At 42.5% G+C, this 57,671-nt stretch carries 54 protein-coding genes and 1 tRNA gene (1 of these 55 running past the window's edge); 13 read left to right on the forward strand and 42 right to left on the reverse strand.

Annotated features, from left to right (window positions below):
* Both NYP65_RS04440 and NYP65_RS04445 read right to left on the reverse strand, forming a co-directional pair.
* A tRNA-Lys gene (locus NYP65_RS04440) sits at nt 1-73 on the reverse strand.
* Between the two features lie 59 nt (nt 74-132).
* On the reverse strand, nt 133-396 hold the full coding sequence (locus NYP65_RS04445) for a mycoredoxin (RefSeq protein ID WP_016635485.1): 264 nt from the start codon (nt 394-396) through the stop codon (nt 133-135).
* Between the two features lie 217 nt (nt 397-613).
* Between NYP65_RS04445 and ftsY the strand changes: the two genes are divergently transcribed.
* From ftsY to NYP65_RS04495, 10 genes are all read left to right on the forward strand, one after another.
* Nucleotides 614-1,735, forward strand: coding sequence for a signal recognition particle-docking protein FtsY (gene ftsY, locus NYP65_RS04450; RefSeq protein ID WP_020758758.1), 1,122 nt, complete (start codon nt 614-616; stop codon nt 1,733-1,735).
* A 121-nt stretch (nt 1,736-1,856) separates the two neighbouring features.
* Nucleotides 1,857-3,374 (forward strand): ammonium transporter, encoded by a 1,518-nt coding sequence (locus tag NYP65_RS04455; RefSeq protein WP_473410674.1) that lies wholly within the window; start codon nt 1,857-1,859, stop codon nt 3,372-3,374.
* A 241-nt stretch (nt 3,375-3,615) separates the two neighbouring features.
* On the forward strand, nt 3,616-4,971 hold the full coding sequence (locus NYP65_RS04460) for an MATE family efflux transporter (RefSeq protein ID WP_473410675.1): 1,356 nt from the start codon (nt 3,616-3,618) through the stop codon (nt 4,969-4,971).
* Nucleotides 4,972-5,117: 146 nt separating this feature from the next.
* Complete coding sequence (gene dnaB, locus NYP65_RS04465; RefSeq protein ID WP_473410676.1) at nt 5,118-6,581, forward strand: replicative DNA helicase; 1,464 nt, start codon at nt 5,118-5,120, stop codon at nt 6,579-6,581.
* Complete coding sequence (locus NYP65_RS04470) at nt 6,565-7,953, forward strand: MurT ligase domain-containing protein (protein ID WP_473410783.1); 1,389 nt, start codon at nt 6,565-6,567, stop codon at nt 7,951-7,953. Before dnaB ends, NYP65_RS04470 begins: the two co-directional genes overlap by 17 nt.
* Nucleotides 7,954-7,969: 16 nt before the next feature.
* Complete coding sequence (locus tag NYP65_RS04475) at nt 7,970-8,776, forward strand: type 1 glutamine amidotransferase (RefSeq protein WP_473410677.1); 807 nt, start codon at nt 7,970-7,972, stop codon at nt 8,774-8,776.
* Between the two features lie 96 nt (nt 8,777-8,872).
* Entirely contained in the window at nt 8,873-9,070 is a 198-nt protein-coding gene (locus NYP65_RS04480) for a type II toxin-antitoxin system HicA family toxin (RefSeq protein WP_004116413.1), read from the forward strand.
* Nucleotides 9,070-9,489, forward strand: a complete 420-nt coding sequence (locus NYP65_RS04485) for a type II toxin-antitoxin system HicB family antitoxin (protein ID WP_004116411.1) — start codon at nt 9,070-9,072, stop codon at nt 9,487-9,489. Before NYP65_RS04480 ends, NYP65_RS04485 begins: the two co-directional genes overlap by 1 nt.
* 219 nt (nt 9,490-9,708) lie before the next feature.
* Entirely contained in the window at nt 9,709-10,731 is a 1,023-nt protein-coding gene (locus NYP65_RS04490) for an amidase domain-containing protein (RefSeq protein ID WP_004116409.1), read from the forward strand.
* Nucleotides 10,718-11,149 carry a hypothetical protein gene (locus NYP65_RS04495; RefSeq protein ID WP_004116406.1) on the forward strand — a complete coding sequence of 144 codons (432 nt, stop codon included), beginning with the start codon at nt 10,718-10,720 and terminating at the stop codon, nt 11,147-11,149. The genes NYP65_RS04490 and NYP65_RS04495 overlap by 14 nt, the downstream gene beginning before the upstream one ends.
* Before the next feature lie 133 nt (nt 11,150-11,282).
* Here NYP65_RS04495 and upp read toward each other — a convergent pair whose 3' ends face one another.
* The 3 genes from upp to NYP65_RS04510 all read right to left on the reverse strand — a co-directional run bounded on the left by upp (nt 11,283) and on the right by NYP65_RS04510 (nt 14,136).
* Nucleotides 11,283-11,921, reverse strand: coding sequence for a uracil phosphoribosyltransferase (upp, locus tag NYP65_RS04500; protein WP_004114100.1), 639 nt, complete (start codon nt 11,919-11,921; stop codon nt 11,283-11,285).
* Nucleotides 11,922-12,218: 297 nt separating this feature from the next.
* The gene (locus NYP65_RS04505) at nt 12,219-12,881 is read right to left on the reverse strand and encodes a hypothetical protein (RefSeq protein WP_004114101.1); all 663 of its coding nucleotides are present in this window, start codon (nt 12,879-12,881) and stop codon (nt 12,219-12,221) included.
* A 46-nt stretch (nt 12,882-12,927) separates the two neighbouring features.
* Nucleotides 12,928-14,136 carry an NUDIX hydrolase gene (locus NYP65_RS04510; RefSeq protein ID WP_473410678.1) on the reverse strand — a complete coding sequence of 403 codons (1,209 nt, stop codon included), beginning with the start codon at nt 14,134-14,136 and terminating at the stop codon, nt 12,928-12,930.
* Between the two features lie 256 nt (nt 14,137-14,392).
* Here NYP65_RS04510 and NYP65_RS04515 point away from each other — a divergent pair, with 256 nt between their 5' ends.
* Nucleotides 14,393-15,760 carry an ATP-binding protein gene (locus NYP65_RS04515; protein WP_415702687.1) on the forward strand — a complete coding sequence of 456 codons (1,368 nt, stop codon included), beginning with the start codon at nt 14,393-14,395 and terminating at the stop codon, nt 15,758-15,760.
* 99 nt (nt 15,761-15,859) lie between these two features.
* Here NYP65_RS04515 and nucS read toward each other — a convergent pair whose 3' ends face one another.
* The 21 genes from nucS to NYP65_RS04620 all read right to left on the reverse strand — a co-directional run bounded on the left by nucS (nt 15,860) and on the right by NYP65_RS04620 (nt 37,491).
* Nucleotides 15,860-16,654, reverse strand: a complete 795-nt coding sequence (gene nucS / locus NYP65_RS04520; RefSeq protein ID WP_004131090.1) for an endonuclease NucS — start codon at nt 16,652-16,654, stop codon at nt 15,860-15,862.
* Nucleotides 16,655-16,729: 75 nt separating this feature from the next.
* Complete coding sequence (locus NYP65_RS04525; RefSeq protein ID WP_473410679.1) at nt 16,730-18,202, reverse strand: amino acid permease; 1,473 nt, start codon at nt 18,200-18,202, stop codon at nt 16,730-16,732.
* A 112-nt stretch (nt 18,203-18,314) separates the two neighbouring features.
* Nucleotides 18,315-21,131, reverse strand: coding sequence for an ABC transporter permease (locus tag NYP65_RS04530; protein ID WP_473410680.1), 2,817 nt, complete (start codon nt 21,129-21,131; stop codon nt 18,315-18,317).
* Between the two features lie 21 nt (nt 21,132-21,152).
* A complete protein-coding gene (locus NYP65_RS04535; protein WP_473410681.1) occupies nt 21,153-21,854 on the reverse strand; it encodes an ABC transporter ATP-binding protein in 702 nt (233 codons plus the stop codon).
* A gap of 84 nt (nt 21,855-21,938) precedes the next feature.
* Nucleotides 21,939-22,559, reverse strand: coding sequence for a DUF5701 family protein (locus NYP65_RS04540; RefSeq protein WP_004131086.1), 621 nt, complete (start codon nt 22,557-22,559; stop codon nt 21,939-21,941).
* A gap of 51 nt (nt 22,560-22,610) precedes the next feature.
* Nucleotides 22,611-23,678 (reverse strand): aspartate-semialdehyde dehydrogenase, encoded by a 1,068-nt coding sequence (locus tag NYP65_RS04545; protein ID WP_473410784.1) that lies wholly within the window; start codon nt 23,676-23,678, stop codon nt 22,611-22,613.
* Nucleotides 23,679-23,709: 31 nt separating this feature from the next.
* On the reverse strand, nt 23,710-24,279 hold the full coding sequence (locus tag NYP65_RS04550; RefSeq protein WP_032819130.1) for an ACT domain-containing protein: 570 nt from the start codon (nt 24,277-24,279) through the stop codon (nt 23,710-23,712).
* Nucleotides 24,280-24,422: 143 nt separating this feature from the next.
* A complete protein-coding gene (locus tag NYP65_RS04555; protein WP_004131083.1) occupies nt 24,423-25,187 on the reverse strand; it encodes an aspartate kinase in 765 nt (254 codons plus the stop codon).
* A 181-nt stretch (nt 25,188-25,368) separates the two neighbouring features.
* Nucleotides 25,369-25,977 (reverse strand): recombination mediator RecR, encoded by a 609-nt coding sequence (gene recR / locus NYP65_RS04560; protein WP_018632978.1) that lies wholly within the window; start codon nt 25,975-25,977, stop codon nt 25,369-25,371.
* Nucleotides 25,978-28,320: a DNA polymerase III subunit gamma/tau gene (dnaX, locus tag NYP65_RS04565; RefSeq protein ID WP_473410682.1), complete on the reverse strand. Its 2,343-nt coding sequence runs from the start codon at nt 28,318-28,320 to the stop codon at nt 25,978-25,980.
* 131 nt (nt 28,321-28,451) lie between these two features.
* Nucleotides 28,452-28,856, reverse strand: coding sequence for an Rv3654c family TadE-like protein (locus tag NYP65_RS04570; protein ID WP_018632981.1), 405 nt, complete (start codon nt 28,854-28,856; stop codon nt 28,452-28,454).
* The gene (locus NYP65_RS04575; protein ID WP_473410683.1) at nt 28,853-29,314 is read right to left on the reverse strand and encodes a TadE family protein; all 462 of its coding nucleotides are present in this window, start codon (nt 29,312-29,314) and stop codon (nt 28,853-28,855) included. The genes NYP65_RS04570 and NYP65_RS04575 overlap by 4 nt, the downstream gene beginning before the upstream one ends.
* A gap of 201 nt (nt 29,315-29,515) precedes the next feature.
* Nucleotides 29,516-29,791 carry a DUF4244 domain-containing protein gene (locus NYP65_RS04580; protein ID WP_004132315.1) on the reverse strand — a complete coding sequence of 92 codons (276 nt, stop codon included), beginning with the start codon at nt 29,789-29,791 and terminating at the stop codon, nt 29,516-29,518.
* A gap of 151 nt (nt 29,792-29,942) precedes the next feature.
* Complete coding sequence (locus NYP65_RS04585; RefSeq protein WP_473410684.1) at nt 29,943-30,560, reverse strand: type II secretion system F family protein; 618 nt, start codon at nt 30,558-30,560, stop codon at nt 29,943-29,945.
* A 75-nt stretch (nt 30,561-30,635) separates the two neighbouring features.
* Nucleotides 30,636-31,274 carry a type II secretion system F family protein gene (locus tag NYP65_RS04590; RefSeq protein ID WP_016795458.1) on the reverse strand — a complete coding sequence of 213 codons (639 nt, stop codon included), beginning with the start codon at nt 31,272-31,274 and terminating at the stop codon, nt 30,636-30,638.
* Between the two features lie 95 nt (nt 31,275-31,369).
* Nucleotides 31,370-32,404 (reverse strand): CpaF family protein, encoded by a 1,035-nt coding sequence (locus NYP65_RS04595; protein ID WP_004131070.1) that lies wholly within the window; start codon nt 32,402-32,404, stop codon nt 31,370-31,372.
* Nucleotides 32,385-33,518, reverse strand: a complete 1,134-nt coding sequence (locus NYP65_RS04600) for a CpaE/TadZ family protein (RefSeq protein WP_473410685.1) — start codon at nt 33,516-33,518, stop codon at nt 32,385-32,387. The genes NYP65_RS04595 and NYP65_RS04600 overlap by 20 nt, the downstream gene beginning before the upstream one ends.
* 140 nt (nt 33,519-33,658) lie before the next feature.
* Nucleotides 33,659-35,017, reverse strand: coding sequence for a ClC family H(+)/Cl(-) exchange transporter (locus NYP65_RS04605; RefSeq protein WP_116689897.1), 1,359 nt, complete (start codon nt 35,015-35,017; stop codon nt 33,659-33,661).
* A 131-nt stretch (nt 35,018-35,148) separates the two neighbouring features.
* Nucleotides 35,149-35,568, reverse strand: coding sequence for a fluoride efflux transporter FluC (locus NYP65_RS04610; RefSeq protein ID WP_018632995.1), 420 nt, complete (start codon nt 35,566-35,568; stop codon nt 35,149-35,151).
* Nucleotides 35,565-36,122, reverse strand: coding sequence for a fluoride efflux transporter FluC (locus NYP65_RS04615; RefSeq protein WP_415680882.1), 558 nt, complete (start codon nt 36,120-36,122; stop codon nt 35,565-35,567). The genes NYP65_RS04610 and NYP65_RS04615 overlap by 4 nt, the downstream gene beginning before the upstream one ends.
* Before the next feature lie 67 nt (nt 36,123-36,189).
* On the reverse strand, nt 36,190-37,491 hold the full coding sequence (locus NYP65_RS04620; RefSeq protein WP_020757985.1) for an adenylosuccinate synthase: 1,302 nt from the start codon (nt 37,489-37,491) through the stop codon (nt 36,190-36,192).
* Nucleotides 37,492-37,800: 309 nt separating this feature from the next.
* On the opposite strand from NYP65_RS04620, the gene NYP65_RS04625 reads away from it, so the two are divergent.
* Nucleotides 37,801-38,754: an Abi family protein gene (locus tag NYP65_RS04625; RefSeq protein WP_473410686.1), complete on the forward strand. Its 954-nt coding sequence runs from the start codon at nt 37,801-37,803 to the stop codon at nt 38,752-38,754.
* Nucleotides 38,755-38,849: 95 nt separating this feature from the next.
* Here the strand turns inward: NYP65_RS04625 and fbaA are convergent, their stop codons facing one another.
* The 10 genes from fbaA to gatC all read right to left on the reverse strand — a co-directional run bounded on the left by fbaA (nt 38,850) and on the right by gatC (nt 49,839).
* Nucleotides 38,850-39,905: a class II fructose-bisphosphate aldolase gene (gene fbaA, locus NYP65_RS04630; protein WP_016636068.1), complete on the reverse strand. Its 1,056-nt coding sequence runs from the start codon at nt 39,903-39,905 to the stop codon at nt 38,850-38,852.
* 74 nt (nt 39,906-39,979) lie between these two features.
* On the reverse strand, nt 39,980-40,366 hold the full coding sequence (locus NYP65_RS04635; protein ID WP_016795473.1) for a chorismate mutase: 387 nt from the start codon (nt 40,364-40,366) through the stop codon (nt 39,980-39,982).
* Between the two features lie 7 nt (nt 40,367-40,373).
* The gene (locus NYP65_RS04640) at nt 40,374-40,871 is read right to left on the reverse strand and encodes an Lrp/AsnC family transcriptional regulator (protein WP_004132301.1); all 498 of its coding nucleotides are present in this window, start codon (nt 40,869-40,871) and stop codon (nt 40,374-40,376) included.
* Between the two features lie 292 nt (nt 40,872-41,163).
* A complete protein-coding gene (gene rho / locus NYP65_RS04645; RefSeq protein WP_473410687.1) occupies nt 41,164-43,077 on the reverse strand; it encodes a transcription termination factor Rho in 1,914 nt (637 codons plus the stop codon).
* A 206-nt stretch (nt 43,078-43,283) separates the two neighbouring features.
* Nucleotides 43,284-44,903: an NAD(P)/FAD-dependent oxidoreductase gene (locus NYP65_RS04650; RefSeq protein ID WP_473410688.1), complete on the reverse strand. Its 1,620-nt coding sequence runs from the start codon at nt 44,901-44,903 to the stop codon at nt 43,284-43,286.
* A 102-nt stretch (nt 44,904-45,005) separates the two neighbouring features.
* Nucleotides 45,006-45,320, reverse strand: a complete 315-nt coding sequence (locus NYP65_RS04655) for a DUF2469 domain-containing protein (protein WP_004105898.1) — start codon at nt 45,318-45,320, stop codon at nt 45,006-45,008.
* Nucleotides 45,317-46,288 (reverse strand): GNAT family N-acetyltransferase, encoded by a 972-nt coding sequence (locus NYP65_RS04660; protein WP_473410689.1) that lies wholly within the window; start codon nt 46,286-46,288, stop codon nt 45,317-45,319. The genes NYP65_RS04655 and NYP65_RS04660 overlap by 4 nt, the downstream gene beginning before the upstream one ends.
* Nucleotides 46,289-46,466: 178 nt before the next feature.
* The gene (gatB, locus tag NYP65_RS04665; protein WP_473410690.1) at nt 46,467-47,966 is read right to left on the reverse strand and encodes an Asp-tRNA(Asn)/Glu-tRNA(Gln) amidotransferase subunit GatB; all 1,500 of its coding nucleotides are present in this window, start codon (nt 47,964-47,966) and stop codon (nt 46,467-46,469) included.
* A 32-nt stretch (nt 47,967-47,998) separates the two neighbouring features.
* Entirely contained in the window at nt 47,999-49,540 is a 1,542-nt protein-coding gene (gene gatA / locus NYP65_RS04670; RefSeq protein ID WP_020759386.1) for an Asp-tRNA(Asn)/Glu-tRNA(Gln) amidotransferase subunit GatA, read from the reverse strand.
* 2 nt (nt 49,541-49,542) lie between these two features.
* Nucleotides 49,543-49,839 carry an Asp-tRNA(Asn)/Glu-tRNA(Gln) amidotransferase subunit GatC gene (gene gatC / locus NYP65_RS04675; protein ID WP_004114131.1) on the reverse strand — a complete coding sequence of 99 codons (297 nt, stop codon included), beginning with the start codon at nt 49,837-49,839 and terminating at the stop codon, nt 49,543-49,545.
* A gap of 498 nt (nt 49,840-50,337) precedes the next feature.
* On the opposite strand from gatC, the gene vly reads away from it, so the two are divergent.
* Nucleotides 50,338-51,888, forward strand: coding sequence for a cholesterol-dependent cytolysin vaginolysin (gene vly, locus NYP65_RS04680; protein WP_004574832.1), 1,551 nt, complete (start codon nt 50,338-50,340; stop codon nt 51,886-51,888).
* Nucleotides 51,889-52,030: 142 nt separating this feature from the next.
* Here the strand turns inward: vly and NYP65_RS04685 are convergent, their stop codons facing one another.
* From NYP65_RS04685 to clpB, 6 genes are all read right to left on the reverse strand, one after another.
* Complete coding sequence (locus tag NYP65_RS04685) at nt 52,031-53,035, reverse strand: ABC transporter permease subunit (protein ID WP_004114129.1); 1,005 nt, start codon at nt 53,033-53,035, stop codon at nt 52,031-52,033.
* Nucleotides 53,032-54,036 (reverse strand): ATP-binding cassette domain-containing protein, encoded by a 1,005-nt coding sequence (locus NYP65_RS04690; protein WP_473410691.1) that lies wholly within the window; start codon nt 54,034-54,036, stop codon nt 53,032-53,034. The genes NYP65_RS04685 and NYP65_RS04690 overlap by 4 nt, the downstream gene beginning before the upstream one ends.
* Before the next feature lie 83 nt (nt 54,037-54,119).
* A complete protein-coding gene (locus NYP65_RS04695; protein ID WP_004114127.1) occupies nt 54,120-54,926 on the reverse strand; it encodes a TrmH family RNA methyltransferase in 807 nt (268 codons plus the stop codon).
* A gap of 57 nt (nt 54,927-54,983) precedes the next feature.
* Nucleotides 54,984-55,832: a hypothetical protein gene (locus tag NYP65_RS04700; protein ID WP_004114126.1), complete on the reverse strand. Its 849-nt coding sequence runs from the start codon at nt 55,830-55,832 to the stop codon at nt 54,984-54,986.
* 58 nt (nt 55,833-55,890) lie between these two features.
* Nucleotides 55,891-57,231, reverse strand: coding sequence for a DNA recombination protein RmuC (locus NYP65_RS04705; RefSeq protein WP_473410692.1), 1,341 nt, complete (start codon nt 57,229-57,231; stop codon nt 55,891-55,893).
* A 167-nt stretch (nt 57,232-57,398) separates the two neighbouring features.
* A protein-coding gene (clpB, locus tag NYP65_RS04710; protein WP_473410693.1) for an ATP-dependent chaperone ClpB crosses the window boundary here: on the reverse strand, nt 57,399-57,671 show its final stretch. It continues 2,322 nt past the right edge of the window; only the last 273 of its 2,595 coding nucleotides appear in the window; its start codon lies off the right edge, out of view; its stop codon occupies nt 57,399-57,401.

Raw genomic sequence — 57,671 nt, forward strand, 5'->3', positions numbered from 1 at the left:
TGCCCCCTGTGGGACTCGAACCCACAACCCAAGACTTAAAAGGACTCTGCTCTGCCAATTGAGCTAAAGGGGCAACAAATGCTTAGTGTACTACATTTTGTAGACTAATCCAACTTCTTTGATGTTGGCGTGTTAGTTTGCAAGTTGTCCTAATTGCATAAGCTTATCTTTGATTTGGCTTGCGGATGGCTCAACCATAAAGCTGCCGTCGCTAAAAGTCACAACAGGAATATGCTTCTGACCGCTAATCTCAACAGCTTTTTGAGCAGCTCCGTCTTCGGACTCAATATTGTGCCAAGTAAAAGCAACATTAAACTGGTTAAGCGCGGACTTTGCGCGAATGCAATCGCCACACCAATCGGCTCCGTAAACATTGACTAATGGCAAATTTTCCATAAACTATCACCCCAATTCAGTTTGATTGTAAAGTGGCCATTAAAGTGGCCATTAAAGTGGCTTGCAAATGTAGCATAAATTTGCACTCATAATGGTCTGTAAAATCATTGTATTAGAACACTAATATTTGTGTAATTTTTGCGAATAATCAACAATTTTAACTAAAATTTGAGCAAATTCCCTTTAATGTGTCCCTTTAATTTCATAGGCTTATTATATGAACATGGTTATGGACTTAAATTTGGTTATATGGTTTACTGTTGGCGCAGTTATTTTAGCTGTTGCTTTAGTGGCGGTAGCTGTTGTTTTGCGAATTATTGGAAAATCGAATGGCCCAGTAATACCTACTAGCAAAGAAGACCCATTGTCTAGTAGCGCTGAAAATAATGGCGATTTTAGCGCGCAATTGCCAGAAAATGCAACGTCTAGAATGGCTAGGCTTAGAGGCAAGCTTGCGAATAGTCAAAATCCTTTTGGACGCGCGCTTTTTAACATTTTAAGCAAAGATAATATTAGTGAAGATGATTGGCAAGATGTAGAAGACACGCTTTTAATGGCAGATGTTGGCGCTCAAGCAAGCGAAGAGTTGGTTGAGTCGCTTAAAAAAGACGCCAGGATTTCTGATGCTGCCAGCGCGCAAGAGGTTCGCGAAACATTGCGCGCAAAACTGCTGGATGTTGTTGGAGTCAAAGCAGATAGAAGTCTAAAAGCAGATTTGCAAGATGCAAATAAGCCAAGCGTAATCATGATGGTTGGCGTAAATGGCACTGGAAAAACCACTACTGCTGGCAAGCTTGCGCGACTAATGGTTTCTAAAAATCGTTCTGTAATTCTTGCTGCTGCCGATACTTTCCGCGCGGCTGCTGCAGATCAGCTTGAAACTTGGGCAAATGCTGCAGGTGTTAAAGTTGTTCGTAGTCAAAAAGATGGCGCAGATCCTGCTTCCGTGGCTTTTGATGGCGCTACAGCTGCCAAAGAAGAAAACGCAGACGTTTTGATTGTAGACACGGCTGGAAGGTTGCAAAATAAGGCAAATCTTATGGAAGAGCTTGGCAAAATCCGCCGCGTAATCGAGAAAACTGTTCCTGTAGACGAAGTGCTTTTAGTGCTTGATGCTACAACTGGCCAAAATGGAATGGCTCAAGCAAAAGTCTTTGCTCAAGCTATTGGGATTACGGGCGTTGTGCTAACAAAGTTAGACGGTTCCGCAAAGGGCGGAATTGTGATTTCTGTTCAACGCGAGCTTGGAGTTCCTGTAAAGCTTGTTGGGCTAGGGGAAGGTCCAGATGACCTTGCTCCGTTTGACCCAGAAAGTTTTGTAGACGGCATTTTGGCTTGAGTTGCTTTTAGCTTTAGTCGCAGTTTAGATTAAGTAATTTTGCTTTAGTAACTTTTAGCTTGAGTTGATTAGAATATAAATTAAATTGCAGCCACCGATGGTTGCGTTTGTGAGGTGAAAAATGACCGCAATGGATCCGCAATGGGCGTTACTAGCTGCCGCATTAGTGTTTATAATTACGCCAGGAATCGCACTGTTTTATGGTGGCCGTGAGCGCGCAACATCAATGGTTAACATGATGATGCTTTCTGCTGGTGCAATTGCGGTAACAACCATAGTTTGGACGCTTTGGGGCTGGTCAATGGCCTTTGCTGGCAAAGACATGATTGGCGGCGTTGTTGGCGACCCTGTAAGCGGATTGCTGCTACGTGATTCAATGGTGGCAGATCACGGCATTTTTACTTCGATGGACGCAAACACTGGTCTTGCTGGCGGAATTCCAGCGGCATTTAGACTTGCGTGCGCGGTTGTTGCTGTAGCTCTTATAACTGGAGCGCTCGCTGGTCGTGTGCGCTATGCGATTTGGCTAATATTCGTTGCTGTTTGGGTAACGCTTGTGTTTGCACCTCTTGCGCACATGGTTTGCGGAGGCGGTCTGCTTTCGCCAAATGGCGCTATATCTCAGGCTCTTGGAATCCAGGTTCATGATTTTGCAGGCGGATCTTTGTTGCACGTAGCTGCGGCAGTTTCGGCTTTAGCAATTGTGCTTATTATTGGCGGTCATGCTCATTTTCCTCTTAAGAATTTTGTTTTGCATACCAAGTCTTTTGCGACTTTGGGTGGCGCAAATTCGGAGCACAAGGGCAATTTAGTTCGCGCACTTTTGATGGAAGTCGCAAAGTCTAATAAGACTAATGATTCTGCTGCTTCTAGCGATGATTCTAAAGCTAAGGGCGATTCTTCTTTAGAAAACCCTAGCGAGCTTGAGGTTAATGGCCATTTTTCCAATGTTTCTGCACGAGCTCCGCACAATGTTCCATTTGTTGTTCTTGGAATTTTCATCATTTGGTTTGGATGGCTTGGCTTAATGATTGGATCTTCTGTAGGTCTTCCAGGAGTTGCTGGGTACGCGTGGGTTAGCTCAACTATTACAGCGTCTGCGTCTATGCTTGCTTGGGGCGTTACGGAACGCTTGCGCTCGGGGTGCTTTAGTGCTGTTGGTGCAGCTAGTGGAATCATGGCTGGTTTGGCTGCTAGTGCTGCCGCTGCAGACGTTATAGCGCCTTTGTGGGCGGTTGTATTGGGTGCGATTGTTGGAGTTGTTACATGCCTTGCTACGCATTCTAAGACTTTTACTCGCTACGATGGTGCGCTACACGTTGTAAGCGTAAATGGCATTGCTGCGTTTATTGGCATTCTAGCTGTTGGATTATTTGCGGATGCGAGCGGATTGCTTTCCACTGGCGATTGGCATCAGCTAATTGCGCAAATATGCCTTCTTGCAATCACGATTCTTTATTCTGGAGCCGTTAGCGCGTTGCTTGCTTTTGGATTAGAGAAGCTTTTTGGTTGGAGAATATCGGAAGCTAAAGAGCGTAAGGGCGTTGATTTAGCGGATCAAGGTGAGCGCGCTTATGATTTTTCTGGTATTGCTCAAGAAAAATCTGCGATTGACGCTGAAGACAAGACGCAAATGTGACACACTCGGATTGCGCAATGTGGATAAAACTTTTAGTTATCCACATTTTAGGCGTGTTGCTGTGTATATCTATAAAAGTTGTCCACAAATGGGGGATAACTTTGTGGATATCCTGCGGATAACTTTTTTGAAATCATATTCAGTTTGCAATTCAAAAAATTTTATGATAGCGATTGCATAATTCAAGATAAATGATTCAATTACCAAAAAGGCATGAAAAGGCGTTAAATAGGCCATTATTATGAGCGATCAGAGTGAAAACGTTAACAAAAAAGACCTACTGAAACACATATTTTCTCTAGCTATTCCTACATTTGGCCAGCTTATTGCAGAACCAGCGTTTGTTTTAGTAGACACTGCAATAGTAGGTCATTTAGGTAAAACGCAATTAGCGGGGCTTTCAATAGGCTCAACCGTGCTCTTAACAACAACGGGGCTGTGCCTGTTTTTGGCGTATAACACAACAAGCCAAGTTGCAAGGCTATTGGGTGCTGGCAAAAATCGCCAAGGGCTAAGCGTTGGAATGGATGGATTGTGGCTTGCTCTCGTGCTTGGGGTTGTTCTAACGCTTGTTTTAATGGTGTTTGCGCGTTCGCTTTGTCAAAGTTTTGGCGCAAATGGCGAAACGCTTAAAAACGCGATTATTTACACTCAAACTGTTATGCCAGGTTTGCCTGCAATGTTGCTAATTTACGCTGCAAATGGCATTTTTAGAGGACTTAGCAAAGTAAAAATCACGCTTTTTGCTGCAATAAGTGGAGCTGTGCTAAACGCGATTTTAGATATTCTATTTGTGTTTGGAATGAACCTTGGCATTGCCGGGTCTGGAATAGCAACGATGATAGCGCAATGGTATATGGGCATTGTTTTAACGCTACCAGCGATTTTTTGGGCAGCTCGAGAAAAAGCACGTTTGCGCCCACAAGCACATAGCATACTTAAAAGCGCTGGAAGTGGCATTCCGCTGTTTATACGCACATTGGCGTTGCGCGCGTGCATGGTTGCAACTGTTGCAGCGGCTGCGCGACTTGGAACAAACACTTTAGCGGCATATCAAGTTGCAAATTCTTGCTGGAATTTTGTTATGAACATATTAGACGCTATAGGAATTGCAGCTCAAACAATAGTCGCATCTGCGCTTGGAGCTGGATTATTAAAACGCGCTAATGTAATAACAAAAGTTTGCGCACAAGTAGGAGCATTAAGTAGCGTAATAGTTGGAATTGTAATGATATTTGCAGGTTGGTTATGCTCGCCGCTGTTTAGTCCAAATGCAGAAGTGCAACTTTTGGTTTCAATCGGAATGACGATTCTTGGGATTTTCTTGCCGCTATCTGGATTTATGTGGGCTTTAGACGGAGTGTTAATCGGGGCTGGAGATCACAAGTATTTAGCCAAATCGTGCTCAATTACAGCAGTTGTGTATCTTATTGCAATTAGTGCGGTTTGTGCGGCAAATGTGGCTCTTTTTGCAGGAGATATTACTAAAACAATATCGCTGTGGGTTGCTCTTAATGCTGTGTATATTGGCGGACGCGCGCTTGGAAATTCGCTTAGAGTTAAAACGGATGATTGGATGAAGTGCGCAAATCTGTGATTTGTTAGGTTGATTTGTGAATTGTGATTTGTGACTTATGACTTTTAAGTTGATTTGTAAAATCGCAAAGCATTTAACTTACGATTTGTGTTAGTTTATATAAACTTTTGTTTGCGTGCTCCGTGCAGACGTTTATACTCGATTTTATGGCAGATAATGATATGTGGCAGTCAAATCGAAAAGACTCAAACCGATTAAACAACGCTAACGCTAATGTTAGCTTGTTTGACAAGGTTCCTCCTCACGACGAAGACGCAGAAATGGCCGTTCTAGGCGGAATGCTAATGAGCAAAGATGCTATTGGCGAAGTTTCGCAAATCCTAGAAACAGCAGACTTTTACGTTCCAAAGCATCAAACAATTTACGACGCGATTATAAGCCTATTTTCTGGGTCGCAACCAGTAGACGTTGTTTTAGTTGCAAACGAGCTTCTAAAAGACGAAAACCTGGAGAAAATTGGCGGAGCTGACTACTTGCATAGCCTTGTAGCATGCGTTCCTACAGCCGCAAACGCGCTATATTACGCGGATATTGTGCATAAAAATGCGATTTTGCGAAATGTGATTGCTGCTGGAACAAAGATTGCGCAAATGGGCTATTCGGCCACTGGAGACCAGGCAGAAGATGTTGTGAACCTTGCACAATCCGAAGTTTACGAGATGAGCTCTGGCAAGGTTCATCAAGATTATTCCGCTATTGGCCCAGTTGTGCAAGACGCTCTCGAGCAGTTAGACAAGTTGCAAAGTAACGAGATTGAAAAAGGCGTTCCAACAGGATTTAGAGATATTGACGACATGACGCAAGGCTTGCAGCCAGGGCAAATGGTAGTCGTAGCTGGTAGGCCTGCAATGGGAAAGTCAACTCTTGGAATCGACTTCGCTCGGTCTGCAGCGTTGCATCACAATATGACAACAATCGTGTTTTCGCTAGAAATGAACAAATTGGAGCTTGCTCAAAGAATAATCGCAGCCGAAACGGATATTCCAATGACGGCAATGCATCGCGGAACTCCAGAAGACATTACAACAGATAGGTGGACTAAGCTAAATGCGTTTTGGTCAAAAATGAAAGACGCTCCGCTTTTTATAGACGATAGTCCAAATATGAGTCTTATGGAAATTCGCGCAAAATGCAGGCGACTAAAGCAAACGAACGACCTAAAGCTAGTTGTAATCGACTATTTGCAACTTATGACTTCGGGTAAAAGGGTTGAATCTAGGCAGCAAGAGGTTTCCGAGTTTTCGCGTGCGTTAAAGCTGCTTGCAAAAGAGCTAGAAGTGCCAGTTGTTGCACTAAGCCAGCTAAACCGAGGGCCAGAAATGCGAAACGATAAAAAGCCTCAGCTTTCGGATTTGCGCGAATCGGGATCTATTGAGCAAGACGCAGACGTTGTGTTTCTTGTGCATAGGCCTGATTTTTACAACAAAGAAGATCGCCCTGGCGAAGCAGACATTATTATGGCAAAGCATCGTAATGGCCCTACAGAAACGTTTAATCTAGCTTTTCTTGGAGCAACGTCTAAGTTTAAAGATATGCCGCAAGGATACCAGCCGCAATCATATGCGCAAGGAAACGATGCTGTTGGAGGCTATGATGGCCATGCTGCTTGATGCTTTTATGCCAGCTGTAGGAAAGCTGGTTCGCGCGGTTTCTAGAGCGTTGCACCACGGTGGAAGCGCTTTACCAGGCAAAGTTGTAGAAACACTAGACCGTGGGTTTTTAGCTAGAACGCTAGGGAGTTTGCCTTACGGAGTTGTGCTAATTTCGGGAACTAATGGCAAAACTACTACGACTCGCATGGTTGCGTCTATGCTCAGAGATGCTGGATTGCGCGTGTTTACAAATCCTACGGGATCGAATTTTACGCGCGGAGTCGTGGCGTCGCTTGTGCAAGAAATGCCTGTTTTTGGTACAAAGTTAGATGCGGATATAGCTGTTTTAGAGCTTGATGAAGCTTATGCTGTGCATTTTGTAAATCAAATAAAGCCGCGCTATTCGCTTCTTCTAAACGTTATGCGAGATCAGTTAGATAGATTTGGCGAGATTGACACTACAGCTAAATTGTTGAGTAGTGTTGCGCGCGCGACTAAGCAGGTAGTTGTATTAAATCGCGAAGATCCGCGAATTTCTGCGCTTTCTAAAGACGTTTTGACGCCTTGCAAAGTAAAGTATTTTGGTTTGGACGATTCGTTAAGAAGCATGTTCCCAACCGACGACGATTTGCATAGTGATTCGCATAGTGATTTGGATGGCGATTTGGATGGCGATTCGCGTAGTGATTCGCATGATGATTCGCGTAATCTTCCGCATGCAGATGTTGTTTTGGCAAAAGTTGCAGATAATAAAGCCGATTTTTTGATTGATGGGCATAGAAAAACCACTAGCGTTAAGCTGCGAGGCGTGTATAACGTTTTTAACGCGGCTGCTGCGTCTACGATTGTGCGCGCTATTTTGGCAGATGCTGATAAAAAAGATGCAACACTCGCAAAATTCGACGACGATGCGCTTATGGCAGCTATTTCTCGCGTAACGCCAGCATTTGGGCGAGGCGAAGTAATCGAAGTTAACGGCGCTCCTGTTGAGCTTGTTCTAGTGAAAAATCCTATTGGATTTAGACTTGCGCTCGCTTCGGATAAGCCTGCAAATCATGACACAATGATTGCGATTTGCGACGAATACGCGGATGGGCGAGACATGAGCTGGCTGTGGGACGTTGATTTTACATGCTTTAGTGGCACTGGAGTCACTTGTGTTTCTGGCACGCGCGCGTGGGATATGGCTTTGCGTTTACAATACGACAAAGTTGCCTCTAGAAATGTGAACACTGATTTAGAAGAAGACGTTAAAACCTTTGTAAATGGCGATTTTAGTAGTGATGCTAAAAATGCTAAGCGCATATATTGCACATACACTGCTATGCTTCGCGTGCGATCTACGTTGGGGCAAATCGCAAGCGTTAAAGACGTTGGAGTTGGAAAGTAGCAAGAAAGTAGTCGTCATGAATGATATGAGTGATGTTAATTATATTAGTCAAGCGAATGCTACTAATAAAGCCGAAAATCGTGTATTAGATATTGTGTCGCTGTACCCGAAAGACATGAATATTTACGGCGACTACGGCAATGTGCTTACGATTATGCGTAGAGCGGAATTGTACGGTTATAAGCCTGTGCTTCACGAATACAACGTTGGCGATGATTGGCCAAAGCGCGTGGATATGATTCTTGGTGGCGGTGGCCAAGATCATGGTCAAAGTAGAGTTACAGATGATTTATTTGCACGCGCAGACGCGATTCGTGATCTTGCAAAAAATGGCGTTCCAATGCTTATGATTTGCGGTCTTTACCAGCTTTTTGGAGAATACTTTGAGACTATTGAAGGCCAGAAGCTTAAAGGCATAGGCATACTCGGCGAGCATACGGTTGGTCAAGACGTGCGCATGATTGGGAATCTTGTTGAGCATAGCGCCGATTTTGGAGATATTGTGGGATACGAGAATCATTCTGGGCGCACAAGCTTGCAAGATGGAACGCAGCCACTTGGATTGGTTGATGGTGAAAATTGTGGAAACAACGGCGAAGACCACACGGAAGGCGCTCGCAAATACAACGTTATTGGCACTTATATGCACGGTTCGGTTTTGCCAAAAAATCCGCGTTTGGCTGACTTTTTAATTCGCACAGCTGCGCAAAATCGTTACGGAGAATTTGCGCCAAAGCAGACTGATTCTCAGCGCGCGGAGCTTGCCAAATTGGACGAATTAGCAGATCGCGCTCGCAAAGTGGCCGTAACTCGTCCGCGGTAAAATCTGCTCTCACTAAATGAACATGAGCGTATGCGCGATTTAGTAAAAATTTGATTGATTATTTTATTTTATGCGCATAGTGTGTATAATCTTTTTATGAGATACAAAGAGATTGAAAAACGTCTTAAGAAGGACGGCTGGATACTTTTTGCACAGCGTGGAAGTCATTGCCAATTCGTACATAAAACTAAAGCGGGTAAAGTCACAGTGCCTAAACATCCAGGTGATATTAACCCATCTGTTGTTAAGTCAATTTGGCGTCAGGCGGGAATTAGTGAAGCAAAGGTGAAATGATGAAATTAGCGTATCCTGTTATTCTTACTCCATACGAAGATAATAGCGGAGGTTTTGTTGCAGAAGTCCCTGATTTGCCAGGGTGTGTAACTGGCGGTAGTAATCTTGCAGAGGCTCTGATTATGGCAGAAGATGCAGCAAGTGGATGGGTTCTTACGGAACTCGAAAGTGGTAAAACTGCGCCAAAAGCTAGCGATATTAGTGATATTGTTGTAGAAAATCCTAATTCAAAGTTGTCTATGGTTGCGCTTGATATGGATTCCTATGCTGCAAAATACGGTTCTCAGGCAGTTCGTAAAAATGTTACTGTTCCAGCTTGGCTTGACACTTGGGCACAAAAAGCTGGCATCAGCTACAGTGGAGCTTTGCGAGATGCTTTAGAAGCTTTATATGCTAAAGGAGCTGTGAATAAAGCTTAGTTGTATTATTAGCTATATTATCTGATTTGTTATGCAATATTGCAGCAATCAATTAATACAAAATAACCTGCTGAAAATTGCAAAGTGTTGCAAATCAGCAGGCTATTTAAATGTAGAACTGATGAGTATATGATTACATAGCCGCTGTGTATATTTGACAACTGGTATTTATTGTGATAGAATAGTAAAAAGGAATTTTATATAATAATGGAGTTATATATGAAAAACAAAGTTGTTTTGCATTATGCATTTATAGCTGCGCTATTTTCTATTATTTTAATATTGTCATTTGCTAATGTTGCTCAAGCTGAATCATCTGACTATAAATCAGAGACTTATGTAGATTTTCCCAAAAAGCAGCATAAGACAAAATTTCAGAGTATGTATTTTTCTTTACTAGATACTTATGAAAATCCAGAGTTAGTAAAAAAGTTCTATATTTCAAAATATTTTACAGAATTACAAAGAATACAGAGCGAAGCTATGCTTCCTTCTCTTAGTGAAGAAACAGCTACTATTTACAAGAATTCTCTTTTTAATTCCTCGCATAAAGATAACAATAATGTAACAAAAATATTGCAATTTCTAGATATATATGAGAATAAATATGAAAATAATCAGATTCTATCAGAATTGCATAAATTAGAGTTAAAAGTATTAAAAAATGAACTAACACAAAAGGAAGCTATTAATATTGCAAAATTGTGGCTTCCATCAAAGCAGGAGGTTACACCTCGCAAACCTTTACTTACTGAGAGAAATTCAGGCATAAATCTTGAAGCGGCCAGAGCATATGCGCGAGAATGGGCGTGGAAAATAAATCCAAAATATGGTGAAGAAAAAAGTAAGTTAATATTTCCGGCAGATTGCACAAATTTCGCTTCGCAAATTCTATATGCTGGTGGTATTGGTATGGATAAGCATAATGATGTATTTAAAGGGTGGTGGTGGAAAGCTAGAGGAGATCGTTCGGTTTCTTGGATTAATGCCAATGTTTTTAAAAATTATATGGGGTATGGATTTAGTACAAGTTATTGGGGAATGTTAGTAGATAATGTTAGGGATGGAGATTTTATTGGTGTTGATGAAAGTAATGATGGTACTGTCGATCACATAGGGTTTGTATTCCTAAAAAGCAACGGTAGATTGCGTATAGCTCAACACACTGAAAATTATTTAGATTGGGATAAGAATTGGTATTCATTCAATGGTGAAGGAGCTTATTATCGTGTTCGTCGTTAAATATTGGAAAGAATGGTTTTTACCATTATCTTTTGTATTTTTAGCAGTTTTATTGCTTATTAAAATGCCAGGAAAGTATCCAGCAGATTTTGATTTAAGTCTTTTGGGTGTTGTGTTAGTTTCAATTATTTCACCAATAATTCAAATGATTGTTGGGTTGTGTAATAGAGGATTAATTCGTAAGAAAATATTAATTATTATTGATAGCATATTAATACTTGCCGGCTTTATTGAAATATTCTTTGGCCAATTTATTGTTGTACATGTTTTGAATCGTGGAATGGTCAAGTACACAATGGATCGTGGACCGCAAGTTAATGTTGCTACTGTTGCAGCTGCATCTATCGTAGTTGTCTCAATGGTGTTATGGAGTATTCACGAACTGGAATTTAATAGTAATAAAATTAAACGAATATGAGACCGGCAAATAATTAAAGATGTAAATACAAAAGCCTGCTGAAGCTTGCAAAGTGTTGCAAAACAGCAGGCTATTTTGTGGTTTTAAATTCTAGTTTTTGATTCTAGTTTTCGTTTGATTCGGTTAGTAACTATTAATCAATTAAACCATACAAGCGATCGCCAGCATCGCCAAGACCAGGAACGATATAAGCCTTGTCGTTTAAGTGCTCATCAACAGCGCAAACAACAACCTTAAAGTCAATAGAAGGATCAATCTCCTTCTCCAGGCGTTCCAAGCCTTCTGGAGCTGCCAAAATGTTAATAGCAGTAACATCCTTAGCGCCGCGCTCAGCCAAATAGTGCGTAGCCGCAATAAGAGTGCCACCAGTGGCAAGCATTGGGTCCAGTAAGAAGCACTGACGACCAGTCAAATCTTCTGGCAAACGGTTAGCATAAGTGACGATGTCGAGAGTCTGCTCGTCGCGCTTCATACCAAGGAATCCAACCTCAGCGGTTGGAAGAAGGCGAGTCATGCCGTCAAGCATACCCAAACCTGCGCGCAAAACTGGCACAACCATTGGGCGTGGGCGGTTCAAATGCTTGCCAGTCATCTTGCAAATAGGAGTTTCAATCTCGCGATCGCTAACTTCCAAATTGCGGGTTGCTTCGTATGCTTCGAGAGTTACCAATTCGGAAACTAACTCGCGGAAAATGTTAGAAGGTGTATTCTTATCACGCAAAACGGTGAGCTTGTGGTCCACCAGCGGATGATGTAAAACATGAAGATCCATACCTTCTAGATTAGTGCAAGTGCGGCATGTTAAGCTATCGGCGTGCCGTGACTATTTAGAAAAAATATAAACAAGTGTTAATGAAGGTTGAATTTTGTGAATTGCTGGAAAATTAAAACATACTTAAAAACGCTGACTTGCGAAAGCGCCTGTCGGCGCAAACGCCGCTCGCAGCGGCAAAAAATGGAGCCCGGGGCTTAAACACAAGCCAGCGTCACTTCCCGAGTATACATGCTTTTAGATTTCAGCGCGCCGCGCTGTTGTATAACAAATAAACGCAGTGTGATAACAAATAAACTAATCGAGTTTTCCAAGTCTCCACAATTTAGCTCCATTAGCGAAGCATAAGGAAAGTGCATGCATGTTTGCGGATTTGTGCAAAACGCTAGCAAGACGCTGTGAATCATCTCTTTTGGAATCGTTCATCTTCTGTGTTAATTTTTTCGCGTAAGAACGCATTCCGCACGAAATAATCGCAGTAAACGCAGAAGCTCGATATAGAGCAACAGCAAAATCGCCCGTAAAAGCACCAGAAAGAATAGAATCCGCGAGTCGCGCAATATCTTCTCCTGTAGGAGATTCGTCAATTCCAGTAATTGCGGAAGCGCTAGTTGCAGAGGGTTCTCCAAGATTCCAATACTCCGCATATGCTTCTCGCTGCTTACGCAAAGACTCCCTAAGCAAATATAGCCTAAAAAGCATTCCAGGAAGCGAATCTGGTTGCGCTTGACTCCACAAGTCTGCGATGACCTCAATACCCTCATTCTCAACCAAATTCAGTACGCGTTCCACAATCTCTGGAGATTGTGTTTTATGCACGCGGTTAAGCAGAACTGCTGCTGAAGTGTGGCTGATTTCGTTTACAATTTGTGGATCTGTGCCGCCTTCAATTTGCGCGAGCATTGCAGGATCCATTTGTGCAGGTCTGCTTGGGCGACTTGCACCTATTGGACTTGGCATAAAAGCAGATCTGCTCGAATGGATAGAACTCGATTGTGAATTAAGGCTAGTAGACAATTGGTAACACCTTTTCAATATCAATAATGCGAGCGCCTTTAGAAGTATTGCTAATATGCAAAACTATTGCGCTACCAGTAGGCATGTATGGAGATTTTTGGCTAAGTATACGTTTATGTGCTCGCGGTTTTGTGATTCCTCGCAAATAGTCAAAGAAAGTGCCGATAATAGGGCGATGCAAACACATAACTGTTGAATTGTTAATATTTGCTTCTGTGTTTTTTGCGTTTTGTGTGTTTTGTGCGTTGCAATCAAGATTTTGTATTTCACTTATAAGAACAGATAATGTAGATTTTGGTTTATCCTCATGATGGTCTTCAGTAAGTTCCGCAATCTGTTCTATAGAAAGAGAAGAATCGTGTGCAAAAGTTGCAACAGTTTCCACGCAACGTTTCCAAGGTGACGAGACAATTCGATTTGGAGCATAGCAAGCAAGCTCACGACCTAGAGCGTAGGATGCTGCAGATCCAAGAGGAGTGATTGGACGAGTTGCTTCGCTGCCTTGCCATGATTTACGTGATTCAGCTTTTCCATGTCGTACTAGTATCAATGTCTTATATTCAGTTTGACTAGCGTGTAGCTTTTCAAGAAAAGCATCTAAAACTTTTCTATCGCTATCGTGTGTGAGTTTTTTGCGAGCTTTAGAAGGAGTAAGCCATATAACATTGCCAATTTCAGTAGGTTTTGCTGGTTTTATTGGACCAAATGCTGGTAGTCGCTTCATTGCGGCATTCTCGTCTATTTCGCGCATCATCCAGTAGTGAATTCGCTTAACTACTTCTGTTTTGTTGTTGTTTTGTGAACTGTTTTTCGCACCGCTTTTTGAGATTGATTTTTTGCCTTCGTTTTCGAGTGGATACTCGATTTGCGCAATGTGCGGCCCCAGTGTAACCGCGTATCCTGTTTCTTCGCCAACTTCGCGCACAGCAGTGTGACGATGCGATTCATGGGCTTCGTTCTTACCTTTTGGCCAGCTCCAATCGTTGTATTTTGGGCGGTAAACAAGGCAAAGTTCTATGTTGCTTTCGTTTAACACTTGATTACAAGCGTTGGATTCGCTGCCAACATTACCGAAATCTTTATTTGGATTTGTGATGTTCGGATTGCTTGACTTGCTTTCTTTGCTAGCAGTTTTGCGCAAGCGGTAGATAATACCGCCAGCTGCTTCAACATATCTCTTCGCTACTGTTGCACTCATATTCACTATTTTAGCGTTTTTCTTTTGTAACTTTTAGTTGTGCTTTAATGTTTTATATTTTGTACGCAGGCATGACTGGCATAAACGTGCGTAGCAAAAGTGTTGTTATTGTTTGCTAATCTTCCAAATATCCTAAAACTGGCAAATTATTGCGTAAAAAATATCCTAAAACTGGCAAATAATTACTCAAAAAACATCCCAAAACTGGCAAATAATGCTATAATCGTTGTAATATCAACATTAAAAAGAGTAAGCCATGAAACGACTAGCATTACAAAAATTAATCGCCTGGAATAGTAAACCAAATCGCAAGCCACTAATAATATGGGGTGCGCGTCAGGTTGGCAAAACGTATCTAGTAAAAGATCTATTTGCAGAAAAGTATTATAAAAATAGCTATATTTACATCGATCTTAAAAAAGAAGATGAGGTTCGTAACTTTTGCGAAAGCACAGCAAACGCAGAAAAAATTATAGAATACTTGTCTTTGCGATTTTCCAAGGCTATAGATGAAGGTACTTTGCTGATTTTTGACGAGATCCAAGAATGCCCAAATATTATTTCGTCGCTTAAATATTTTTGCCAAGATTTTAGAAAAATTCACGTAATTGCAACGGGTTCAATGGTGCGAATCAAATTGCATCGCGAAGCTCACAAGCAAAATTCGTCTAAATCAGCAGTTGGTCAATTCCTCTTTCCAGTAGGCAAAATTGACCAGATAACAATCTATCCAATGACTTTTGGTGAGTTCCTACTAAACAATAACAGTCTTTTATATTCTAAGGTGCGTGAAGCTTATGATTCTAAGCAAGCGCTTTCTGCCGAAATACATAATCTTGCGTTAAGCGAGGTGTATAAATATTTGCTGATTGGAGGTATGCCAGAAGCAGTAGAAGCATATATTGAACGTAAAGATTTACTAGAATCGCGTGAGATTTTGCGCTCGCTTTATGACAATTATCTTGCAGATATGGAGTTGTATCAAGCAAGTAGCGAATCGATTTTAAGATCTCGACTTTTATTTGAGAATATTTTTAGAGAGCTTAACAAGGAATCAAAAAACTTTTCAGCTGGTCTTATTAAAAAAGATAGTAGAACTAGAGATTTTGCTACGTCCATTCAGTGGCTGCTTATGACCCATATTGTTAATCAGTCATTCCAACTCAAAGAGCATATAACCATGCCGCTTATGCAAGAGAACGAAAGTAATTTCCGACTATTTTTGTGCGATATTGGCATGTTCTCGTATCAAAGTGCCATAAATGCAGCATCTTTTATTTCAAACGAAAGAGACAATACTCTATCTGGAATTTTCTTTGAGAATTACGTTGCGAATGAACTTAGTGCAAATGGTTTAAATCTGTTTTATTGGCGTGGAAAATCGGATTCGGAATTGGAATTTATAGTTGAATCAAATAACAAGCTTTTTCCGATTGATGTTAAAAAAGGCAGAGGAACTCTTAATTCTTTAAATAAGTTTGCAATGCACAACAAGTTTGAGTTTGCAATAAAAGTTTCTAAAAATAATTATGGCTATGATGCAAATCAGAAAATCGCGACTATGCCATTTTATTTTATGACGTTTGTTGCTGGCGATTTGGCTGCTGGAACGCTTGAGATTTAGTGACTGTGACTGTATGACGTGACTGTGTGGATGCGGACTGTGTGGATGTGTGGATGCGTAACTGTGTGGATGCGCTAGGATAGCGATTCGTGAGTATGCCTAAAAAAGTCGCAGCTCGTTTGAATCAGCACCGCGCATATCGTCATAATCCAAAATAAGGCAAGTAAATCCTCTATCTTGCGCAAGAACGCGTGCTTGTGGACTAATCGTTTGCGCTGCAAAAATTCCGCGAACGGGCTTAAGAAGTGGGTCGCGGTTTAGCAACTCGCAATATCGCGTAAGCTGCTCAACGCCGTCAATGCCGCCATTTCGCTTGATCTCAATAGCAACGTGAACGCCGTTAGAATCCTTAGCCATAATATCCACTGGTCCAATCGCAGTAGGGTATTCGCGGCGAACAAGCTTTGCGCCTTTGCCAATGCGTTCAATTTGCTCTGCTAAGTAATGCTGTAAATGCTCTTCCACGCCGTCTTTAACAAGACCTGGGTCTTCGCCTAAATCGTAGGAAGAATCGCTATAAACGTGTTGCAAAACTATGCGAAGTATGTCGTTGCCCTTTTTTGCTGCGATTTTTAGAACAGTTCCATTTGCAAAAACAGATTCGGCATTAGACACGGTATTAGATTCTTCGCTAGATTCATTAGATTCGCTATCTAATTCAGATTCGCCAGATTCGCCAGATTCACTATCAGATTCTTCAGAATCGCCAGAATCCTTCTCAACGTGCATCGTGCACGGAGCAACCATCCAATTTAGTGGTTTATAAGAGCCAATCTCCGAAAAAATAAGCACGCTTCCGTCTTCTTTAATAAGCAAAACGCGCTTAGCTGTTGGAAGACTTGCGTTAAGCCTACCCGTGTATTTTGCACTACAATCCGCAACAATAATTCGCACACAAAAAGCGTAGCATAAATCGCGTAACTATCTGCACAAAAACTATCTACCCAAAACTTCCGCTAAATCGCGTAACTATCTGCACAAAGCTTCCGCTAAATCGCGATTTTGCCAGCGCTGATGCAACGCGCAATAGCCTCCAAAAAGCAAGAGCCAAATAAGGCCGCCAATCGCAGATCCGCGAGTGTCTTCGCTAATAAACAGCGTTATGTACACAAACACAAAGAATGCAATCGTTAGCGAATTAAGCAACTTATAGTGCGGCATAACAAATCCGTCTGGCATAAAATCAGCCGAAGCGCGGTACTTTCTGTGCGTAACCATAATCAAGATGTAAATCATGATTATTACTGCCGAAGACGCAGAAGCAAACACAATAAACGCGCCATGCACTCCAGGAATCGAGTTAATAATCGGCGAGAAAAGGATTAGTGCAGCAGAAAAAATGATTGCTCGCGCAGGAACCTTAGTGCGCGAAACTTTGCGCAAATGCGAAAGAACAGGAGAATTAGATTCTAACGCAATTTGATACATGTGTCTTCCTGCAGAATAAAGCAGCGAATTAAGCGCAGAAGACGCTGCCGTAATAACAACAAAGAACACAAGCGCCGAAGCCCAATGAAGCCCCGCATAGTGGAAAACCATAATAAACGGAGACATATAAACGCCTTTAGAATCGGTAGCTTTAAATTGTTGCCAAGGAACAATCAGCATGATTGAAGCAAGCGCTCCCACGTAGAAAATCAAGATTCGCATAATGATTTCATTAATCGCCTTTGGCAAAACTTGGCGAGGATTCTTGGTTTCCGATACTGTAACGCCTACAAACTCAATAAGCTGGTATGCGTAGAACACCATTTGGAAGCTCATCAAAAATGCCAGCCATCCATTTGGCATAAGCGAGAAGTTGTTGAAAATATTGTCAAAGCCTGCGTGACCTGCAGGATTTGCAACGCCACTAATCTCCGTTGCAGGGTAATGGTAGCCAATAATAACCATAACTGCAGCAGTTACAATAAGAGCCACAATCAGCGTGATTTTAATCATTGAGAACCAAAACTCTGTTTCTCCAAACAGCTTTACAGCAACCAGATTTATGCACACTAAAGCAGCCAAAAACGCTACTTCTATAAGCCATTTCCAGCTGCTAACGTCTATGCCAAAAGTTTGGAAGAAAGTAACGCAATACGTGCTAACTGCTGTAATCTCACTCATTCCAATAAGCACAAGTACTATCCAATACGACCATCCTGCAAAATCGCCCCAGCCTTTACCTAAATATCGTGTAATAAAGCTAATAAAAGTGTGCTGGTTTGGGTCTTTATACATGAGTTCGCCAATGCCACGCATAAGCAAAAACATGATTAGGCCAACAATTATGTACACAAACATAATGCTTGGGCCTGTAAGACTAATGGATTTGCCCGAGCCTAAGAATAGGCCAGTGCCGATTGTTCCACCTATAGCAATGAATTGAACGTGTCTTTTTGTAAGGCTGCGCTCCATCTTGTTAGTGTGACCATTGTTAGTTTGGTCAATATCACTCATTGCTATAACTCCATTCTTTTAGACGTGAGCTTTCAATTTTATAGGAACCCTTAAATATTGGATTATTTATATTATTTGAATTATTGTTAAACATTTTTTAACGCATATAGGATTATTCCACACTTTTAAGCGAACTTACAGGGTCAATGCGGTCCAATGCGGGATTGGTTGACCATTGAACAATCAAAGCAAAGATTAGCGTTGCAAAGCCAGCAATCGCATAGCTTAGCCAAGATACCTCGACTTCAAAATACAGTGCTGGCATTCGCAAGGCGTTTGTTAGCAAGCCAGCAACTAGTCTTCCTAGTGGTAAACCAACTAGAATACCAATTAAAGTAAGAGTAAGCATCTCCTTATGCACGTAAGCGTGAACTTCTCTACGGTAGAATCCAAGAACTTTTAGCGTTGCCATCTCTCGCGAGCGCTCCGAAATATTTGTGCTTGCTAACGTGAATAGCACGGCTAATGCTAAGCCAGCAGCCAAAGTTACTATAAGCGCTACAACAGCATTCATTAAATCGAAGCTAAACGAATGTTTCATGCGCGTAATGCTCATAACAGCTAGAATGCCGCTTCTGTTTGCAAATTGATCTGCGTAACGCATTTTTGCGTCATCATCTCCGCGAAGGCGCATCATTAGTGCATTATTCTTAACATTTTTCCCATCTTTAAAACCGAATATTCTTTCATAGCAACGAGAAGTCATATAAATGTTTGAACCAATAAGATTACGCACAATTGCGCGCAACTTCACTTTTGCACGCTTAAAACTTGAGTTGGTTATTGTAATGTAGTCTCCACTCGAAATGCCCAGCGATGATGATGCGCTTTGTGAAAGAAGCGGACCCGAGTCATCAAGCGAAATATTTTGCAAATTATTGTTAACATCTTGAAGGCGAATCATTTTAGACAACGTTGCCGAATCTTTAACAACTACGATTTGCACGCTTTCGGAATCTTCAACGCTGCTATTATGTGATTTGCTATTAGATTTGCTGTTAGATTTACTATTAGATTTACCATTAGAATTACCATTATTCGCATTGCTTTTTGCGATTTCTCCAGAGCTAATGTAGGCAGGCAAAATGGCATCAACAAGATTGTTGGATTTATCTTTTTGCACGCTTTTCTTCATATTCTGGAATGCATCTGGAGTAGAAATAGAAATCATATCGTAGTGATAAATTCCGTCATATTGGCGTATTCCAAGAGTTGCTACAGTATCGTTTAACGCTAAAGCACATACGATTAATGCCGTGCAACCAGCTACGCCACCAATCGTCATAAATAATCTGCTTTTAAAACGAGCTAGATTTCTTATAGATACTTTGTTTAGGAAGCTTAGACGATTCCAAATAAAAGGTAATCGTTCAAGAATCACGCGTGCTCCAGCTTTTGGAGATTTTGGACGCAATAATGCCGCTGGAACTTGCCTTGTCTCCCTCCAGCTTACGATTATTGTGCATATTGCAACTGGTATTACAAACGCGAGCACACAAAGCGAGCCGTAAAGCCAGTCGTATCGCAAAACAACTCCAGGAACTGTGTACAATCCGCGCAAAATCTTAAGTAGTAAAGATGGAATCGCTAAGAATCCTAGAATATCGCCTATTCCACCACCTATAAAGCATGCAAAAATCGCAAAGAAAGCGTGCCTTGTTATTGCTGCGCAACGACCATACCCTAAGCTTAAGTACGTTCCAATTAGCCCTCGCTCTTCTTCTACCATTCTTGCCATGGATGTAAGGCTCATCATCATTGCTACTACAAGAAAAAGCACTGGGAAGGCATATCCAAGTGACTGAATTGAGGCAACATCAGAACGCAAGCGAGTATAGCTCCCGTTTGATATGCGAGTAGTAATATACCATTTTGCTTTAGGAACATTCTTTTTTACTTCTGTCTTAATTTTTGCGTAAATTTGCGCACGAGCCTTAGCTAAAACCGAGTTGGGAGCGTTTTTAAGCATTGGCATGTTGGCTATAGTTTGATCTACTTTTTGATTAGTTTGGTCTTCTATAACTTGATTTGTACGCGCTTCTTCGCAATCATTTTGCACGCCATTTTTAATTTGGTTTGAAGCATTTGCCACAATTGCGCGATACTTTTGTGAAAAATCGTTAACTCGTTGAGTCTCATCTAGGCGCACAGAAATAGACGTGTATGGAAGATTATTTGTGTTTTCAGTAATCGCAGAGGTAAAAATTGGGTAGCGAGATATTACAGAATTGCGGAAAGCTTTTGATTGATACCCTTTTGGATTGTCTAAATCGTTTATGTCTAGCACGCTTCCTGTGATTAGAAGCTTATATTTTTGATTTTGATTCGGTTGATTAGACGAATTATTTTGATTATTTTGATTAGCATGATTAGCGTTCTGTTGCATACTCAAAAACAGTGTGCTACCAACGCGCAACCCACTATCGTGCAAAAATCGCTCAGTTACTACAGCTTGACGATTATTTGTTGGCATATTGCCACTAAGCAAATGTACTCGATTTAGCTTTTTAGAATCGTGATTATATTGCACAACGTTCATTGCATAAGATGAGTCGGCATTATTTGAAGGATGAGCAGTAGCTTTAAAAGACTTTTCTGCCTCTGCTTCACTAACAAATGGCAATTTTTTGATTGATTTAACATCGTTTTTAGTCAATCCAAGAGTGGAAACGATTTGTAAATCGTAAGCTTTGAGCTTAGAGTAAGTGTCATCTGCTCCAAGAAGCATATCGTTGCATCCTGCATAAATGCCAGTCATAACAGCAACACCAAGCATTGCTATAACTGCTAGTATGCAAAAGCGACGCCATTCGTGAATCCACATTCTTACAGCGCTAATAAAAACTATTGGCAAAATAGAGTGTGTGCGCTTATTGCGAATCGCAATTTTGCGCTTGATTTTCTTAGATTTTACAGTCTCAATACTCACTACAAATCACCACTCTACAAATCACCACTCAATATCTGCAATTGCCGTAGGATTTTCTTGCACTGTTTCGCTTATAACTTTTCCAGAATGGAATCTCACAACCTTATGAGCCATAGGAGCAAGTGCAGCATTATGTGTAATAATAAGAACCGTCATTCCTTCTTTTTGGCAAATATCTTGCAATAATTGCAAAACAGCTTTTCCAGTTTCGTAATCTAACGCACCCGTAGGCTCATCGCATAAAAGCAACTTAGGTTTTTTAGCAAGTGCGCGTGCAATAGAAACTCGCTGCTGTTCGCCTCCAGAAAGTTGTGCTGGAAAATTATTAAGTCTTTTTTCCAAACCTACGTCAATAAGCGTTTGTGCTGGATCAAAATGATCTGAGCAAATTTGTGAAGCAAGCTCCACATTTTCTAATGCAGTCAAGTTTGGAACAAGATTATAGAATTGAAAAACAAAGCCAATATCTTCTCTTCGATACTTTACTAATCCGCGGCCATTTAACTTTGTAATATTTAAATCACCAACAGTTACACTACCGCTTGTTGCTGTATCCATGCCACCTAAAATATTCAATGCTGTAGTTTTACCTGCACCCGAAGCGCCTAATATTACGGTGAGTTTACCGCGTTCGGCAGTAAAACTAGCATCATTTAGCGCGCGCACAACACTTGAGCCAGATGGATACTCTTTTACAACATGATCAAAAGTTATGTACGCCACAATACTCCTTGCTTACTGACTACTTAATTGTGCTTTCGCTATTAATGTTTAATTTTAATTTATTCGGTTAATATTTAATTCTATTTATTGGAATAGTGATACGCCACGCCTTGCTGTGCAATATGCGTTTCCAAGCCAAGTGTGCCTTGAATTTGGCCAAACAGCGCCAAGACGTGCGGCTCCTTGACTTATCCAAATACTTGGAACCCTTCCATCGGAGCTTTTTGAGCCTAAAAGATTAAAGCCATTTTTGCTTTCAAGCCAATCAGGATGCTGCGTTGCAATCGCTAATCCTTCTTCTAAAGTTAAAGGAAGGCGCTCGTCGGAGTCTATAAGCTTTCTGGCAACATCTGGCTCACGATTCAAATACGATGTGCCCGTATGCGGGTCAATCGCAAGGTAAAATGGTCCTTCTGGAGGCTCAAAACCATCTTGAGGCAAGAAACTAGCTATATCTCGAGGTGGCATTGTTGTAAAACCGGCCATTCTCTCAATGCTAGTTCTAGAAATCAAGGATTCTGGCGAAACCAGCTCGCGAGTAGGCACAAGAAGAATGTTTGTTCCCAAATCGCTTTGCTCAAGCGCGCGAATAAGTGGCAATGCTAAAGCGCGGAACGCCGCTGCACTCATATCTGCAACATCTGGGTAGCCAAGGGCAACAATGCGGTCAAGCTGCTTTTGTATTTCTTGCGAAGCAATAGACATAGTTATATTTTACGTAAAATTTTCTACAATCGCGAGTGCGACTTGGCTTTATTAATACGCAAATCCGCGCTTTTTAGCTACGATTTCCGCCAATTGCACAGCGTTAAGAGCAGCGCCCTTGCGAAGATTGTCGTTTGTAATAAACATTGCTAATCCGTGTTTTCCATCAACCGCTTGATCTTGGCGAATGCGGCCAACGTAGCTTGCAGACTTTCCTGCAGCAAGTTGCGGAGTAGGAATATCGTCTAGTGCAACGCCGGGGGCTGATTTTAGCACTTCGCGAGCCATATATGGAGTTACATCGTGCTCAAATTCGGCATTAATGCTCATTCCGTGACCCGTAAAAACGCCCACGCGCACGCATGTGCAACTCGCTGCAAGCTTTGGCAAGTGCAAAATCTTACGACTTTCGTTGCGAAGCTTTTGCTCCTCGTCGGTTTCTTGCGATCCGTCATCAACAATCGCGCCAATAAATGGCACAACGTTGAATGCGATTGTGCGCGCAACTTTTGTTGGTTTCGGAAAATCAATCGCATCTCCATCAAACACAAGCTTATCTGCGCCCTGATCTAAAGCCGCTTGCGCTTCGTTCATAAGTTGCAACGCGCCAGCTCTGCCAGCTCCCGAAACCGCCTGGTAAGAAGATACAATAAGTCGTTTTAAGCCAAAAGCGTCAGAAAGTGGTTTTAGAACAGGCATGCACGCCATTGTTGTGCAATTTGGATTAGCAACAATCCCACGCGGAATATCGTTCAAATCTTGCGGATTTACTTCTGCAACTACAAGAGGCACATCGTTATGCATACGCCATTGAGAAGAGTTGTCGATTACTATTGCGCCAGCATCCGCAAATCGCGGCGCCCACACTTTGGATGTTCCGCCGCCTGCAGAGAAAATCGCAATGTCAATTCCGCTTAAATCTGCTTTTTCTACGTCTTCTACAACAACATCTTTGCCGCGATAGTTCAAAACGGTTCCAGCAGAGTGCGCGGAAGCCAAAAATCGCAAGTTTTTAATTGGAAAATCGCGCTCGTCTAATACGCGGCGCATAACCATTCCAACTTGGCCAGTGGCACCTAAAACCGCAAGGTTTACGCCTGTGTTGCTTATAATTGCCATTTTGTCTCCCTTATTTTGCGATTTTGCGCGATCAGCGCCCGCTTCCTCCATAAACAACAGCTTCGACTTTGCTTGCGTCCAATCCGTAAGCCGTGTGAAGTGCGCGAACCGCCTCGTCGAGCTGCTTTACTGGAACAATCGCCGCAATGCGAATCTCGGATGTAGAAATCATAAGAATATTAATTCCGTGATTGCTTAGCGCTGTAAAGAAGGTGGCTGCAAGACCAGAATAAGTTTTCATTCCAACGCCAACAACTGCGACTTTTCCAACAGAAGGGTCCACATCCATAGACGTAAATTGCAATTCTCCGCGCGCGCCCTGCAAAACCTTGCAAACGGCGTCCAAAGCCGAGCTTGGAGCTGTAAGAGATATGTCTGCCGTCTCGGTAGATGCGCTTGCCTGAGCAATCATGTCTATGTTAACGTTTGCTGTAGCAAGAGTCGTAAACACTTTTGCTGCGTTTCCAGGCTTGTCTGGCACGCCTCTAAGAGTAATCATGGACTCGCTTCTATCGTGTGCAACGCCAGAAATTACAGGAGTTTCTGGTCCTAAGTCTGGGAATAAATCGCCCATTGTGGAGCGAATATCTACATTTGTCATTTTATTTGCTATTGTATTTGCCATTTTTGCCGCCTTCTGTCTATTGCTTCTGCTTATTTACTGTGTCTTACGTTTCGTCTTATTTTGTGTGTTTTATTTTGTGTTTTATTTTTGTGTATTATGCCTATATTTTTAATAAATAATTAGCTTAGATTTGGCAGACTTTTTGGATCTACGCCATTAGGAACAACCAAAGTGCCATTTCTGTGAGAAAACGAGCTGCGAACATGCAATGGCATACTAAATCGTTGTGCATATTCAACGCATCGCAAAGCCAAAACGCGCGATCCACAAGACGACATCTCTAGCATTGAATCGTAGTCAATAACGGGGATTCGCTTTGCTGTTGGAACAATTCTAGGGTCTGCTGTAAAAACGCCATCAACGTCTGTGTAAATCTCGCAAATATCTGCGCCCAAAGCTACAGCCAGCGCCACTGCAGAAGTATCTGAGCCGCCTCGGCCAAGCGTTGTGTCGTCGCCAATTTCGCTGATTCCTTGGAATCCTGCAACAATAGCAACACTGCCTTTTTTAAGCGCGTGTTGAACGCGATCTGGCTTAACAGCGCGAATATGCGCCGCTCCAAATTGCGCGTCTGTCATAAAACCAGCTTGCGACCCTGTAAAAGAGTATGCGTGCGAGCCTTGCGCGTGAATCGCCATTGCCAGAAGGCTCATAGAAATGCGCTCGCCTGCAGTCATAAGCATATCCATCTCTCTGGCAGGCGGATGTGCGTTTACACTCATTGCTTGGTCAATAAGATTGTCTGTTGTATCTCCCATAGCCGAAACAACAACCGCAACGTCGTTTCCAGCAGCTTTTGTGTCGAGAATCCTTTTTGCTACGCGCTGAATTGCGTCCGTGTCTTCTACAGACGAACCGCCGTATTTCTGCACTATAAGAGCCACTTTAACCCCTTATGTTCAGCTGTTATGCTTCTAAAGCACGCGCGTTAGAAGAACTAATCTAAAATCAGACTACAAAATCAGATTACCAAGCGTGCTCTATTTATTTTTATTTTTATTTTGCAATATATTAGTGGCGTGAATTTTGGCGAGCGGCTGCTTGCGATTTTTCCGCGTGCAATCTCTAAACATCTTGCCTTCCTGCAAACGCGCGCCCAAGAGTCACTTCGTCTGCATACTCAAGGTCTCCACCAACTGGCAATCCGCTTGCAAGCCTAGTCACCTTTATATCAAGCGGCTCAAGCAGTCGTGCTAAATACGTAACTGTTGCTTCGCCTTCTATATTTGGATCTAGCGCTAAAATAACCTCTTTTATTTGCGCGTCTTTTAAGCGCTCAAGTAGTTGCGTTATTTTTAAGTCTGCAGGTCCCACGTTTGCCATTGGATTAATCGCTCCGCCTAAAACGTGGTAAACGCCTGCGTACTCGTGCGTGCGCTCAATGCTCATAATGTCTTTTGGCTCTTCTACAACGCATATTTTTGTGTGATCTCTTCTAGGGTCTAAGCAAACAACGCAAGGGCTTTGTTCGCACACGTTACCGCAAATTTCGCAAAATCGCACGTTTTCTTTTAAGTCGTTAATCGAGTTGATTAGTTCTTGCGCTTGCGCGTTAGAAGACGAAAGTATGTAAAATGCAATTCGTTGTGCGCCTTTTGGGCCGATTCCAGGAAGGCTAGAAAATGCGTCTATAACTCTGCCGATTGCGCCTTCGTACGATGACACATTATGCATTTATTCCTCTTGCTTTCTTTTACGAGCACGCGCGTTTTTAGGATTATTTGGGTCGCTTGCGCCGAATTCTTTTACAGATTTGACTTCAAACATTTTTTCCAAGTCGTCTATGCTCAAATTTGTAGCGGATTCTAAAGACTCGTCTTGCATTGAGCATTCGTCTTCTTGAGCGCCATTTATGCCCTCTGCAGAATGAGTTTGTGCTTGCGACGGAGCTTGTTCTTGCAATGATTCTTGCGATTGATAAGCTTCTTGCGTTTCTTGCACGTTTTGCGCACTGTTAAATGGCTTTATTGCTTGCTTTTCTTGCTGACTATGCAGTGCTTGCGATTGCTGAGTTTTATCTTGCGACTGCGTTTTATTTTGCGCTCGCGCAGGTGCAATTGCGTCTCCCATTGGAGCGGAAGCCATACTAGCCCAAGCGTCATCTTGTGATGCGTCTAAATGATCATCTAAAGGGTTATCTAAATGATCATCTAAAGAATTATCTAAAGGGTTATCACCGCCTAAAGGGCTATCAGCATTTAACTCGCTTTTCTCGCTTGTGTTTTTGCCAAATCCTTTTACAATTCCAGCTTTGCGCATAAGTAATTCGCGCTTAACTTGCGCAAGCTTTTGCGGATCCATTTTTGCTACAGACTCAACTTTTTGTCCATTTTCCGCAACAGAATCAGGCGCGATTGAAACATCTTTACCAAAAACGTCTTTTACTTTGCTCATAACAACAACTGGCACTTTTTTGCCATCGTAAGGAGCAGTCGTGCAAAGAGCAAGAGCAAAAGCATGCTGACTTATAGGCTCATCAAATGTTAAAACAAGCTTTCTTTTTAGCGGATTGCTTTCGTCTAATCTAACTTTTGGAACGTGATTTCTTTCTACGTATTCGCGAACATCGCTTGGAAGACTTTTAACAAGATTGTTCCAAGCTTCGTCAACGTCTAAAATTTGAGGCGCGCTTGTAGTTGCGCTTGCATTTGCATTTGTGCTAGCGTTTGCGTTTTCTGGCTGTTCTGGCCACTTTGCAACTGTTTCTGCAGTTTCAATCGTATTTGTAATAACAGATTTTTGAGTGTTTTGCGCATTGTTTTGCATTATGCTTGCAGACTCGGTTGCGTTTGTAAACCCAGCTGCATTTGCATTTTTAGTTGCATCGGCCGAGCCAATAAAATGCTTTACGTTCGCTTTTGGCGCTTCAACATTTTTTGCATAAACTTGTGTTTGAATGTTTTCGCTCGAATCCGTTCTAGTGCAAAGTAAGCGTGCAACAAGAATTTCAAGATTCATTCTAGGCGAAACAGCATTTGCCATTCCCGAAAAAGCATTATTTACGATTTCTGCCATTTTAGACAAGCTTCGCAAAGTGAGCTGACTTGATTGACGTTGCAAAACTTGCATGTCTTCTGGCGATAAATCCCCAAGCAAGTTTTTAGCACTATCTACTCCAGCAGAAGCTAATAGTAACAAATCGCGCAAGCGACCAAGTAAATCTTCTACAAACTTGCGACTATCGAAGCCTCCAACAATAACCTTTTGCACAGTTTCGTAAAGTTTTGCTCCGTCTTTTTCAATAAGAGCGTCAACAACATCTCCGATTAAGTTAGAAGGCGTAAATCCAAGAAGAGCAACCGCAGAATCTAGCGATATAACGCCATCTACGGAGCCAATCATCAATTGATCTAGCACAGAAAGCGTGTCTCGCATGGAGCCGCCACCTGCACGCATGGCAAGTCGAAGAACGCCTTTTTGTGCTTTAATGCCTTCTTTTTGGCAAATACTCTCTAAATACGGCCCCATTACTTCTGGCGGAACAAGCCTAAACGGGTAGTGGTGAGTTCTGGAGCGAATTGTTCCAATCACCTTATCTGGCTCAGTTGTAGCAAAAATAAACATAACGTGCTCAGGCGGCTCTTCCACAATCTTAAGCAAAGCGTTAAAGCCTTGAGGAGTTACCATATGAGCTTCGTCTAAAATAAAAATCTTATATCTATCTCTTGCTGGTGCGAATCCTGCGCGCTCGCGTAATTCTCTAGCGTCGTCAACGCCGTTGTGGCTTGCTGCGTCTATTTCTACAACATCTATAGAACCTGGGCCGCCTGTTGCAAGATCTTTACAGCTTTGGCATTTTCCGCACGGCTTAGAAGTTGGCCCTTGTTCACAATTAATGCATCGCGCTAAAATTCGTGCCGAACTTGTTTTTCCACATCCGCGCGGTCCAGAAAACAGATACGCGTGCGTAATTTTGCCTTGATCAAGTGCTCTAATAAGCGGAATCGTAACCTGATTTTGACCAATAACACCTTCAAAAGTGTCTGGTCTATATCTTCGATACAACGCAAGTGCCATAACTATAACCTACCGCCAACTAGATATTAACTTGAATCCGCTTACTGTTTAAGCAAATCATCTGTTCCATTTTAATCATCTAAGTACTAACATGCTAACGATGCGCACTCTACTACATGCTACATTATGGTTCACTCGCTACAATCCACTAAACCCGCTTTAGCGCTTACGGTTATTCTAGAGGCCATTGGAACGTGTAAAGGAACGCTTAATTTTAGCGATATGTCGTTATCTTTTTCCACACAAGACTCGATTTTTGCATTGTTTGCTGTAGCTGTGTTTTGCGCGATTTTGCAAGCGTCTCCGTTCATGTTCTGTATAGCAACCGCTCCCGATATTGCCGATGCATTTGCTAACGCATATGCGCGATGTTTTGAAACAAGAATCGTTCCAATAACCGCACAAAGAACCAGAATAGAGCAGATTGCGGTTACTAATCCTATGCCAAGCATAGTTCCAGATCCGCAATCCGCTCCGTGTAAATGTTTAGCTTTTAAGCATTGCGTTATTAATCGCTTAGCTCTTTTTTGATTCATATTAAAACCTGACTAATGCGCGCTTCTACTTGCATTGGCAAAATCTTCAGCGGGTCTGGCACAACCGGGCAACTAACAACAATATCTGCCATATTTCCAACATATTCGACTTTTACAGAACTATTTTTTCCAGATACTTTATGCACTATATTTTGAGCTTCTTTAGAATCGTGTGTAGATGCAATGTAGTAGGCAACTTGGCCTGCTGCATCGTTGCAATTCATTGTATTTACTACTGATTTGCCTAAAAAAATTAACACTATAGCAAGAATCGCAACTGTAGGTAGAATAATCGCAAATTCTGCGGTTACTGCACCTGAATCTTTAACATCTTTAACATCTTTAACATCTTTAACATCTTTAGTGAATTTAGTGCTTTTAGTGTGCTTGTAACTATTTATGCTCGTATTTTTTGCATTCCTTTTGTTGAAAATATTCAAAAACGTATAATTCTTCATTTTTCTCATTTCTTTCGCATTAGTGAATCTCCATTATTAGTGTTTATGCTTAGTTCTTTAGCATTCGTTTAATCTTGTTTTAATCTTGTTTAATCTGAATCTTGTTTAATCTCATCGAATCTTGTTAAATATCAACAAGAGCTTCATAATGTTTCACGCAATGTTTCACGCAGTGCTTAACAACTTATATTCTTCTTTACATTAGCTAACGTGCAAAGCTCTTTTAACAAGTTCGCCAATAGCTTTGTGCACAGCATCCGACTTAGCAATAGCAATAAGAACTGTTGCAAAAGCTGTAGCAGCTATAAGAACAACCGCATATTCTGCAGTAACCGCTCCTTCGTCTAGTTTCTTTAGACTGTTATTCAAGCGGTTTTGCATACTATTGCACGCCTGTTCTGCTTTAATCAATCCTTTGTTTGCGTTTGTTGTAAACTCGCAACAAAGTTTTGAAAATGCTTTAGCAATTGTTTTCATGTTACTTACCTTCCTTTCTTTTATTTATTGTTTATTTTTTATTTATGTACCCAGTTTGGATACAAATTTTTTAAGTGCCATTTTTAAGACTTTTATATGCGACTTTTTATATAAAATCGTTTTCACTGCGATTTTTCACTGCGATTTGCAGCTAGTGCATAAATGATGCAACTGTTGGCAAAATGCCAACAAAAATAAACGCTGGCAAAAAGCACAATCCAACTGGCAAAAGAAGTCGCACAGAAAGTTTCGAACTTTCTTTTTTTGCAACATTCTTCATTGATTGCTCGTAGTTTTGCAAAACGGCGTTAAGTACTGGTACGGGGGAGCTTCCGTAAATCCAAGATTCACGCAAAGAATTTTTTAGCCATGTGCTTAAAATCAAAGATGCGCAAGCGTTCTTATCTTTTTTACTAAAGCAAACATGTGGCTCGCTCCAAGCTTCTCTCCAAGTGCTGCCAGAGATAAGCGCTTTAGAAACGCGACTTAGCCAAATTCCTTTTGATGCAGGCAAAGAACAACCGACTACGTCTAGTGCTCTAGTTATTGCAACACCACTTTTTAGTGCAACTATTATCATTTGCAAACCAAGAATCGGATCTATATCGCTTAGTATGTTTTGTCTAAAGTCGTAAGTGTTTTGCATAAAAACGCTCGGATTAACAGCGCGCTCATAGAGTGAGCTAGATGCCATTTGCTTAGAAAAAAGTTTGCACAAAATAATTATGTATGCAACTAAAATAAGCCAAATAATAATTGCTCTTAGCATTTATCCTCCTTTACTGCATTAAGTTTTGACTAAAATACTTCTTTGATTACTTCGTAGATTATTTTTGATTGCGTTTTAATTGCCATTAAAAGAAGCGGATTGCATTGCGTTTCTAGAATTTTTAAGAATGCGCGCAACCCAAATAACTCCAACCGCGTAAAATGCCATTCCAACGCTTAAAAGCGTATATCCTTTGTAGCTAGTAAAAATCATTAGTATTGGGTTTGCTCCTAAAAGCTGACCAGTTAAAAGAGACAAAAATGGCAGTGCAATAAGCAACTTAATAGTGGCTTTTGGCATTGCAAAAACTTCCGCGCTTAAATCATCAACCCTTTTGTTTGCATAATAAGAATCCGCAACAGATTGAACGCAATCTGCCATTGGGCAGCCAATCGAATTACTTAATTTGTATACACTCATAAGAGATTGCGCTATTTTACGAATGTCTTTTTGTTTTTTGGCATTTTTATAATTTTTTGTATTCTTTGTATTCTTCGCGTTTTTGAAAGAGCTATCTAAACTAGACGTGATTGTGCTTTCGCTTAGTCTAGAATCAAACCACTGTAATATGGATTCTGCATTTATTTGCTTGTTGTATGCTTTGCGCGCATTGCCATTAGCATTGCAATCTGAGCATACGCCAATAATTGACTCAAACGAAGCTCCCGATTTTAATGATGCAACAAGAGATGCTAGCGACTCTTCAATACTCATGTTAAATCCTTTGTTAGCTTTTATTTTGCTTGTTAGTTTGCTTGTTATTTTGCTTGTTAGTTTGCCTTATTTTTGCCCGTTTTGCTTTTTGCTTGTTAAGCTCTTAAAACTATTTGCGAATTTAGTGGCAAATGCCATTTAGACGAAAACTCTTTCCATGCTAAAGTGGCCTCTATTTGCGTGTCTTTAACTCTTAAAACAGGAACGCCTTCTAGTGCGCCAGAATCATTAGATCTTAAAACTCCAAGCTCCTTTACAACGCGTATCCCGTTTACGCGCTCAACGTGAATAACAACGTCGAATGCGTCTGCAGCAAGAGCGCAAAGTGCCATTGGCTCCAGCCCTGCGAGCAGACCAAGTGCCATTAATCGCGCTGGAACTTTTTGTACTTTATCTGCGTGCAAAGTCGTCATTCCGCCTTTGTGTCCGCATGTAAAAACGCGCAATAAATCAGCGATTTCTTTGCCTCTGCATTCTCCTAAAATGATTCTGTCTGGTCGCATTCGCAAAGTGGCTTTTACAAGCTCTTGTAAATCAATGCATCCTGCGCCTTCAACGTTTGCTTCTCTTGTTGCTAAAGAAACGTAATCGTTAGAAACACAGCCCAATTCCCTAGTTTCTTCAACAGTAACTATTCTGTCTTTTGGATTACAAGAAGCTAATAGAGCCTTCATAAGTGTTGTTTTTCCCGAACCCGTGCTACCTGTAATCAAAATATTTGCGCGACTCTCAACAAGCAAATAAAGAATCCTAGATAGCTCAATTGGAAACATGCCTTTGCTGCTAAGTTCCGTTAAACAGTAGTGCTTTAGCGCAGGGAAGCGAATCGAAATGGCAGCTCCGCTCAAAACTATTGGTGCAATAAGCGCGTGAATTCGCACACCAAGTGGACTAGAAGCGTCTGCAATTGGGCATGCGTCGTCTAATCGTTTACCCAATTGAGCACAAAGCCAGACGGCATATTCGCGCAAAACACTGGGATTATCAAACGGGATTCTTGGATTGTATTCATTAAGCCCAAGTCCAAAGTCTGCCCAAACTCTTCCCTCGTCTGTAACAACAATATCCGTTACATTTGGATTATCTGCAATATCTTGCAAAATTCCAAAATCAATATCTTGTAAAGCCATGCCTACCACCAACTATTTTTGAAAATCTGCCAAACGCATAAGAAGAATCACCTTGCGTGCTAGATGCCATTAAACCCGATTTGCGCGAGTCGCCAAGCAGCCATATGGTGATTTTTTCTACCGCACTTTGCGCGCATTTTGGTATGCTTCTAATCCCATACCCACCAATTATGTCTTCGTACATCTTAGAATCGTGACCAATTGGGCCTTCTACATTGCAAAGTAAATAATCACAAGCTTCTGTAATCTCTACTGGGCAAAATCTGTTAGAAAGTCCGCGTGGATTTAAGCCTGCAACAATATAAGTTAGATTTTCCGCGTAATTTTTATGATCCAACTCTAGGTTTTGCAAATGCGCTCGCAATCGAGCTAAACCTAAAACGCTAAGCTCCGATGCAAAAATTGTTGGAACATTCGCTAGAGTTGGAAGACTTTGTAAAAGCCTTCTTGCCGAAAATCCAGATCCAATATCTACAATCACAACGTCGCAAGCTTTAGCAAGACCTCTAATTGCGGCCTCAATAACCCATGGCTTAGGCTCCTGATTTTTCCAAGGTGAGTAGGCCAGAATATCCACATTGTTCCAATGCAAAAGCTCGCAACGCAAAACGTAACCGTCTAGTCTTCCTAAAGGAGCTTGAACCTCTTGCAATCTTCTGCCTTCGTCTTGCTCCAATCCAAGTAGAACATCTAAACCGCCATTAGAAATATCTGCATCGATTAAAGCTACAACGTATTTTTTACTAGCAATATTGCTTGCAAGAAGTGCAAGAGTAGTGCTTAAGCCAATTCCGCTATTTGCTGCAGAACCAATTACAACATTTTTTGGAAAAGGCTTTAGCGAGTAGTTCAAGCTTCCAGTAGTTTTTTGAGCAACACTATTATTGCGATCGTCTTGAAGAACACGATTGCTTATAACGCCAAAATCTTTGTTAAACGTAGGATTTTCAGCCAGTTCACAACTGCGATTAAAAGATGCAATAACAGTTGAGTCGTTAACATTATTAGACTGATTAATGGCGTTTTTAAGCGCGCTCGCTTGCGGAGGGTATGTGTTAAGTACCCTAGCGGCGCACGAAGGCGCATCGTAATTATCAATACTCATATTGCTCATGCAGCTATTGAATCGCATACAAAATAAATAAGCAATACTTTTGTAAGAATGTGGTTAAAGGCTCAATAAACGTTGCAAATCCGCCAAAAAGTTATCCACATTGCTGTTTTAGCGTATTTTTGTATAAGCGTATAAGCATATTAGCGCACGAGTTTTGGATTGGAAGCCATGTACCTTTCCAGAAGTTCGCCATAGATTGGCTTAGTGTGCAAAATATCGGATACAAGAAGCGCAATAAAAGCAGATGCAGCAACTGGAAGAGTGTGAATCATTGTTCCCGACATTTCTACAGTTAGCAAAATCGAAGTGAGCGGAGCTTTTACAGAAGCCGAAAGCGTGCCAGCCATAACACAAACTGTAAAAATTGGCATTAGCTTTGCGTCAATGCCAAGAATCGGAATGCTTATTATTGTGCGAGAAGCAACGCCGCCTGCAAGTGCTCCAACAGCAAGAATTGGCATAAAAATTCCGCCAGGCGCTCCGCATCCAAAACTTGTAGAAGTAAATAGCATTTTTGCAACAAACAGAATACACAAAAGCGCTATGCTTGCTTTTCCATATTCAGAGAGCTTAACAAGATTCGATCCTCCGCCAAGAACATCTGGCAAATATAAGCCAACAGGAATCGCGATTAAGCATGCTATAGATACAGGAGCCCACTTTGGCAAATATTTATACATCGTTTGCAATCCAAGTAAGGATCTATTCATTAAAGAGCCAATAAGTCCCGCAAAAATGCCAAGCGGAATCAGCCAAAAATGAAGCGTCATTGGCAAGTCTGGAATCTTTCCAAAGTCTAAAACAGGCCGAAGTCCAAAGCATGTTTGAGACACAAAGTCCGCGCAAATAGATGCAGCAGCAGCTCCCATAAGAACTGTAGAAGACAATCCGTGTTGAACTTCTTCCATAGCAAACATAAGCCCAGAAAGTGGAGCGCTAAATGCTGCAGATAAGCCAGCTGCAGCTCCAGCGGTTACAACATAGTGTTCTTGCGTATCGTTTTTATTGCCTTTTCTAAAAATGCGAGACATCATTTGCGCGCCGCAAGCTCCGATTTGAATCGAAGGGCCTTCGCGCCCAAGAGATAAGCCAAATAGCGAACCCAACAATCCGCCTACAAATCGAACAGGCAAAATAGTGTTCCAACACATTTTTAGACCGCGCTGAACGTATCCAACAACTTGTGGAATGCCGCTTCCAGACGCCATGCTTTCTTTGCGACTCATCCAGCCAATAAAGAATCCAGCAACAATCGCAAAAGCTACGCACGGCACAATCCAAAGCATGTTTTGCAATATTCGCACATACATCCATCGCGCAAAATCGGTTCCGTACTCAATCCCAAGTCTATAAGTTGCTACAAGCGCTCCCGAAACAAGGCCAACAACTACGCCTGCAAGAACCATCTTCCATCTAAGATGCTTAAGTGTTTTAAGAATGCGATCCGAAAAGTCGCGCAAAAAGTCGCGTATAAAACCGCCTACGTTCTTTAAAGTCACAATAAACCTATTCTTAAATCAAATCGCAAACAAATACACAAAGCATTTTAACATTTTAATAACACAATAAACGTTAATTAATAAAATACATTAATTAATAAATAAAATACGTCAATTAATAAAATTAAAAACTAAGACTTTAGAAGTAAAAACATTACAAAACACGGTCCAGCGTATGCAATAAATGCGCACAAGAATGGCACTATTAGTTCGCTAATAAAAAGACATAGTCCAAGCTTGATTTTCTTTAGCTTAAACAGGCTTACGACTTCTAAGATTGCGGTTGAAAACGTTGAAAATCCACCTAAAAATCCCAATGCGCACGTGTAGATAATAGTCGAAGCAAAAGTTAAATCGTATATAATCGAAGAACTTAAAAATACAACTAAGCCCATTATAAAAGACGCAAAAGCGTTGATTAGCAAAGTCGCGATTGGAAAATCATGGTTATAAACGCGCCCGATTGCGTCAGATATTGCGCAACGAAGAACGGCGCCAAGTCCCGCAAAAACAAGAGGCAGCCAAAAAAGAACGTATGCGTAAGACATCATTTTGCACCGCCCCTGTTAGCGTCTATTTTATTGATGGCGTTTGCATCACCAGCATTTTTTACGCTGCCATTGCCTTTAAAAGCAAAAATTTTATCTCCAATTAGACTCCCAACAAGCACTGCTAAAACGCCAAGAACCATAGACAACGCCATAATGGCAATTACTTCTACAATGTTCATTGCAGTAAATGCGGAATGCGCGCCCTCAAAGGCAAAAGTAGACATTGTTGAAAGTCCGCCGCAAAATCCTGTGCAAAAGCCGTATTTTATTAAGTCTTTATTTTTGCTGCGCAATCTATTTGCTACAAGCGAACTTACTAAAGCAAGAATAAAACATGCTAAAACGTTAGATAAAAGAGTTGCAAAAGTAAAGCGGCTAAAAAGCATAGAATATCCCGAATCCCAATGCATGCCGTACGTAAAAACGCCTATTTCACTACGCACAAAAGCGCCAAGCAATCCGCCAATAAAAACAACAAAATAGATTTTTAATCCAAGTGTTTTATGCTGGCGCTTTTTAGGCAAGTCTGGGCGATTTTTTCTCGGAACACTCATATTTTTAGCCGCCTTAAATCGCATTTAATATGTATTTAGTCAACTATTTAGTCAGCATTAATAGCCACTAATCAATCAGCGAATGAACGCTAATAATGTGATCGCGCTGAGGGCCAGTGCCAATTGCAGAAATGCGGCATCTGGAAAGCTCTTCCAAGCGCTTTACGTAGCTTTGAGTGTTTGCAGGCAAGTCTTCAAACTTGTGCACTTTAGAGATATCTTCGCTCCAGCCTGGAAGCATCTCGTAAATTGGCTTAGCGCTAGCAAACAAAGACTGATCTACTGGCATCTCGTCTACGCGCTCAACGCTTCCGTCAGTTAAAGTTACATCGTAAGCTACGCAAACTGGAATCTCTTTTAAGCCAGTCAAAACATCTAGCTTTGTAAGAACAATATCAGTTAGGCCATTTACGCGAGTTGCATAGCGGCTAACAACAGAGTCAAACCATCCGCATCGGCGAGGGCGACCAGTAGTTACGCCATATTCGTGACCCTGCTCGCGCAGCCAATCGCCGCTTTCGTCCAAAAGCTCTGTAGGGAATGGGCCTTCGCCAACGCGCGTAATATAAGCCTTAGCAACACCGATTACGCGATTAATGCGAGTAGGACCAACGCCCGTACCCGTGCAAGCGCCTCCAGCTGTAGGATTAGAAGACGTTACAAATGGGTATGTTCCGTGGTCAACGTCTAGCATAGTTGCCTGGCCGCCTTCAAAAAGCACGGTTTTACCATTTTCCATTGCCTGGTTTAGCACAAGCGAAGTGTCGGCAACGTATGGCTTTAAGCGCTTTCCAAGTTCTACGAGCTGGCTTGTAACGGCATCAATATCAATTGGGTGCTGGTTGTAGAGCTTAACAAGCATTTGATTCTTTTGATGCAAGCTGGCTTCTACTTTATCTCGCAAATGATCCGCGTTAAACAAATCGTGTACGCGAATTCCAACGCGATTAATCTTATCGGCATAAGTCGGTCCAATTCCGCGACCCGTTGTGCCAATCTTGTGCTTTCCAAGGAATCGCTCTGTAACTTTATCGATTACGCGATGATAAGGCGTAATAACATGCGCAGACTCGCTAACAAGCAACCTCGAGCAATCAACACCACGTGATTCTAGCGCGTCAATCTCTTCAAAAAGAACCTCTGGGTCTATAACAACTCCGTTTCCAATAACAGGAGTTACATTTGGGCTGATTATGCCGCTAGGAAGTAAGTGCAATGCGTAAGATTCGTTTCCTACAACAACAGTGTGGCCAGCATTATTGCCGCCATTAAAACGCGCAACAATATCTACCTTAGAACCAATTAAATCAGTTGCTTTACCTTTGCCTTCGTCACCCCATTGAGCGCCAATAAGCACAATTCCAGGCATGCCGCACCTCCATTTTTTGGGCTAACATTGCCCAAATAAACACAATTCCTACGTGTCAAGATTAGCGCAAAGCCAATACCGAATAATGCCAAATAATGCTGATGCGAGTTAGTTTGCTTGAGCAAATCGAAGCTAGACGCAAGCAATACGAGTACTATCGCGATCAACTCCTAACCTTTAAGTGTGCCTAATGTAGTTATGCACAATTTATGTAAAGCAAACTATAAAAGCGTATTTAGTATTAGAATTTATATAAATTACATTCCTAGTGAGACTCGCCGAAGAGATTGAAGATTGAGGAGGTAAGAAATGTCTGCTAAACTTGCCAGTAATAGCAGCCCCCTAAGCCTACTAACAGTGCTCAAACCTGGGGGTTCTTCTTGTTTTTCAGCTGATTCAAAGCCTCCAAAATCTATTGACGATATGATTCAACTCATGAAAACTCGAGAATTAGTAGTTACAGATGAAAATAATTTTAAAAGTATGCTATATAACTGCAACTACTATAGATTATCTGGGTATTTTCGAGTGTTTCAAGTCGATCCTTCTTCTGGCAATAATCAGTTTAAGCCAGGTAGTAAAGATGTTGATTTTCTTGTGCCGTACAAAATGGATGAAGAATTGCGAACAATTATTCTTAAAGGTACCGCACAAGTAGAGTTAACATTAAGATCTAGATTTGCATATCACGTTGCAAACTCTGGAGGAGCATATACATACCTCAATTCAGATTCATATATTAAAAAGTCTAATATAAGCATAAATAATCTTTTATCTAATATGAATAAATGGCTGGAAAAATCTAACGAAGTTTGTATAAAACATTATAAGAGTAAGAAACAACCTATACCAATATGGGCTGCTGTTGAAGCTTTTCCATTTGATACTATTTCACGAATGATTTCTTTGTATAAAGATACTAATGTGTTGCGAAAACTTTTTGATTCAATGGGGTTAAAAACAGAAATTCGTAAATCTTCTGAATCAATCCATTCAATAGTGTACTTGCGTAATTTGTGTTCTCATCATTGTAGGTTATGGTATAAGGAAACTGTAATATCGACTCCTTCAATTCGTGATGTTAAAAATTCTTCTTTATTAAACGGTTATACAGATAAATCTATTGCTGCAGCATTAGTAAATTTAATGTATTTAGTATCAAAAATAGAAAACAATCATAATTATGAGACTGAAATAAAAGAATTTCTGAATAAAAATGAAGAATATAAAAATGGAATATTTAACCATTTACATTGGAGATAATTTAAATTTGTAGAATATGCAATGCGTTATGCGAGTAAGCAAGAAAGCTGGGTTATAGACACATTTGGACTATAACCCTAATATTTGCGATTACACTATTTTAGAGCTTTTCCAGCAGAGCCTAGCTGCACGCATGCTTCAACAACACGCTGAGCCATTGCTTTTTCTGCTTCTTTGCCCCAAGACCTTGGGTCGTAAAGCTTCTTTGCGCCAACTTCGCCGTCGATTTTAAGAACGGAATCGTAGTTGTGGAACATGTGGTCGGCGATTGCGCGCGTAAAAGCGTATTGCGTATCTGTGTCAATATTCATTTTTACAACGCCATATTTTACAGCTTGCGCAATTTCTTCGGCTGTAGAGCCAGACCCGCCATGGAACACTAGCAAGAATGGTTTTGTTGGCACGCCAAACTTGCGATTACACAAATCAAGCTTGTACTTGTTGTATACAGCGCTTTGAATATTGTCTAGTAATTGCGGCCTAAGCTTAACGACGCCTGGCTTGTAAGCTCCATGAACGTTTCCAAACGTAAAAGCGGCCATGTATTTTGCGCGGTCCTCTAAACCTAATCGCTCAACAACGCGCATAGCATCTTGGGGAGTGGAGTACAGCTTTTCGTCAATATCTGCTCTGTGGCCGTCTTCTTCGCCGCCAACTGCGCCAATTTCAATCTCTAAAATCGTGCGTGCTTTTGCAGACTCTTCCAGTAATTCTTCTGCAATGTCTAGATTGTGCTCAAGCTTAACTGTGGAGCCATCCCACATATGCGACTGAAAAATCGGCTCTTTGCCATTTGCAACTTGATCTGCTTCATAAGCTAAAAGTGGCCTAATCCAATCGTCTAAATAGGCTTCTGCACAATGATCTGTGTGCAATGCAACCGTAATGTTTGGGTATTGTGCAGCAACTTGATGCGCGAATTGCGCAAATGCGATTGATCCAACAACGCGATTATTTACGCACTGGCCAGAAAAATACGCGGATCCGCCAACAGATACTTGAATAATTCCGTCGCTTTGAGCTTCGGCAAATCCTTGTAGTGCTGCGTTTAAGGTCTGTGTGCTAGTAACGTTAATCGCAGGGTAGGCGTATCCACCTTTGCTGGCTGCATCAAGCATTTGTGCGTAACGTTCAACGGTTGCAATAGTCATATTTTTATTATGACTCTAAGCGCGCATATTTTTTATATTTTGCTAGATTTTTTGCTAGATTTTACTATTTTTAACTATTTTTGATTATTTTTGATTTCTTGATGACGCTTTTTTGCGGCCGTTACTACAAAATGTAGATACTCTAGTGCGATTTCTTCTTTTAATCCAGATTCCTCAGCAATTTTTTTAAGTCGATTCGCCTGGCGATTTTCCCTAGACTTATCTTCTGTAGCAAGATTTGCGCGAGCTTTTATTTCTCCGACTTTTTCCGTAACTTTAAAGCGCTCTGCTAGAAGCGAAACAATTGCATTGTCAATATTGTCAATCGACTGACGCAGCGCAAAAATCTCATTCATTGAATCGTTGCAATCACTATAATCACTGCAATCATTGCAATTGCTGCAATCTGATCCATCAAAATCTTTGCGCGCGTCAATCGACTCTTTAGAAAAGTTGAACATGCTATTTTTAGTCAAAATAAGTTTGCAAAACCATTGTTGTTTCTGTGCTAACTGGAACAACACGATGAATTGTGTTGATTAGTTCTTCTAGCTTGCTAGGAGTTGCAACGCGAACAACAAGCATAAAGCTTGGGCTTCCAGTAATCGAATAGCATGCTTCAATGCCGTCAATGTCTTTCAATTTGGTTGGAACGGAAGCTTCTTGCTCAAAATCAAGAGGCGTAACCGCAACGAATGCGCTTACTGGCAAGCCTCTGCGCTCGTAGTCAATCAAAGCGCGATATCCAGTTATGATTCCTTTGCGCTCGAGCTTTTGAACTCTGGATTGCACAGCGGAAACAGACAGTCCAGAAGCTTTAGCTAGCTTGGTTAATGTTGCACGGCCATCGTGCTCAAGAATATCTACAATAATTGCATCCGTAGAATCTATCGGAGCAACTGTGCTCGCGCTGGTTTCTAAGCCAGAAGGAATATTATTTTCAATCCTATGAGAGTTTCCCGTCATGCGATCTCCATCCTCATACAGCGCCACCAAAATCTTTGTTTTGCTTCTTCGACTTTAGCTGCGCCCCCTGCAGTCTCTTCAATCGTATCGTATTTTTTAATGAAAAAGAACAAAATTAGATAAAAAATCACGGTTTTTCACATTATTTAACACATGTTTACATATATAAACTTTTGACCATTCTATTTTTTGTGTATCAGATTATTAAAAATGCCCCCAGATTATTAAATCAAGAGGCATTTTAATTTAGATTTTAGATTTTTATTTTATACGTAAATTTTACGCTTAAATTTTACGCGATTGCGCCTGTTCCGCCATTTGTGGAATTGTTGGCTTGCTGAACAATAGCCGCAAGAAAATCGCGATTAGAAGCAGTCTTCTTTAAGCGCGGCACCAAAGTCTGATAAGCCTGTTCTGGCTCCAAACCGCCAAACAATCGTCTTAATCGATAAATAATCGGCAGCTCTTGAGCAGGAGTGATCAACTCTTCGCGGCGCGTGCCAGAAGAATTGATATCTACAGCTGGGAACAGTCGCTTGTCTGCCAAATCGCGGCTCAAGCGAAGCTCCATGTTTCCAGTGCCCTTAAACTCTTCGAAAATAACTTCATCCATCTTTGAACCAGTTTCCACCAAAGCAGAAGAAATAATAGTCAAAGAGCCGCCATTTTCAATGTTTCGTGCTGCGCCAAAGAACTTCTTAGGAGGGTAAAGCGCTTGAGCATCTACGCCGCCAGAAAGGATACGGCCAGAAGCAGGAGCAGCAATATTGTATGCGCGAGCAAGGCGAGTCATGGAATCAAGAAGAACAACAACATCTTGGCCAAGCTCTACAAGCCTCTTAGCACGCTCAATCGCAAGCTCTGCAACAGTAGTGTGGTCTGATGCTGGGCGGTCAAATGTAGAAGAAATAACCTCGCCTTGAACAGTGCGCTCCATGTCGGTAACTTCTTCTGGGCGTTCGTCTACAAGAACAACCATCAAATGTACTTCTGGATTGTTAACAGCAATCGCGTTAGCAATATTTTGCAAAGTGATTGTTTTACCAGCCTTAGGAGGCGAAACAATCAAACCACGCTGACCCTTTCCAATAGGCGCCACAAGATCAATGATTCTGCCAAGCATGCGATTTGGCGTAGTCTCTTGCTTTAAGCGTTCATGCGGATACAAAGGTGTGAGCTTAGCAAATTGTGGGCGATTTTGAGCCTCTTCTACGCTCATGCCGTTAATGCTGTCAACACTTTGCAAAGGAACGAACTTTTGACGCTGATTCCTGCGATCTCCCTCGCGAGGAGCGCGAATAGAGCCTTGAACCGCATCTCCCTTGCGTAAGCCGTACTTTTTGATTTGGCTCATAGAAACATAAACGTCATTTGGTCCAGGCAAATAGCCAGAAGTGCGCACAAATGCGTAAGATTCAAGCACATCTACAATGCCAGCAACTGGAACAAGCTCTTCTTTTGGCTCTTCGCGACGTGGAGCTTGCTCGTGAATCTCGTGCTCTTCGCGAATCTCGGAGCGTTCCGCACGTTCAGCACGTTCCGCTTTAGAATCGTAATCGTCTCTAGTGCGTCGCGTTCTGCGCTGGAATCTATCAGATCTGTCTGCTTTAGAATCGTAATCATTTTCTTCGCTAGAGCGATTAGACATACGCATTCTGCGCGATTCCGAATTGCGGTTAGCACTTGAAGCAGAAGACTTTTCGCTTGGCAAAGTGGCAAGAATCTGATCTAAATTAGCATCCACTTCGTCTGTTTTAGCAAAACTACTACCATTATTTTGTTCAGTGTTTGCACTTGCATTTGTACGAGTATTATCTTCTCTCGTAACATTTGTAGAGTTTTCTTTGCGATAGCGATGAGACTGATTGTCGCGCGCAAAATTGCGATGACGCTCACTCCTATTTGCATCGCTTGAATCAGAAGAATCATTAAAATCGCGATTCGTGTCAATGCTCGAGCGGAGTTCAAAAGAAGATGAATTGTTTTGCGTTTCGTCGTCGCCTTGAGAAACACGATTTATTCGTAAAGTGCTTTTAGGAACATGAACGCTAACACCAGCTGGAGCATCCCCACCATTGCGCGCAGCAGTTAGCGTAGCAACCAAATCTGGCTTGCGCATTGTAGACGTACCGCGTAGACCCATTTGCTTCGCAAGATCCTTAAGCTCCGAAAGCTTCATATCATCAAGATTTTGGCTTGTTGCCACAGTTATGCCTTTCCCTAACTCCAAGATAGATTACTTGGAGCTTTACGTGGAAGATTACGGAAAATCCGTTGTGAATATAACGACAAACACATATCAATGTGTATTAGTCGCTGATAAATGTATGCTACTACACTCGTAAGACTCACAACAACACGCGCGGCAGGGTATGCACTATATGCGCGATATACGCGAATACGCTACAGACGCTACTTCTTTTCGTGATACGATTTTTCGGTATTAACAGACCAAACGTTATCTTTAGACTTCTTACCACTATTGATGTTTTGAACAGCTTCAATAGCAGTTGCCATTGAGTGATCCTGGTTATTGTAGCGATGCTGGCCATTTCTACCAACACAATACAAGTTGCCAAAACCGTCTAAGTACTTAACAAGATCAGGCATTTGAGCGTAAGTATCAAAGTAAGCAGGGTAGGCCTTTGGAACGCGTTCGCGATGAGCATCTAAAACGTCGTCTTCGCTGTCAATAACTTGCATGCGAATCAACTCGTCAATGGCGTTTTTGCGAGCTTCTTCGTCGCTCATATTCCAAAAATCGTCGCCTTCGCTGCAGAAGTATTCAAGGCCAATCCAAACAGTATTATCAACATCTTTAACAAGGTATGGGCTCCAGTTGTTAAAGATTTGCAAACGTCCAACCTTGTAACCAGGGTCTTGAACGTAAATCCAGCAATCTGGCACAATAGGAGGGTTGCCAAGCGTTGGAATATCTGTAGTGTTGCGCAAACGCATGCGCTTAACAAGCAAGCCAACAGTCACAAAATCGCGGTAAGGCAAACCAGATGCAACTTTTTGCAAGTCTTGTGGAACTTCCGCATTTGCATCGCCATCTGCGCCTTGCTCAATAGACGCAACCAAATCTTTAATTGGCATAGACGAAATAAACTGATCTGCACGAAGCTCACTGCGCTCTCCATTTTGATTTTCAACAACAACACTGCAAATCTTGCCGTCCGCTTGCTTTATGGCAACAACCTTAGATCCTGTTAAAACAGTGGCTCCATTTTCGCGGCAGCGGCGTTCAACGGTCTCCCAAAGCTGACCTGGACCAAGCTTAGGGTACCAAAATTCTTCAATTAAAGAAGTCTCAACTTCTTTCTGACTTGCATTATTCTTAGGCATAAGCTTAGAAATAGCGTTCTTCAAAACTTCAACAATGCTCAAGCCTTTAACGCGCTGAGCGCCCCAATCGGCAGAAATCTGGCTTGGATGCCTTCCCCAAAGCTTCTCGGTGTAGCCCTCAAAGAACATGGAATACAACTTTTTGCCAAAGCGATTAATGTAGAAGTTTTCGAGGTTTGTTTCTGGCAACTTGTGAATCATGGACCAAAGGTAGCTAAAACCAACCTTCATTGTTAGCACAAAGCCCATAGCTCGCAAGGTGGACGCAGAAAGAGAAATAGGGTAGTCGAAGAAATGATGATTCCAGAAGATTCTAGAAACACGATGACGCTTAAGCATAACTTCATCTTCGACTTCTGGATCTGGGCCTCCAGCCTCTAAATCGTGATGCCTGCCAAGCTTCTTATCGTCGTAAGAAGGAGCGCCCTGAAGAGGCAGCATATCTCGCCACCATTGCATAATGCGATCGTCTTTAGAGAAGAATCGGTGTCCGCCAATATCCATGCGGTTTCCGTTGTATTTTACGGTGCGAGAAATGCCACCAAACTCGCTGGTTGCCTCAAGAACAGTCACATCGTAGCGGCTAGAGCCGCCATCTTTTACAAGCTCCCAAGCTGCCGTCAACCCTGCCGGACCGCCACCAATAATCACTACAGATTGTTTCTGGGATTGTGTATCAGCCAATTTTCCTCCATAACTAAAAACCGCTTTATAAAGTCAAAAACGCAAAATTGCAAGCACGTATCTGTATTAAAATCTAAACGTAGCTTTACTAGCATACTCTTATCACGCGATAGATTCTGGAATATCGATATCCGTTTTTTGAACTTCCTCCACGTTTACGTCTTTGAAAGTAACGATTCTAACGTTTTTTACAAATCGCGAAGGTCGGTAAACATCCCACACCCAAGCGTCTGTTAATTGAACGTCAAAGTACACGTCTTGACCTGCGGAGCGCACGTTAAAATCAACCTTATTTGCCAAGTAAAATCGGCGCTCTGTTTCTACAACGTACGTAAAAAGCTTAATAACGTCACGATATTCCTTGTATAACGCAAGTTCGGCGTCTGTTTCGTAATTGTCGAGGTCTTCGGCGCTCATTGCTTCCCTTCCGTTGGCGTGATTTGCGTATTTGATGCAGCTTTATTCGCTGCGTCGTCTTCTTGAGCACGCTTGCGGCCTCGTCCTATAATACGCCACCATGCGCGCTTAGAGGAATCGCCTGTCTGCTTAACACTAGACTCGGCTTGTTCGGTTGCTTGCGACTTGCGCGAATCGCCATTTTTAACTGGGATTGCAATCGAATGTTCGTGCGCGCTTAAGGCCTCGCAAACTCCAGGATTATCTTCAATAACGTGTAGTCCAAAAGCGTCTAGCGAGCGAATCGCATCGTACTCGTCTACAAGAGTGTCCATTACAACAAAATCTTGATACTTTTGGCTTTGAGAATCCCAAAGTGCATCGCGAGCTGTTCCCGTTTTCATAAAGCCAAGCGACTGGTACACGGAAAGCGAGCGCGTGTTTGTTGCAGGAACGCCAACCCAAATTCTGTGCAAAGCAAGGCCAACCTCGCTTGGTGCAAAACCGTAAGTCATAACTCTAGGCATTGCGTCTCTAGAATATCCACGACCCCTATAATCGCGTCCTAGAATCACTTGAATCCTAGCGGATTTAGACCAACCGTCAATGTCAATCAAAAATATCATTCCAATAATATTTCCATTGATGTTTTCGGAGTCATCAATAAAATCTGGCACAATTGACCATGCGATTGTTGGGCGCGATTGGGCGTCGCTAGAGGCGGCATCATGATTAGATTTTGCCTCAGTGCTTCCATCCGAAGACCATTGCGCCGAACGATTCACCCACGCGTGAACCATGGCGCGCTCCGATTGCGAATCTTTGCCTGTTATAACGGCTGCTCCATCAAAAGCATGCAATGCGTCCATTTGCGCCAAATCTTCGATTGTTGCTGGCCTAAGACGTGCCATTTCGCCGCGGATTGGCGGAATCGTAATATTTTCTGGCAACTCGCGGTGGCTTGTAGAATCAGCATTGAATCCTTGCATATTCACCTTTTTCGTACAATCGACTTACGTGTTACAAAAGCTTACAAAAAGCGCTACAGCGATTAGTAAAAACCGCGTTATAAAATCGCACTTTTTGCACCCTATACAATGCTATAAAACACAAAGTTAACACGCAAAGCATAAAGCGCAAAAAGTGCAAAGTAAAAGCTAATCTAAACTAGCCCTTGATTTTTGCCATTACAATCTTAGTAACAGCTTTAGCATCAGCCTGACCCTTAGTTGCGCGCATAACAGCACCAATAATCGCGCCCATCGGCTTCATATTGCCTGCCTTAAGCTTTTCTGCAACCTCAGGATCGGCTGCAAGAGCAGCGTCAACAGCAGCTTCCAAAGCGCCGTCATCGTTCATAACCTTGAATCCGTGCTTATTAACAACTTCATCAGGCTTGCCCTCGCCAGCCAAAACGCAAGCAACAGTTTGCTTAGCGAGCTTATCGTTAAGCTTACCGTCTGCAATTAGCTTTTCAACTTGCGCCACATCTTGCGGAGTAATAGGCAATTCTTCCAAAGTTACGCCACGAGTGTTTGCTTCGCGAGCAAGCTCACCAAGCCACCACTTCTTAGCACCTGCTGCAGTTGCACCAGCTTTAACGGTTTCTTCAACCAAATCAAGAGCATCCGCGTTAAGAATATCTCGCATTTCAAGATCGCTAATGCCCCATTCGCTTTGCAAACGGTTACGGCGCTCGCGAGGCATTTCTGGCATTTGTGCCTTCATGCGCTCAATATGCTCCTTAGTGATGTGAAGCATGACCAAATCTGGGTCTGGGAAGTAGCGATAATCGTCGGCGTCGGACTTTACTCGGCCGCCAGCAGTAGTCTGAGTTGCCTCATCCCAGTGACGAGTCTCCTGCAAAATCTCGCCGCCTTCGCTCAAAATAGCAGCCTGGCGACGAATTTCGTATTGAAGCGTCTTTTCGATTCCGCGGAATGTGTTCACATTCTTAGTTTCCGAGCGCGTACCGAATGGATCGGTTGGCTTTCTGCGGAGCGAAACGTTTACGTCTGCGCGCATATTGCCCTGCTCCATGCGAGCGTGGGAGATGTTAAGCGCGCGAACAATATCGCGAATAGCGCGCATGTATGCGCCTGCGATTTCTGGAGCGCGGCTACCCGCACCTTCGATTGGCTTAGTTACAATCTCAATTAAAGGTACGCCTGCGCGATTGTAATCAACCAAAGAATGATTTGCGCCTTCGATTCGGCCATCTGCGCCGCCAACGTGAGTGTTCTTGCCAGCGTCATCCTCAATGTGAGCGCGCTCAATCGGAACGCGGAACACAGTGCCATCTTCCAGCTCAACATCCAAGTAGCCGTTGCCATTAGTAGGCTTATCGTACTGGGAAATCTGGTAATCGCGAGGCATATCTGGGTAGAAGTAGTTTTTACGAGCGAACTGGCTCCACTCGGCAATCTCGCAATGCAACGCTAAGCCAAGCTTAATCGCGTAATCAACTGCAGTCTTGTTTACAACTGGCAAAGAGCCTGGCAAACCAAGGCTTACAGGTGTTAGCTGAGTGTTTGGTTCGCCGCCAAAAGATACTTCTGCTGGGCAGAACAGCTTTGTGCGCGTGCTAAGCTCAACGTGAGTTTCCAAGCCGAAAACTGGGTCAAATTGCTCCACAGCATCGGCGTATTTCATAAGTTTTTCAGCCATGAGAATCCTTCTTACTTAAGCTTTATTTCACTTTACTTAGCCAATGAATCGAGCCAACCAGCTTTAAGCGACTTCCAGATTGGACCGCTCCACTTTTCTTCGAGCGCTACTTCCAACGCTGCTGCAGGCTTGTACATCTTTTCATCATGGCATTGCGGAGCAATAATCTGAATGCCAACAGGCAGGCCATCGTCGCTTAAGCCAGCTGGGAGGCTCAAAGCTGGAACGCCAGCCATGTTTGCAGGAATCGTAGCAATATCGTTCATGTACATGGAAAGTGGATCGTTCATCTTCTCGCCAAACTTAAATGCCGTTGTAGGGCTTGTTGGAGAGGCTAGAACATCTACCTTATTAAACGCTTCTTCAAAGTCGCGAATAATAAGCGTACGAACCTTTTGCGCAGAGCCATACCAAGCGTCGTAGTAGCCGGCGGAAAGTGCGTAAGTGCCAAGAATAATACGGCGCTTTACTTCGTCGCCAAAGCCAGCTTCACGAGTTGCAGCCATCATGTTTGCAGCAGTTTGAGGCTTATCTGCTGGTGGCATTACGCGCAAACCGTAGCGCATTCCGTCGTAGCGAGCCAAGTTGGAGCTAACTTCGGAAGGCATGATTATGTAGTATGCAGATAGCGAGTAAGGGAAGTGAGGGCAGGAGACTTCTGTTACTTCTGCGCCCATATCTTTAAGCAATTGCACAGCCTCATTAAAGCGTGCTTCAACGCCTGGCTGGAAGCCTTCGCCGCTAAGCTCTTTAACAAGACCAACCTTTACGCCCTTCAAATCACGGCGAGCACCCTCGCGCGCAGCCTGAGCCATTGGAGGAACAGGAGCAGGAATCGAAGTTGAATCGCGCTTATCGTTGCCGCCAATGATTTCCTGCAAAAGTGCAGAGTCAAGAACGGTACGAGAAACAGGGCCAATCTGGTCTAGTGAGCTTGCCATGGCGATTGCGCCAAAACGGCTAACTCCGCCGTAAGTTGGCTTTGCGCCAACAGTACCAGTTAAAGCGCCTGGCTGGCGAATGGAGCCACCAGTATCTGTACCCAAAGCAATAGGAGCCTCGAATGCAGCAACTGCAGCTGCAGAGCCGCCGCCAGAGCCGCCAGGAACGCGCTCGGTATCCCAAGGATTGCAAGTAGTTTGATAAGCAGAATGCTCGGTAGAAGAACCTTGAGCAAACTCATCCAAATTAGTCTTGCCAAGAATTGGCATGCCAGCTGCCTTGAGCTTTTCAATAACAGTAGCATCGTAAGGTGGAACCCAGCCTTCAAGAATCTTAGATGCTGCAGTAGTAGGAATGCCCTTAGTAACAATCATGTCTTTAATGGCAATTGGAACGCCTGCAAGCTCAGGTAAGCCTTCGGCTTCGCCATTAGCATTCTTTTTATCAAAAGCGTCTGCTTGTTCAAGTGCAACATCTGCAGAAACATGCAAGAATGCTTTGATTTCTGGCTCGGCTGCTTCGATTACTGCCAAGTGAGCTTCAACAAGCTCGCGGCTAGAAACTTCTTTAGCTTTTACAGCTTTTGCCATATCGGCAGCAGAAAGCTTTACTAAATCTTGAGTATTAGTCATGTTTATTCCTCCCCCAAAATTCGAGGTGCTACAAACATGCCAGACTCACTTCTAGGAGCGCCAGAAAGCGCTTCTTCTTGAGTCAATGGCGTAGCAGGCTCGTCTGGGCGCAAATACGCTTCAAGAGGTACTGGATTTGCAGTAGGTGGCACATCTTCGCCAGCAACTTCCTGCACTTTGTTAATAGATTCTGCAATGACGTTTAATTCGCCTTGCAAGCGACTGATTTCTTCGTCGCTAAGCGCAATCTGGGATAGAACGCCCAGATGCTCAATTTCTTCGCGTGTGAATGTTGGCATAACCTCAACTATATGTGTGATGCGTGACCTTCTTATAGAAGAAAAAAGCAATATTGATAAAAGATTTACACACGTTACTGTAGAAATATTTTCCCAATTTTAGAACATGATTGTCGATCCATATTTTCTAGGGAAAATTATGTGTAATATTAAAAAAATTTTATTAGTGAGACAATAAGCGAAATAACAATTATTATCACATACAGTTTTCATAAAATTAACGAGTATAAAATAGTGAAGACGAGGGTCTATGCATGTCAACACGCCATGAAATGGAAATAATTCAATAAAAGAATGTTGGCATTCCAACCTTCTTCATACGTTTATTTGCAGAATAAAAAAATTTGTTTTATTTCACTATCCCAGAAATAAAAAAGCATGTAATAATTAAATGCTATGAGATATTAAGCTAATGCAGCGAAGCATTCCATGCATAGAAGCAAATAAGTTACGGTATCTCATAAAAAATAACATAAAATATAAAATTGAAGGACACATATGAATAACACAAAGTTCTACCGTAATGCAGCAATGTTGCTCCTCGCGGGCGCAACTATTATTCCACAATGCTTAGCAGCACCAGCAATGGCCGCTCCTGCAGCTAAGGATTCTGAGCCAACCGCATCTTGCGCAGCCAAGAAGGACTCGTTGAATAATTATTTGTGGGATTTGCAATACGATAAAACAAACATTCTCGCCCGTCATGGCGAAACCATTGACAACAAATTCTCTAGCGATAGCTTCAACAAGGGCGATGAATTCGTTGTTGTTGAGCATCAGAAGAAGAACATCACAAATACAACTTCAAACTTGTCGGTTACTTCCGCCAACGATGATCGCGTATACCCAGGTGCTCTTTTCCGCGCTGACCAGAATTTGATGGACAATATGCCAAGCCTGATTTCCGCAAACCGCGCTCCAATCACGTTGAGCGTTGATTTGCCAGGCTTCCACGGCGGCGAAAGTGCTGTAACTGTTCAGCGCCCAACCAAGAGCTCTGTAACTTCCACAGTGAACGGCTTAGTTTCCAAGTGGAATGCACAGTACGCTGCAAGCCATCATGTTGCAGCTCGCATGCAGTACGATTCTGCAAGCGCACAAAGCATGAACCAGCTCAAGGCAAAGTTTGGTGCTGATTTCGCCAAGATTGGCGTTCCGCTGAAGATTGATTTCGACGCTGTGCACAAGGGCGAAAAGCAGACTCAAATTGTGAACTTCAAGCAGACCTACTACACCGTAAGTGTTGATGCTCCAGATAGCCCAGCTGACTTCTTCGCACCATGCACTACGCCAGAAAGCTTGAAGAGCCGCGGAGTAGACAGCAAGCGTCCGCCAGTATATGTGTCCAACGTAGCTTACGGCCGTTCAATGTACGTAAAGTTCGACACCCGCAGCAAGAGCACCGATTTCCAGGCTGCTGTTGAAGCTGCAATCAAGGGTGTTGAAATCAAGCCAAATACCGAGTTCCACCGCATTTTGCAGAACACTTCTGTAACTGCTGTAATTCTCGGCGGCAGCGCAAACGGTGCAGCCAAGGTTATTACCGGCAACGTCGACACGTTGAAGGCTTTGATTCAAGAAGGCGCAAATTTGAGCACCTCCAGCCCAGCAGTTCCAATTGCTTACACCACTTCCTTCGTCAAGGATAACGAAGTAGCAACTTTGCAAACCAATAGCGATTACGTTGAAACCAAGGTTTCTTCCTACCGCGACGGCTACTTGACTTTGGATCACCGTGGAGCTTACGTAGCTCGCTACTACATCTACTGGGATGAGTACGGCACCGAAATTGACGGCACTCCTTACGTGCGTTCTCGCGCTTGGGAAGGCAATGGCAAGTATCGTACAGCTCACTTCAACACCACTATTCAGTTCAAGGGCAATGTGCGTAACCTCCGCATCAAGCTTGTTGAGAAGACCGGCTTGGCTTGGGAACCATGGCGTACAGTATATGACCGTTCCGATTTGCCACTGGTTCGCCAGCGCACAATCAAGAACTGGGGCACCACCTTGTGGCCACGAGTTGCTGAAACTGTGAAGAACGACTGATACTTATCACAATTTCAAAAAATAACTTAATAAAGATAATTTAATAAATAATAAATTAAATATAAGTGAATACAATTAAGGGCTTTATCTTGTAGTCGGTTACGAGATAAAGCCCTTGTTGTTTGCTAAATATTATTTGTAGTTAAATATCGCGATGTTTTTCAACAACGTGGCCAATTGCATACATGACTACGCCCCAAGCGAGAACCACCAAGCCTGATTGCCACCATGTAAAAACATATGCGTTTGGTGGAAGTTGCCGCCCAGAACTAGCGGAGACTCCTAAGAATTGGCTTGCAGCATTGCCTGGCAAAATCTGAATAAGTATTGAAGTCCACTTCGCAAAATTGCTTGCAAGCATAATAATGCTAACAATGGCCTGCAGAATCATCACGGCTCCAATAACGCACATAATTCCGCCAGCAGTTGACTTGCAAATCATGCCAAAACCGTAGGCCATTGCTGACACAACAACCATAATTGCAGGAGAGCCAAGGAACAGAGTAAGCGGCAATTTCCACACGTTGCTTCCCGATAATCCGGAAATGTTATCTCCCATAAAAGCTAATTCTGCAGCAGCTAAAGAAACTGCCATTGCAATAAGTTGGGCTACAAAAACATAGATTGCAACCGCAATAAACTTAGCCGTAAAGAACATACCCCTTTTAGGTACAGCCGTAAGAGAAGCCTGAATTGAAGTCGTAGAATGTTCCGCAGTTACAGCAAGCACTGCAAAAATCGCCAAAACAATCAAAGATATAGAAGCAAAGCTAACGACCAAGCGGAAAATGCTTTCTTGAGATGCAATAAGGTCACTTTTATCGCTCGGTCCAACAGTAATTGCAGCGCTTGATTTACTTTGATTTGCTCCATTCTTAATGTCAACTTTAGACATTGCTTTCTGCACAAGCGCGATTATAAAGCTGAAAATTACTGGCAAAACAATTGTTAATGCCATGCACCACCACGTAGACGCAAGTCCGCGCAGCTTAACAATTTCAGATTTAAGCGTGTGCATAAATGTAAGGCGTAAGTGCTGAGCGTTCATGCTACGGCCAGTCTTGTATGCGTTAGATTGATATGCATTAGATTGGTGTGCGTTAGATTCAGCCAATTGCACTTGCTGATTTGCTACTTGCTCACTCATTTTGCACTCCCCTGATTATTAAATTGAGCTACACTTTGCTCAGCAGGATTTAAGTTTCCGGAAGGAATAGTCCTAGTCACGTACTGCTCTTGGCCATGCGTAAGAGCCAAATATGCTTCCTCAAGCGATGCATGCTCTTGATTCAGCTGATAAACCATGATTTGATTATCTGCAATTTCGCGAGCAAGCTGATTAAGCTCGCATCCTGTTATTCTGAGGAGCTCGCCTTCTTGAACGTCTTGAGGAGTGCGAACATCTTGCAAAATCTTGCATTCAGGATGATTTTGAGCAAGCACAGACTTTAGCTTTTCGCCTTCTGGAGTCACAAGTCGCACAGCGTGCTGCGAATGTGCATTAACAAAATCTTGTACTGTTGTACGCTTCAAAATTTCGCCATGCGCAATAATCACAAGGTTATCTGCAGTAAGCGCAACTTCGCTCATTAAGTGCGAACTAAGTAGTATTGCTCGACCTTGGCTTGCGTAATACTTGCACAATTCGCGAACCCACTTAACGCCTTCTGGATCCAAACCGTTAATTGGCTCATCCAAAATGAGATTGTGCGGGTCTGCTAAAAGCGCTGCAGCAATCGAAAGACGCTGGCTCATGCCAAGCGAGAACGAACCTGCTTTGCGGGTTTTAACACTTGATAATCCAGTAATATCAATCACTTCGTCAACGCGCTTTTTTGATATTCCATGAGTTAAAGCCAATGAATACAAGTGATTGTAAGCGGAACGACCTCTGTGGGCAGACTTTGCATAAAGAACTGCTCCAACTTCCGTCATTGGGGATGCGATTTTTGCGTAAGGTTTTCCGTCAATAAGAGAAGTGCCACTATTGGCGTGAATAAGATTTAACGCGCAACGCATGGTAGTAGATTTACCAGCGCCATTAGGACCTAAAAAGCCCGTGACTCTACCGTCTTCGGCGACGAAAGAAACGTCGTTAAGCGTTGTTTTTGCGCCGAAACGCTTTGTAATATGTTGGAATTCTAACATAGCTTAACAGTATCACAAATAAAAAAAAATACACATTAAATGTAAGCGTTTATGAGTACAGACTGTTGAATTTTAATTAATATTTAGCAATTTGGTGCTGCATGTTGCGCAATCCACGCGTGCATGGAAACAGCCGCAGCAGCTCCTGCGTTTAGAGAGCGAACAGAGCCAAATTGCGAAATATAAACAACGTCATCCGCCATCTCTAGTGCTTTTTTAGAAAGACCTGGACCTTCCGCGCCAAAAAGCATAAGGCAACGTTTAGGGAACTTGTAGTTTTCCATAGCAACAGCGCCTGGAATAATGTCGAGCGCTATAACGCGCGCGTTTTTAGCGTCTTGTTCCTTAATATTTGCGATTTTTTCGGCTTCTTTATTGCCTTCTGCTTGTGCTTTAAGCAAAAGTTGATGCGCTTCTTCTGCTTCTTTAAGCATATTTTCGCGCCAATTAGTTACTAGAGTTTCAATAGTTGGGCAGCATTCAACGTATTGGTATAGCTCGGTCATTAACGAGCCTTTACGATTCCATTTATGAGGCCCTACGATATACACTTTTTTCGCAGTAAACGCGTTTGCAGTGCGAACCATAGAGCCTATATTAAAATCGTGAGTCCAATTTTCTACAGCTACTTCAAACTCATGACGGCCTTTAGAATCGAGATCCGCTTTTATGGCTTCTACTTTCCAGTACCGGTAACGGTCTAAAACGTTACGCTGGTCGCCTTCGTCTAGTAATTCAGTGCTAAACCGCGCATCATAATTTGGCGATTCTGGATTATCTGGACGAGGTTCACCTGGATGCTCGTCTTCCCATGGGCCAACTCCTATAGGTCGAAATTCTGGCTCATCGGAAGCTTTTGCAGCCAAAGTAATTGGATTCGGTTCGTGCATGTGTGAGTTTTGCTCCGTTTAATACTTTTTCTTAGTATTGGCAGCTAGTAATTGCAACTAATCTTGGCAGCCGTCAGTTGCGCAATCGCCTGTGCAACCTGACTTGCAATGACCGCCACAGCAATTGTCTTCACAGCAAGGCTCAGTGCAACCATCGTGAGCGCAATCACCAGTGCACTCTACTTTGCAATGACCACCGCAGCAGTTATCTTCACAGCATGGCTCAGTGCAACCATCATGCTTGCAATCACCAGTGCATTTAACCTCGCAATGACCGCCACAGCAGTTGTCGTTGCAGCAATCGTCGCGATCTGCATCTGCACGTAATTCTTCTTCATCGAAAGCTTGAACAAATGCCATTTTAGTACTCTCCTCACTTATTGGATTTACTAATTGAAGATGCCTTGTGCCTTGTTCGTCGGCGTCAACACCACCAATTAATGCAACTATAGCAAGAATTTGCGCGCCTTGCTGATTAACAATGCCAAAATCAAGACTTAATTCATTTCCGTGTCGTAAAGTCACAAGCGAAGAAGTTTGAACATACGATTTTTCAGAGAGCCAAGAGTCAAGTAACAATACTCGCTTGCCTTTAACAGACGGACCTTTTGTTGCAGGAAAAACAAAATCCATAACAAAGCCGTCGAGTGCAATTCCTTTACGTTCTGCAGCATGAATAAGTGCAAAAACCATTGGAACTGCAGCGGCAGTTAACGCACCAACAGCGTCAACATCGCGCTCTAACGAATACCCAGCTTTCTCAATTGAGTCAAAAAGAACATCACCAACTAGCTTAGAGCCGCGCTGAGCAAATGTAACAGAAAACAGTTCGCTAAATGGTTTCGCGCTCATATCTGCATAAAGCATGCGTTTAAGTTCCGCGCGTTCCTCTTGTAATTCTGTCATTTTTGCACTCCTTAGCGTTTAGAGTTCTTCAATTTTTTATGCTTTAATGTTTTTACGCTTAATGATCTTCTACTGATACTTCTGGAGCGCTCAGCTCTTTAACATCAGCTTTATCGGAATCTATAAGATCTATTGAAGCAATAACTTTACTTTGGTCTAACTTCTGAAGTTTACGCGCTGTTACCAACACTCTAGACTCAAGTGAGGAAGCAAACTTATTGTAAGCTGCGACTGTTCTTGCCAAAGATACGCCAAGCTTTGAAGCATTTTCTCCAAGAACCGCAAAGCGATCGTACAATTCTCGAGATAAATCGAAAAGTTCTTTTGCGTCATCTGTAAGACTTTGCTGCTGCCATGCGTATGCAACAGACTTAAGCACAGCCCACAAGGTAACTGGGGAAGTGAGGGCTACTTTTTGCGCAAAAGCATCATCCATAAGTGTTGGATCCGCCTCAAGGGCCGCCTGAAGCAATGCTTCGTTTGGAATAAATGCAACTACAAAGTCTGGTGCTGTTTCAAAAGCCTGCCAATATGCTTTAGCTCCTAATGCTCTAACGTGCTCTCGCAAAGCCTTAGCGTGCGCTTTTAGAAGCTCACTTCTTCTAGCTAATTCTTCGTCGCTTGCGTCATCTGGGATTTCGCAAGCGCGCTGATAATCCGCATACGGAACTTTTGCATCAACTGGAATTGTTTTGCCTCCTGGCAGATGCACAACCATATCTGGCCTCTGCTGCTCACCATTCACTCCTGTTACAACAACCTGCGTATCAAAATCAACATGTTCAAGCAAGCCTGCGGATTCCACAATATTCTTTAGCTGAGCCTCGCCCCAAGCTCCGCGAACCTTGTTATTTCGCAATGCTGCAGAAAGCGAACTTGTTTCGCGGTCAAGCCTTGTTTGCTGCTCGCTTAAGCCTTTAAGCTGAGTGCTCAGCACACCCATTTCTTGCTTGCGGCCTTCTTCAATCTGCGAAACTTTATTCTTCAAAGCTTCGAGATTGTCTTTTACTGGAGCAAGCGCTTCCAAGACTTTGCCTTGCTCTTTCAAAGTTTTTTCACGATTTAACCGTTCGCGTTCTTCTCGTTCTGCTCGCAATTGTTCTTCGCGATTCACTCGCAATTGTTCTGCTTGCTGCGCTTTAGCAAGTTCTGCTTCAACAAACTTTAATCGCTCAGCAAGCTGCTCTGATTGTGTGCGATATCGTATAGCCTGATTGCCATTTTCTTGAGCTTGAGCGCGCGCTTGCTCGTACTGCGAGCGCAATTCGTTAAATTCGCGTTGACTTACGCCATTAACGCCTTGCGTTCCATAGTTGCGCTTAACAATAGCCAGCACAACAATGGCGGTTATTACAACAGCAACCACCATTAAAACAAACATCACAATACTATCGAACATACGTTCTATTAAACACTACTGGTTTGACTTTTGAAACAAAACTAGACACGCGCATTATTGCATAGAAAAATAAGCGTTATGCAACAAAAATAGCGCGCTGTCTACTGGAAAATAATCCAATAAACAGCACGCTTTGTTTTATTTGGCTACATTAAATAATGCATATATTACGCAATCTTGAGAGTTACATGGTCGTCGTTCTCTGCACAATCCGCAACTACGTGAGCGCCATCATGCACCTTGCCAGAAAGCAGCAATCGCGCAAGCTGATCGCCAATTTCCGTTTGAACCAGTCTACGCAACGGACGAGCGCCGTAAACTGGATCATAGCCATGCTCCGCAAGCCAAGCGCGAGCAGAGTCATTCACATCCAAGCTAATGCGGCGATCACTCAAGCGTGCAGCCACTTGACAAACTTGAATATACACAATTCCACTAAG

Source organism: Gardnerella sp. c12Ub_1 (genome assembly GCF_055804375.1).

What these genes read in the sequence shown, in the direction of transcription:
- NYP65_RS04615 (WP_415680882.1), bottom strand. Translation starts at nt 36,122, where the DNA reads ATGAGTGTTCCGAGAAAAAATCGCCCAGACTTGCCTAAAAAGCGCCAG.
- NYP65_RS04695 (WP_004114127.1), bottom strand. Translation starts at nt 54,926, where the DNA reads ATGCACGAACCGAATCCAATTACTTTGGCTGCAAAAGCTTCCGATGAG.
- NYP65_RS04705 (WP_473410692.1), bottom strand. Translation starts at nt 57,231, where the DNA reads ATGTTCGATAGTATTGTGATGTTTGTTTTAATGGTGGTTGCTGTTGTA.
- NYP65_RS04475 (WP_473410677.1), top strand. Translation starts at nt 7,970, where the DNA reads ATGAATGATATGAGTGATGTTAATTATATTAGTCAAGCGAATGCTACT.
- NYP65_RS04575 (WP_473410683.1), bottom strand. Translation starts at nt 29,314, where the DNA reads ATGAAGAATTATACGTTTTTGAATATTTTCAACAAAAGGAATGCAAAA.
- NYP65_RS04640 (WP_004132301.1), bottom strand. Translation starts at nt 40,871, where the DNA reads ATGACGGGAAACTCTCATAGGATTGAAAATAATATTCCTTCTGGCTTA.
- NYP65_RS04655 (WP_004105898.1), bottom strand. Translation starts at nt 45,320, where the DNA reads ATGAGCGCCGAAGACCTCGACAATTACGAAACAGACGCCGAACTTGCG.
- gatC (WP_004114131.1), bottom strand. Translation starts at nt 49,839, where the DNA reads ATGCCAACATTCACACGCGAAGAAATTGAGCATCTGGGCGTTCTATCC.
- dnaB (WP_473410676.1), top strand. Translation starts at nt 5,118, where the DNA reads ATGGCAGATAATGATATGTGGCAGTCAAATCGAAAAGACTCAAACCGA.
- NYP65_RS04625 (WP_473410686.1), top strand. Translation starts at nt 37,801, where the DNA reads ATGTCTGCTAAACTTGCCAGTAATAGCAGCCCCCTAAGCCTACTAACA.
- recR (WP_018632978.1), bottom strand. Translation starts at nt 25,977, where the DNA reads ATGCATAATGTGTCATCGTACGAAGGCGCAATCGGCAGAGTTATAGAC.
- NYP65_RS04595 (WP_004131070.1), bottom strand. Translation starts at nt 32,404, where the DNA reads ATGGCTTTACAAGATATTGATTTTGGAATTTTGCAAGATATTGCAGAT.
- dnaX (WP_473410682.1), bottom strand. Translation starts at nt 28,320, where the DNA reads ATGGCACTTGCGTTGTATCGAAGATATAGACCAGACACTTTTGAAGGT.
- NYP65_RS04550 (WP_032819130.1), bottom strand. Translation starts at nt 24,279, where the DNA reads ATGACAAATGTAGATATTCGCTCCACAATGGGCGATTTATTCCCAGAC.
- NYP65_RS04445 (WP_016635485.1), bottom strand. Translation starts at nt 396, where the DNA reads ATGGAAAATTTGCCATTAGTCAATGTTTACGGAGCCGATTGGTGTGGC.
- NYP65_RS04590 (WP_016795458.1), bottom strand. Translation starts at nt 31,274, where the DNA reads ATGAGTATTGAAGAGTCGCTAGCATCTCTTGTTGCATCATTAAAATCG.
- NYP65_RS04490 (WP_004116409.1), top strand. Translation starts at nt 9,709, where the DNA reads ATGAAAAACAAAGTTGTTTTGCATTATGCATTTATAGCTGCGCTATTT.
- NYP65_RS04580 (WP_004132315.1), bottom strand. Translation starts at nt 29,791, where the DNA reads ATGAAAACAATTGCTAAAGCATTTTCAAAACTTTGTTGCGAGTTTACA.
- NYP65_RS04505 (WP_004114101.1), bottom strand. Translation starts at nt 12,881, where the DNA reads ATGCCAAGTCCAATAGGTGCAAGTCGCCCAAGCAGACCTGCACAAATG.
- gatA (WP_020759386.1), bottom strand. Translation starts at nt 49,540, where the DNA reads ATGACTAATACTCAAGATTTAGTAAAGCTTTCTGCTGCCGATATGGCA.
- NYP65_RS04540 (WP_004131086.1), bottom strand. Translation starts at nt 22,559, where the DNA reads ATGTCTATTGCTTCGCAAGAAATACAAAAGCAGCTTGACCGCATTGTT.
- NYP65_RS04620 (WP_020757985.1), bottom strand. Translation starts at nt 37,491, where the DNA reads ATGCCTGGAATTGTGCTTATTGGCGCTCAATGGGGTGACGAAGGCAAA.
- NYP65_RS04685 (WP_004114129.1), bottom strand. Translation starts at nt 53,035, where the DNA reads ATGAGTGAGCAAGTAGCAAATCAGCAAGTGCAATTGGCTGAATCTAAC.
- NYP65_RS04585 (WP_473410684.1), bottom strand. Translation starts at nt 30,560, where the DNA reads ATGCTAAGAGCAATTATTATTTGGCTTATTTTAGTTGCATACATAATT.
- NYP65_RS04515 (WP_415702687.1), top strand. Translation starts at nt 14,393, where the DNA reads ATGAAACGACTAGCATTACAAAAATTAATCGCCTGGAATAGTAAACCA.
- fbaA (WP_016636068.1), bottom strand. Translation starts at nt 39,905, where the DNA reads ATGACTATTGCAACCGTTGAACGTTACGCACAAATGCTTGATGCAGCC.
- NYP65_RS04635 (WP_016795473.1), bottom strand. Translation starts at nt 40,366, where the DNA reads ATGTTCAACTTTTCTAAAGAGTCGATTGACGCGCGCAAAGATTTTGAT.
- gatB (WP_473410690.1), bottom strand. Translation starts at nt 47,966, where the DNA reads ATGGCTGAAAAACTTATGAAATACGCCGATGCTGTGGAGCAATTTGAC.
- NYP65_RS04570 (WP_018632981.1), bottom strand. Translation starts at nt 28,856, where the DNA reads ATGAATCAAAAAAGAGCTAAGCGATTAATAACGCAATGCTTAAAAGCT.
- NYP65_RS04510 (WP_473410678.1), bottom strand. Translation starts at nt 14,136, where the DNA reads ATGAGTGCAACAGTAGCGAAGAGATATGTTGAAGCAGCTGGCGGTATT.
- NYP65_RS04660 (WP_473410689.1), bottom strand. Translation starts at nt 46,288, where the DNA reads ATGCAAGGATTCAATGCTGATTCTACAAGCCACCGCGAGTTGCCAGAA.
- ftsY (WP_020758758.1), top strand. Translation starts at nt 614, where the DNA reads ATGAACATGGTTATGGACTTAAATTTGGTTATATGGTTTACTGTTGGC.
- NYP65_RS04485 (WP_004116411.1), top strand. Translation starts at nt 9,070, where the DNA reads ATGAAATTAGCGTATCCTGTTATTCTTACTCCATACGAAGATAATAGC.
- NYP65_RS04600 (WP_473410685.1), bottom strand. Translation starts at nt 33,518, where the DNA reads ATGAGCAATATGAGTATTGATAATTACGATGCGCCTTCGTGCGCCGCT.
- NYP65_RS04700 (WP_004114126.1), bottom strand. Translation starts at nt 55,832, where the DNA reads ATGACAGAATTACAAGAGGAACGCGCGGAACTTAAACGCATGCTTTAT.
- NYP65_RS04455 (WP_473410674.1), top strand. Translation starts at nt 1,857, where the DNA reads ATGACCGCAATGGATCCGCAATGGGCGTTACTAGCTGCCGCATTAGTG.
- vly (WP_004574832.1), top strand. Translation starts at nt 50,338, where the DNA reads ATGAATAACACAAAGTTCTACCGTAATGCAGCAATGTTGCTCCTCGCG.
- NYP65_RS04610 (WP_018632995.1), bottom strand. Translation starts at nt 35,568, where the DNA reads ATGATGTCTTACGCATACGTTCTTTTTTGGCTGCCTCTTGTTTTTGCG.
- NYP65_RS04470 (WP_473410783.1), top strand. Translation starts at nt 6,565, where the DNA reads ATGGCCATGCTGCTTGATGCTTTTATGCCAGCTGTAGGAAAGCTGGTT.
- NYP65_RS04460 (WP_473410675.1), top strand. Translation starts at nt 3,616, where the DNA reads ATGAGCGATCAGAGTGAAAACGTTAACAAAAAAGACCTACTGAAACAC.
- NYP65_RS04545 (WP_473410784.1), bottom strand. Translation starts at nt 23,678, where the DNA reads ATGGCAATTATAAGCAACACAGGCGTAAACCTTGCGGTTTTAGGTGCC.
- NYP65_RS04690 (WP_473410691.1), bottom strand. Translation starts at nt 54,036, where the DNA reads ATGTTAGAATTCCAACATATTACAAAGCGTTTCGGCGCAAAAACAACG.
- NYP65_RS04480 (WP_004116413.1), top strand. Translation starts at nt 8,873, where the DNA reads ATGAGATACAAAGAGATTGAAAAACGTCTTAAGAAGGACGGCTGGATA.
- NYP65_RS04525 (WP_473410679.1), bottom strand. Translation starts at nt 18,202, where the DNA reads ATGAGTGATATTGACCAAACTAACAATGGTCACACTAACAAGATGGAG.
- upp (WP_004114100.1), bottom strand. Translation starts at nt 11,921, where the DNA reads ATGGATCTTCATGTTTTACATCATCCGCTGGTGGACCACAAGCTCACC.